Source organism: Parabacteroides hominis (genome assembly GCF_014287585.1).
GTDB classification, from domain to species: Bacteria; Bacteroidota; Bacteroidia; order Bacteroidales; family Tannerellaceae; genus Parabacteroides; species Parabacteroides hominis.
In genome coordinates this window covers 1-57,671 of sequence record NZ_JACOOJ010000029.1, presented here as the reverse complement: position 1 = coordinate 57,671, position 57,671 = coordinate 1, and the positions used below count along the sequence as shown (strand labels likewise).

Genomic DNA, 57,671 nt, shown 5'->3' with positions numbered 1-57,671 from the left:
CTTAAATGTATATTTAGGTTGAATGTGAATTTTATATGCAAAATAATTCAAAAAAGCCATTGGCTCGTCTGTATGTAATGGATAATCCTTTTTATAATAGGAGCATTACGTGTTATCTGCTTATACAGGAAACAAGAAAGGAGTTTTGTATTTCTCTGGATGAGCATACGTTTGGAAGTGATGTAGTTATTAATTTTTAATATGATAAAAATGCAAAGATTAATATTGTCGCTGCTTCTGCCTCTCTTTTTAGGCAGTTGCGCCCCCAAAGTGTTGACATACATAGAAAAGAAGTATCCTTCCCGTATTGCTGCGGATGAAGTCCATTTGTATGGAGTCGGGCAAACCGTGCCGGAGACGGCAGAGCGGATCGGAAGTGTAAGAGTGGTGGATGGCGGGGCATCCACCAAGTGTAACTACGAACAGGTTGTGGCATTGGCCAAACAGGAGACGGCGAAGAGTGGCGGAAATGCTTTGGCATTGACGGATCACCGGAAGCCGTCGCTACTGGGTAGCAGTTGCCATCAGATCGCCGGCGATATGCTTTGGATCGGCGACACGGCAAATTGGGAAACGGGGACGGTTGCTGATTTGTCTGCTCCGGTTGGTGATAAAAATACCACCGGTGTGGTTAAAAGTGCTTTCCGGCACAGCACGTTCTATGCTAATGTCGGTTATGCTTTTATAACCAGTAAGTATTATTTACCGTCGGGTGCATCGGGCAATCCCAAGAACGGTATGGATTGGCAATTAGGGTATGATTGGGTGTCAAGGAGCGGTTTTGGAGCCGGGTTGATGTATTCGGGCTATAAGTCGTCCTATGCGTATTCGAATGTGGATGTGAAAGTGGGGCTTGTATACGTGGCGCCTCAGTTTGTGATGAAACAAAAAGTAGGCCGTTGGGGGATTGAGGAAAAATTCGGTATCGGCTATTTCAAGTATCGGGAGTCGGCGAAAGGCACGAGTGCTTCTCTTTCGGGTGTGGGATATGATTTCCTGTTTGGAGCGGAATATTACCTGTCTGACCATGTCGGGATCGGAGCAAACCTTGGATACATCGGCGGCTCTTTGCCGAAGCAGGACGCTGCGGGTTATGGAGATGAGGAACATACCGGAATCTTTCGTTTGCACTTTGACGCCGGAGTACGGTTTCATTTCTGATGGGCGGATTTGACAACCGGGAGAGGCTGGATCGGGTTCGGTTTCTCCCGGTTGGGTTGTCCGTCAGAAACCAAGTTGATATCCGATACATGGATATGTTTGGATGCTAATACATTTATCCTGCATGAATTTTTTGCGGAGTTGCGAGATAATATTGTTCAGGCTTTCTTCACTCGAATCGTTTCCCCATATTTCTTCGAGCAGTTGTTTGCGTGTGACTACCTGTCCTTTATTGGAGTATAGTTTTTGCAAAACCTGAAATTCTTTCGGAAATAATTTTTCAATTCTTTTATCCGGATAAATCAGAAGATGTTTGGCTGTGTCTACCTGATAAGTGCCGATTCTCCACATCGCTGCCAGTTGTTTTTCGGACTGTTGCAATAGGTTTTGAATCTGAAATACCAATTCCGTAATGTCATACGGCTTTTTGATGTAATGGTTGGCTCCGGCGTCATAACTGCGGATGATCTCGGTTCCGTCCGTATGTGAGGAGGCTATGATGACTGGTAGTTGCGGGTATTGTGAGCGGATAGCCGGAAGAATGTCGAGGCAGCTTTGATTGTTTACCTCAATATCTAATATCAGTAAATCCGGCAGCATGGAAGCCAAACTCTCTTGAAGCCCGTTTAATGTTGTCCTGAAATCGACTTCAAATCCATTGTCAACCAAGGCTTGTGTAATCAAATTCCCTAAGATCTGATCGTCTTCGATGTATATGAGTTTGCTATTCGTCATTTTCCTTTTTTGTTTCAGAGAGCAAGATAATAAAAACATCCTATATGACATAGGATGAGGGAACCTCATTTCATTTTAAACAAAAACAACATACCCCTCTTTTGTCAATCCCCTAATTATAACTACTTTTGTGGCTGAAGAAAAAGTAAAAACTAAAGTATGAAAAAGATTAGAGCTGCCATTGTCGGATATGGCAATATTGGAAAGTATGTATTGGAGGCCCTGGAAGCTGCTCCCGATTTTGAAGTAGCAGGTGTTGTACGTCGTAATCCGAATGATATTCCGGATGAGTTGAAAGGATATACCGTCACTGATAATATCATAAAGTTGGAAAAAGTAGATGTAGCTGTTCTGGCAACCCCGACCCGTAGCGTAGAGACTTACGCCAAAGAAATACTTTCTTTAGGCATCAATACGGTGGATAGTTTCGATATCCACGGAGGTATTGTCGATCTGCGCCGTTCGCTCGATGCAGTTGCTAAAGCTCATAATACGGTGGCCGTAATCTCTGCCGGATGGGATCCGGGAAGCGACTCTATCGTGCGTGCTTTGTTGCAGGCAATCGTTCCGAAAGGAATTACATATACAAACTTCGGACCGGGCATGAGCATGGGACATACCGTTGCCGTTAAAGCCATCGAAGGTGTAAAGGCGGCTTTGTCTATGACAATCCCGATGGGAACAGGCGTTCATCGCCGTATGGTTTATATCGAAGTGAAAGAAGGATATGATTTCGATAAAGTAGCCGCAGCTATCAAGGCGGACGACTATTTTGTTCACGACGAAACGCATGTGATACAGGTTGACTGTGTGGACGACCTGAAAGATATGGGACATGGCGTGAACCTTGTTCGTAAAGGCGTTTCCGGTAAAACGCAGAACCAGTTGATCGAATTCGACATGAAGATCAACAATCCGGCTCTGACGGCGCAGATTCTGGTTTGTGTTGCCCGTGCAAGTTTCAAGCAGCAGCCTGGCGCTTACACGATGATCGAATTGCCGGTGATCGATATGCTTTATGGCGAAAGAGAAGACTTAATAAAAAAATTGGTTTAATAAATTGGCAATGGATAATTGACAATTGACAATTGATAGTACTTATGCTTGATTTTATTACCTGGACGGCTGATCCCGCCATCTTTTCCATTGGTTCGCGTGAGATACGCTGGTACGGACTGGCGTTTGCCATCGGTTTCCTGATCGGTTACAAGATCGTGGAGAAGATGTGGAAAAGAGAAAAACTCAATCCGGCATGGATCGATTCCCTGCTGATTTATACGATGCTGGGAACGGTGATCGGCGCCCGTTTGGGACATTGCCTGTTTTATGCGCCGGACTATTACCTGGCCCACCCGGTCGAAATATTGAAAGTCTGGGAAGGCGGATTGGCCAGCCATGGTGGAACGTTAGGCATAATTATCGCCGTCTATTTTTACTCTAAGCGGGTTAGCCACCGGAGTATGCTTTGGACATTCGACAAGCTGGTGGTTCCTACCGGCCTTGTGGCTGCTATGATCCGTTTAGGGAACCTGATGAATCATGAAATATACGGACATCCGACAGACTTACCCTGGGGATTCCGGTTTATAGAGAACCTGCACGCTTGGAAAAGAGGGGCAGCTCCCATCTTTACCGTTCCCAGCCATCCGACACAACTCTATGAAGCTCTCAGCTATTTAGTGACTTTCGCTATTTGTATGTGGCTTTATTTTAAGAAAGATGCCTGGAAAAAGGAGGGGCTTATCTTCGGTGTCTTTATGATTTGCGTATTCGGTTCGCGTTTCTTCATTGAATTTCTGAAAAATAACCAGGAAGAGTTCGAAGCTGATATGATGCTGAATATGGGGCAATGGCTCAGTATTCCGTTCGTTTTAGCCGGTATCTACTTCGTATGGCGTGCCATGCGGCTTGGAAAAGCGATGAAGAAGAATTGATTTTTAATTTCCAACTTTTAATTTTTAATTTTCAAAGTGTATAAGTTAAAAGAAATAGCAGATAAAGTTTACTATGTAGGTGTAAACGACCGGCAAAAAGCTCTTTTTGAGAATATGTGGCCTTTGCCTTACGGCGTATCTTATAATTCCTATCTGATCGTGGATGAAAAAACGGTCCTGGTCGATACGGTGGATGTGTGTTATTCCGATATCTTCCTGAAAAAAATAGCAGATGCTCTCGATGGGCGTCCTTTGGATTTTTTGGTTGTAAACCACATGGAACCGGACCATGCGGGTAGTATCCGTTTGTTGCGCCAGCAGTATCCGGATGTGCAGATCATCGGGAACAAGCAGACTTTCGGCATGTTGGACGGATATCACGGTATTTCAACGGGATTGTATGAAGTGAAGGAAGGAGACACCCTGAGCGTGGGGCGTCACGAACTGTCTTTCTATATGGCTCCGATGGTACACTGGCCGGAAGTAATGGTCACTTACGATTCGACTGATAAGATTCTGTTCTCTGCCGATGCTTTCGGTACTTACGGAACGTTGGATGGCGGTGTGATCGACTCTGAAATGAATGTGGAGCATTATTGGGAGGAAATGATCCGTTACTATTCCAATATTGTCGGTAAATATGGAAATCCGGTGCAGCGTGCTTTGCAGAAATTGTCGGCTCTGGATATCCGGACGATCTGTTCGACTCACGGCCCGGTTTGGCGCGAATATGCAGCGAAGGCGATCGATATTTATGACCGCATGAGCCGTTATGAAGGTGAAGAAGGTGTGACAATCGTGTACGGCAGCATGTATGGCAATACCGAGCAGATGGCAGAAGCGATTGCGGCATCTTTGGCTGCAAACGGAGTGAAGAATATCGTTATGCACAATGTCAGCAAAAGCCCCGCGTCTTATGTCTTGAAAGATATTTTCAAGTATAAGGGCCTGATTATCGGTAGTCCGACTTACAGCAACCGTCTGTTCCCGGAAATCGAATCGATTCTGGATAAGATCGAGACGCGTGAGGTGAAGCATCGTTTGTACGGTTACTTCGGCTCTTTCACCTGGGCGGGAGCTGCGGTGAAAAACTTAGCGGCATTCGGCGAGAAGATGAAATGGGAAGTTGTAGGCGCTCCGGTCGAGCAGAAACAAGCTCTGAAAGCAGATAAGTACGAAGAATGCTGGGCTTTGGGAGAAGAAATGGCCAAGAAATTGAAAACCGAAGATTGAGAATGGAAAATTCTTGGTCGGAAAGAATAAAGATATTACTTTTAGGAACGAAAGAACTAAATTAAAAAAAAGCGTATGAGACTAATTATTGAACCTAATTACGAGCAACTCTCAAAGTGGGCTGCTAATTATGTGGCTGCCAAGATTAAGAAAGCGAATCCGACAGCAGAGAAACCATTTGTATTGGGCTTGCCTACCGGCTCTTCTCCTCTGGGCATGTACAAGAATCTGATCGAACTGAACAAACAAGGTGTGATCTCTTTCCAGAATATCATAACTTTCAACATGGACGAATATGTAGGTTTGCCGAAAGACCATCCTGAAAGCTATCATTCTTTCATGTGGAACAACTTCTTCAGCCATATCGATATCAAGCCGGAGAATGTGAACATCCTGAATGGAAACGCAGAAGATCTGGAAGCCGAATGTGCTGCTTACGAAGCAAAGATGAAAGCTGTCGGTGGCGTGGACCTGTTCCTGGGCGGTATCGGTCCTGACGGGCATATCGCTTTCAACGAACCGGGTTCTTCTTTGTCTTCCCGTACCCGTGTCAAGTCTTTGACTACCGACACGATCATCGCAAACTCCCGTTTCTTCGACAACGATGTCAACAAGGTTCCGAAGACTTCCGTTACGGTTGGCGTTGCTACGGTGCTGGATGCGAAAGAGGTGCTGATCATGGTGAACGGTCACAACAAAGCCCGTGCTTTGCAGCAGGCTGTTGAAGGCGCGGTAAACCAGATGTGGACTATCACGGCTTTGCAGATGCATCCGAAAGGCATTATTGTTGCCGACGAGGCTGCTTGCGCAGATCTTAAAGTCGGTACATACAACTATTTCAAAGATATAGAGAAAGACAATCTTTGTCCTTGTTCTTTATTGAAGTGATTTTTTTATTATTCATAATAGTTTTGATTTAAAATCGAAAGGCTGTGTCTGTGATAGATGCAGCCTTTTTTATTGGTTGAACATATCCTTATTATAGAAGTTCATGATCGAGATCAGTTGGTCGTGGGCGATGTGTGCGGGGCTGTCGGGGTTCAGGTCCATCGCCGTAAGATAGTTGTTGAGGGCTTGCCGGATATCCCCTTGTTTACGGTAGGCATTGCCACGTAAGTAGTACGCTTCATCGGACGAAACGTTTTTTTCTATATAATCGTCCAGTAAGCGGATGGCTTCGTCTGTCCTGCCGTCGGTAATGAGTTGTTTAATAGTTTCCATTTTAAGAATTATGAGGTAATAATTATGGATGCTGTCCGGCAAAGATAAAAAATAAAACCGGGACTGGGCGATTTTACATTTGCTTATTCCTTTTTCGTTGGAATTCTTGCCAGTGTTAAAAAGAATGACGTAATTTGTACCGGATAGGGTCTAATCCTTGAAATTAAAATTGTTATGGGGAGTTTTCGGGTAATGAACAAGCTGTTCTGCTTGTTCTTGTTTTTTTTATTTTATGTTCAATTATCTTTCGCTGGAGAGAATGATGAAGATAGGGTTTTGGTGATAAACGGATATACGGAGAGTTATATCTGGTTCAATGCCGCATATAATGGTATTATTGACCATTTGGGTGAGGTTGGCCGGTCAGTAAAGGTGACGACTCAGCCCCTGAATATGCAATTATTTAATTCCCAGGAGGATGTTGATGCAAGAAAAAGACGTATCCTTGAGCCTTATGATGAAGAGGAACCTAATGCCATCGTGTTGTTGGGAAACTCGGCCTTTATCCTTTTCCGGGAGGAACTGGAGGGGCGTTGGCGCGACATACCTGTGGTATTGTGTGCCGATAATGACAATGTCAGTAGCATTGAGGCTTGTATTTCTAAACAAGACCTTGATCCCCAAAAGGAGGAACCTTTGGCAGAGGCGGTGAAAGGCATGAACCTGACGATCGTTAAGTGTCCTATCTATGTGGAGCAAACCGTGAAGACCATGAAAGAATTATTGCCGGAAATGGAACGGCTGGTTTTGATCTCGGATCGGCGTTATGTATGCGCCCAAGTGAGGCATGAGGTGGAAGAGGTGGTGACTCGTAAATTCCCCGATATAAAAGTGAGCCATTTGACTAACGGTTCTTTTACGATGGACCAGGTGCTCGATTCGATCCGTTCCTACGATCATACCACGGGAATCCTTTATTTTATTCATGGATCCAGGTGAATGAGCAATTGGGGAACAGCTATATATATGCCAATAATTATAAGATAATGACCGGGCTTGCCTCGAATCCTATTTTCTCGTTGATGGATGTGAATATCCATTCGGGAGAAATGGCGGGCGGTTGTTTCTATTTAGGCAAGGACTTGGGGCGTACCATGGGGCAGGTCGTCGAGGAGGTGCTGAAAGGCCGCAAACCGACAGATATCCCGTGGATTAATGTGGGGCCTGCGGAAACGTGGCTGTGCTACAACGTTCTCCAGATGTCGGGCATCCCCGATTCGCGTTATCCAGACGATGCTGTCTATCTGTTCGCTCCGCCGACGTTCCTGGAGCAATACTGGGGCATATTGCTTTTCTCTATTTCGGCCGTTCTCGTTTTCTTCTATTGGAACAGCACTAAGCATCGCAAAAAAGAGATGGCCTTGTTCGGCAAATATAAGATGTTATTCAATAATATGCCTATCGCTTATTTCAAGCACCGGTTGCTGAAAGACGAGAAAGGGAATGTGACTGGTTATGTGGTTGAAGACGCGAATGCGCTTTACTCAAATTCCTTATTGGGACAGCGAAATCCGGTAGGCAGCCAGGGCAATTCGTCGGATCCGGGCTTTGATGAGTATTTGAAGATGTATCAGGAGGTGTTGCGTTGCAATAAGCCTTATTCCTTCGAGTACCATTTGAAGGCGAATAACAGTTATTATGAATTTAAGGTGACGCCGGCTTCCGAGCCGGATGTAGTGGACGTATATGCGATTGAGACCACCAAGCTGCATAATACCCAAGCATTGGTAGAGTCTATCAACCATAAGCTGGCTATGGCTTTGGATGTCGCCAATATCGTTCCGTGGAAGTGGGATTTGGTCCGGCATACGATCCTTTGCGACGTGAAGCGTCCGCTTGAGATCCAATCCGAGGAGCCTCAAAATGTAGAGGAGGCGTTATCTGTTCCGGAAAGAGACTATTTCTCCAAGATACACAAAGACGACCGCCAGCGTGTGGAGCAGGCTTACGCGAATCTTATTCAAGGGAATGTCAAGAAGGTGCGTGAGGAATATCGAGTCTTGTACAGGGAGGATAACCATACGAACTTTGAATGGGTGGAGGCGCAAGCTACCATAGATGCCCGCGACGAGATCGGGCGTCCGTTGACATTGGTGGGTTCGTCGGTGGTTATCACGCGGCGCAAGAAAATGGAACTTGAATTGCTTTCTGCTAAAAATCGTGCGGAAGAAAGCAATCGCTTGAAATCCGCGTTCCTGGCGAATATGAGCCATGAGATACGTACTCCGTTGAATGCCATCGTCGGGTTCTCGAATATCCTTTCCTCGACTGACAAGTTAGAGGAAAAACAAGAGTATGTGGCGATTATTGAGAATAATAATACGTTGTTGTTGCAATTGATCAATGATATCCTTGATATTTCTAAGATAGAGGCGGGCACGTTGGAATTCATCTATACCGATTTTAACGTGAATGACATGATGTACGAGTTGGAACAAACGTTCCGCCTGCGTGTGAAAGATAAGCCTATCGAGATTATCTGCGAGATCTCGTTGCCTTTCTGCCATATCCATTCGGAGAAGAACCGCTTGATGCAGGTGTTGATCAATATGTTGACCAATGCGGTTAAGTTTACCGAGCAGGGAAGTATCAGCCTGGGATACCGGGAGCAACAGGATGGCATGTTGTATTTTTATGTCACGGACACGGGTTGCGGTATTCCCCAGGATAAGAAGGAGATGGTCTTCGGACGTTTTATCAAGCTGAACTCTTTCCAGCAAGGGACGGGCTTGGGGCTTTCCATTTGCGAGACGATCGTAAATAAGCTGGGAGGACGTATCGGGGTAGACTCGGTCGAAGGTTCCGGCTCCAGGTTCTGGTTTACGATACCTTATAATCCGGTATCGATCGACCCTTCCCAGCAAGCGGCCGAAAAGAATTTGCTTCTCTCGGAACGAAGGGTTGTGGAGCAAAGCAAACTCAAGATCCTGATCGCGGAGGATACGGATAGCAATTACCGCCTTTTCGAGACCATCCTCATGAAAGACTACCAGCTTCTTCATGCCCGTAACGGACAGGAAGCCGTGGAGATGTTCAGGGAGCACGAGCCGCATTTGATACTGATGGATATAAATATGCCGGTGATGAATGGATATGAGGCGGTGGAGCAGATACGTAAACTGTCTACGGTCGTACCGATCATTGCTGTCACCGCTTATGCTTTTGAACAGGATGAGCAGAAGATACTTCACAGCGGTTTCGATGCCTATACCTCTAAACCGATCAATGCGACGATGCTTAAAGGCAAGATAACGACTCTTTTGGCACGTAGCTTGATTCTTATTTAAAATTAAATAGAATTTTTTCCGACTATGAAAGAATTCGGCGCACGCATTGGACTTTGGCGTACATCCCGTTATAATACAGATTAAAAAAACTGTTTTTTTGTGGCTAATATACGGTTACGTTGATTATTTGTGTAAGTTTGCACCCGATTTCAAAAAGATAAGACGTTATTATGCAAAAGAATCTGGTAATAGTGGAGTCACCCGCTAAGGCAAAAACCATTGAAAAGTTCCTCGGAAAAGAGTATAAGGTTATGTCGAGCTATGGTCATATCCGCGATCTGAAGACGAAAGAGTTTGGTGTCGATGTTGAACACGACTACGCTCCCCAGTACGTGGTACCCGCCGATAAGAAGAAGCTGGTCAGCGAACTGAAGTCCGCAGCCAAGTCTGCCGAACAGGTATGGCTCGCTTCCGATGAGGACCGTGAGGGAGAAGCAATATCCTGGCATCTGTATGAAGTGCTGGGCCTGAAACCCGAAAATACCAAACGTATCGTCTTTCATGAAATTACCAAGAATGCCATTCTGCATGCTATTGAAACGCCACGCGATATCAATATCAACCTGGTGAACGCCCAGCAGGCGCGCCGTGTGCTGGACCGTATCGTGGGGTTCGAACTTTCGCCGATCTTGTGGCGTAAGGTAAAACCTGCTTTATCGGCAGGGCGTGTGCAGTCGGTCGCTGTCCGTCTGATTGTGGAACGGGAGCGGGAGATCAATGAGTTTGTAAGTGAAGCGGCTTTCCGTGTGATCGCCAATTTTATCCTGCCTGACGGTACGACGGTGTTGAAAGCCGAGCTGAATCGCCGCCTGAAGGATAAGAAAGAGGTGGAAACCTTCCTGGAATCCTGCAAGAATGCTTCGTTTACGATTAACGATATCACGACGAAACCGGTGAAGAAATCGCCTGCCCCTCCTTTTACGACTTCCACTTTGCAGCAGGAAGCTGCCCGTAAGTTAGGGTACTCCGTTTCGCAGACGATGATGATCGCACAGCGTTTATATGAATCCGGGTTGGTCACTTATATGCGTACCGACTCCGTGAACTTGAGCGACCTGGCATTAGGCACGGCAAAAGAGGCTATTTTCGAGACATACGGTGAGAAATATTATAAGTTCCGCCAATATCATACCAAGAGCAAGGGGGCACAGGAAGCGCACGAAGCGATTCGCCCGACTTATATCAGTAATGTGGAGGCGGGAAGCTCTCCGCAGGAAAAGAAGTTGTATGAACTGATCCGTAAACGTACGATCGCTTGCCAGATGGCGGATGCCGAATTGGAACGCACGACTATCTCGGTCGGTGTCAGCGGGCAGACAGAACGTTTTGTTGCTGTCGGCGAAGTGATCAGTTTCGAAGGTTTCCTTCAGGTTTACATGGAAAGCAATGACGACGATGTGGAGAAAGAACAGGAAAACGGCCTGCTTCCTCCGGTAAAACTTCATGAGGTTTTGTCTTTGAAAGATATCGTGGCGACAGAACGTTTCACGCAGCGTCCTCCGCGCTATACGGAAGCCAGCCTGGTTCGCCGCCTGGAAGAATTAGGTATCGGACGTCCGTCTACCTATGCACCGACTATCCAGACGATCCAGAATCGCGAATATGTGGTGAAAGGGGATAAGGAAGGCACGGAACGTACTTACACGGTCGTTTCGCTGTCCAAAGGAAAAATCAAGGAGACGGAGAAGACTGAGATCGTCGGGGCCGACCGCAATAAACTGATGCCGACCGATATCGGTACGGTGGTAAACGATTTCCTGATGGAGTATTTTCCCGATGTGTTGGATTATAACTTTACGGCCAGCGTTGAAAAGGAATTCGACTCGGTGGCGGATGGTGAATTGGTCTGGACGAAGGCTATCGATAAATTTTATAAGATTTTCCATCCGATCGTAGAGGCTACGGCTGCCGTTAAGACCGAACACAAAGTAGGAGAGCGTCAACTCGGTGTCGACCCGAAGAGTGGCAATCCGGTGTTTGTGAAGATCGGCCGTTACGGCCCTGTCGTTCAGATCGGGGTTTCACATGCCGACGACAAAGAGGCGCCGAAACCTCAGTTCGCCTCTCTGATGAAAGGCCAGTCTATCGATACGATCACATTGGAAGAGGCTTTGAAACTTTTCGACCTTCCCCGTACGGTCGGTGAATATGAGGGTAAGGTGATGGTGGCCGCTGTCGGTCGTTTCGGGCCGTTTATCCGTCATGACGGTAAATTCGTCTCTATCCCGAAAGACTTGAATCCGCTGACGATCACGGCTGAGGAAGCAATCGCTTTGATCGAAGGGAAAAGGGAGAAAGACGAACAACGTTTTATCAAGAAGTTCGAAGAGGATCCGGAGATGGAAATACTGAAAGGCCGCTTCGGCCCCTATATTTCTTATCAGAAAGCAAACTATCGTATTCCGAAGACGGTAACCGATCCGGCAACCTTGACGCTGGAAGATTGCAAAAAGATCATAGCCGAAGCAGGTGAAAAACCGGCAAGCGCAAAGAAGACGACGCGTAAAAAGAAAGCCTGACAAAAGACTTACATAAAGACAGTATCTTTTTTACGCGTTCTATATAGCTTATTTTCATAAGAATAACTACATATTTTTATTGAGACCCGGATGTCGGCCACCTGCAGACCCGGGTGTCGATATCCGTCAGATGGAGGTGTAAAAGGCTCTGATACGGGTATTTCAGGGAGAAGATCTAACGTCTTTTTGTTAAAAAAGTAACGTGTTCCGGCAAAAAAGCCTTATGCTTTCCGGAAAACAGTCTGTTTTTAACACTTTCTGAGTGCTTCTATTTCGGGTAAAACGGCTAAAATGATGGTTAAACAGCTGATTTATGATATTCAATCTTCACACAAGAAACATGATAGTATGATAGTTGTTTTTCAAATCTATCATAGTAGTCGCCTTTTGGCAGATTTGAAACATAAATAATGATTTACCGGTGTATAATATGGAGGCGTGCCGTAGGCTCTCTTTTGCCGTCTGCTTCAGCAGACGGACAGATGATTGTTCCGGCTTTGCCGGTTCCTATGTGGGTTTTAACCCCTTTAAATATAATCCATAAAGGGGCTAAAGCCCACAAGGGAAGAGGCTTAGCCTCCAGGCCTTTTAAACCGTCTGCTAAAGCAGACGGCAAAAGAGAGTCTGCGGCATAAGGCGCAGCTTTGTCTGTTAGCTCACTGATAAATCATTATTTGTGGTTCAAATATTCTTAGATTATCCTCTAAATACCCTCTGGTTATTTTATTTAATTAGGGTTCACACTGTTCGGGAGACTCTGTAGATCAGCACGTTGCTGTGAACCCTGTGAATGCAAGATAAAAAAAGACGGGATCGATCGATAGGATTGTCTGATCGTAAACAGGTTTCACAGGTTTCACAGCCTTCACAACAAATTGCTGTCCATTAGTCTTTTACCGCCGTGAACCCTGTTTTTTAGTTTTGTCATATAAGGGATCTGATTGGTTCCTGTCCCATAAAATACAGGTTATAGGCTAAAAAATACAGCCTTTAGCCTATCCGGGAAAAGCCTATAGGGTAGCAGTAAAAAGGTAGGCATCTATCCGGCAACCGATGCCTGTCTTTTCAGGAAGCGACAGGCATCTATAGGAACAACTTCACATACGAGGTTTGAGTCTGATAGACGCAGATTAAAATAAATAAACAGGATTTTTTGACGCGGATTTCGCGGATAACGCGGATTAAACACCTGATACATATTTCTTATCCGCGTTATTCGCGAAATCCGCGTCAAAATTATATTTGCGTCTATCAGACTCATATCTTGGCAGATTTGAACCAGAAATGATGATTTACCGGTGTATAATATGGATGGCGTGCCGTAGGCTCTCTTTTGCCGTCTGCTTCAGCAGACGGATAGATGATTGTTCCGGCTTTGCTGGTTCCTATGTGGTTTTTAACCCCTTTAAATATAATCCATAAAGGGGCTAAAGCCCACAAGGGAAGAGGCTTAGCCTCCAGGCTCTCTTTTGCCGTCTGCTGAAGCAGACGGCAAAAGAGAGCCTGCGGCATAAGGCGCAGCTTTGTCTGTTAGCTCACTGATAAATCATTATTTGTGGTTCAAATCTTCTTATTATTGGCATATTGGTCATTATCCTATGCTTCTGGCTACACTGGATCATGGTCTATACATCTATCCCTGTAAACTCTTTCAGCGCATAACCGATCAGGAAACTTAGAGCGGCAACGCTGAAACTCAAAACGGCCATTTCCGTGAATCGTTTGCGGAAACTTTCGCTTCTGGCTACTGAATAGTAGTAATTGAATAAGGCAATGATCAATAAGGCGGAAAGCAACATGAGACCTAATGCTGCCAATACATTGCTGATAAAGATAAAGGGTGCTACCAATGCAACGACAGTAAAAATATAAGCTATACCCGTGTAGACAGATGCTTTTACCGGATGTTTCCCTTCTCCGCCTTCCGATTTTGTGGAGAGATATTCAGACGAAGCCATCGAGAGCGCGGCGGCAATACCTGTGATGCTCCCCGTTAAAGCTATTAATTTCGAGTCGCTCAATGCAAGTGTGAAGCCGGCTAAGGCTCCCGTGAACTCAACCAAAGCGTCATTCAAACCTAACACGACGGAACCCATATATTCGAGCCTTTCCTCGTTGATCAGGGCAATGAGTTTATCTTCATGCTCGTCTTCGTCTTTGGCAATCTGAAGCAAGTCCGGATAGTCTTTATAAGCAGCATAGCCGTTTTTTGCACCTTCTTCACTGCCTTCCATTAGCTTGATGGCGAAAGTAATGCCTAATATACGGGCCAGAAGATAATATTTAAGTACTCTCCATTTGTAAGGTGCTACATCCCGTCCGGTATATTTCTTCAGGATACCGTAATGTCCTTTTTCATCGGCAGAAATACGGAGCAGCACATTCTTGTTATCCGGATCTTTCTCGATTGCCGCCAGCTTTGTATAAACAATGCTCTCCGTGATTTCATTACGCTGAAATCGCAGGAGAGCATCGTATGTCTGTTGATCTATATTCATGATCCGTTTCTTACATCCTTTCCGGAACCTCGATCCCCAACAATGACATGGCCGATTTGACGATCTTGGCTACGTTGGCGGAGAGGACAAGGCGGAACTTCTTCACTTCGTCATTCTCTTCGCGAAGGATAGAGAAATCGTGATAGAACTGGTTGTATTCTTTTACCAGGTCGTACGTGTAGTTGGCGATGAGGGCGGGACTGTATTCCTTTCCTGCTTCGCGGACGATAGAAGCATAGTCGGCTATCATCTGGATCAGGTTTTCTTCCTTTTCGGAGATCGTAGTCGTTGCCGGCAGTTGTTCCGGTAAAACGATGCCCTGCTCGGCTGCTTTACGCAGAACGGAACGGATACGGGCGTATGTGTACTGGATGAACGGACCGGTATTGCCGTTGAAGTCGATCGATTCCTTCGGATTGAAAGTCATGTTCTTGCGTGGGTCCACTTTCAGGATGAAGTATTTCAGGGAACCGAGGCCGACCATGCGGGCGATATTTTCGGCTTCTTCCGGCGTCATTTCGTCCACTTTGCCTAATTCCTGCGAGATTTCGCGGGCTGTGCCCACCATCTCTTCCATCAGGTCGTCGGCATCGACAACCGTTCCTTCGCGGCTCTTCATCTTTCCTTCCGGCAGTTCGACCATACCGTAAGAGAAATGTACAAGGCCTTTGCCGAACTCGAAGCCCAATTTATCCAACAGGATGGACAATACCTGGAAATGATAGTTCTGTTCGTTTCCTACCACATAGATCATTTTGTTGATCGGATAGTCGTCGAAACGCAACTTGGCAGTTCCGATATCCTGTGTCATGTAGACGGAAGTGCCGTCGGCGCGGAGCAACAGTTTTTCATCCAGGCCGTCTTTAGTCAGGTCCGCCCATACGGAACCGTCTTCACGGCGGTAGAAGATGCCTTTGTCGAGTCCTTCCAGCACTTTGCCTTTGCCTTCCAGGTAGGTCTGCGATTCGTAATAGATCTTGTCGAAGTCTACGCCCATCTTTTTGTATGTCTCGTCGAATCCGGCATATACCCAGTTGTTCATCATTTCCCAGAGAGCGCGTACCTCCTTGTCACCGGCTTCCCATTTGCGGAGCATCTCGCGTGCTTCGGCCATCAGGGGAGAAGCGGCTTCGGCTTCTTCTTTCGTCAAGCCACCGGCTTCGAGGGCGGCAGTCTCTTCTTTCAGTTTGTTGCTGAAAAGAACATAGAAGTCACCGATCAGGTGGTCGCCTTTCTTGCCGGCCGTTTCGGGAGTCACGCCGTTGCCCCATTTCTGCCAGGCGAGCATGGACTTGCAGATATGGATACCGCGGTCGTTTACGATGTTCGTCTTTACCACTTTATTGCCGTTCGCCTTCATGATCTCGGACAAGCTGTAGCCTAACAGGTTGTTGCGCACGTGTCCGAGATGGAGCGGCTTGTTGGTGTTGGGGGAAGAATATTCGATCATGACCAGCGGAGACTGTTCCGTTACGGGAACGATCCCGTATGCCGGCTGGGCGTTAATGCCATTTAATAAATCGATCCAGCAGGCACAGGCGATGGTCAGGTTGAGGAAGCCTTTGATTACATTGAACTCGGCTACAGCCGGTTCATGCCGGAGCAGGTATTCGCCAATTTCCTGAGCTGTCTGTTCCGGTGATTTCTTCGACATACGGAGGAAGGGAAAAACTACCAGAGTCAGATGTCCTTTGAACTCTTTTTTTGTCTTTTGCAGTTGTACCTGGCTGGCCGCCACATCGGCGCCATACAGTTCTTTTATGCCGGCAATGATCGCACCGGTAATCTGTTGTTCGATAACCATATTCGTTTAGTATATGTTCGGATTTATTTTGCCTGCAAAGGTACAGGTTTATTTTGTAAAAACCATAGGATAGGTATGAGTTAGGAAAGACATAACTATGATTTGGTAAAGTGGCCGGTATGCAATAAAAAAAAGCACCCCCAAGTCGGGGATGCCTTTTTACTATGAGAATGTAAGACTATTTACTTAATAATTTCTGTCAATTCGGCACCAGCTTTGAATTTAACTGATTTACGTGCCGGAATATCGATCGGTTGTTTAGTCTTCGGGTTAACACCTTTGCGAGCAGCTTTTTCAGCGACTGAGAAAGAACCAAAACCTAAAAGGGCAACTTTGCCGCCTTCTTTTAATTCGCCGGATACTGTTTCAACAAAAGCTTCAACAGCTTTCTTTGCATCAACTTTGCTTAAACCGGATTTTTCCGATACAGCATTGATAAATTCTGTTTTGTTCATGATGGTTTGATAATTAATATATTAAACAATTTTTGTGATAGCCTAAAAAGTCGGTGTCAAATGTAATTCTATTTTAATATATCGCAAAGAAAAAAAGAGTTTTTTTTATTGATTTACTATGTTTTAGTGCTGTTTTGTCAGAAAACTACCAAAATATATATACCTTTGTCCTTAAATTGATAAATATATGATGAATCAAAATAGTTCGGGATTTCTGAGTAGCATCCCGATGGTTACGAAAAACCTTATCATTATCAACCTGTTGTTTTGGGTAGCGAGCCTTGTTTTACCTAAAGTCGGGATTGATTTAGTCCAGTTATTCGGACTGCACTTTCCGGGTGTGAAGGATTTCTATCCTTTCCAGTTTGTCACCTATATGTTCATGCATGATACCCATTCGTTCGCACACGTATTTTTCAATATGTTCGGTGTGTATATGTTTGGGCGTGTACTGGAGAATGTCTGGGGGCCGAAACGCTTCCTGATCTTTTACATGGTGACGGGTATCGGTGCGGGTATCACGCAGGAATTGGTTTGGCTTTATTCCGTCCATTCCTTTGCAAGTGCGAACGGGATTACTTTGGCACAACTGGTCGCAGGAGATCCTTCGTTGAACTATCTGATAACGATTGGCGCTTCCGGTTCCGTATTCGGTATTTTGCTGGCGTTTGCCATGTTGTTCCCGAATGTTCCGCTGTATCTGATGTTCATCCCGATTCCTATCAAAGCAAAATACTTCGTGATCTTTTACGGATTGGCCGAATTGTTTATGGGTGTCGCTAATAATGGCGGCGATTCCGTGGCGCATTTTGCACACCTCGGCGGTATGTTTTTCGGTTATTTCCTGGTTCGATATTGGAAAAAGAAAGATATAGGCAATGGGCGATATTTTTATTAATCTCAAACGGACTTTCAATTCCGGCAACATCCTGGCGAAACTGATTTATATCAATGTCGGGCTGTTCGTTATTATACGGTTGACAAGTGTGATCCTGATGCTGTTCAACCTGAGCGGTTTCCCGTTCTTGCAGTATCTGCAGATGCCTTCGTCTCCCGAATTGCTCCTGTACCGGCCGTGGACGATCATCACTTATATGTTCACGCATTTCGACTTCCTGCATATTCTGTTTAATATGCTGTGGTTGTACTGGTTCGGTGGTTTGTTCCTCACTTTCTTCAGTGAGCGGCAGTTAGGCGGTTTGTATCTCTTAGGAGGTGTTGCCGGGGCGGTCTTGTTCCTGGTGGCATATAACATATTCCCTTATTTCCGCACAGTTGCCGCTTATAGTTACTTGATGGGGGCGTCGGCTTCGGTTATGGCGATCGTGTTTGCCGTTTCCTTTTACCGGAAAGACTTGGAGATCGGCCTGTTCCTGATCGGAAGGATCAAGCTGATTTATCTGGCCCTGTTTACATTTGTGATCGACTTGCTGGCAATTACCTCTACGAATGCCGGCGGCCATATCGCCCATATCGGCGGAGCGTTGTTCGGTATCTGGTTTGCCGCCCGGATTAAGGATGGTAAAGATTTGACGGCTCCGATGAACCGCCTGCTCGACCGGGTGGTGAATTTAGGGAAACGGAAACCCAAGATGCGTGTGACCTATAAACGTCAGGAGACCGATTATGAATATAACGCCCGTAAACATCGGGAAACAGTTGATCTGGATGCAATATTGGACAAATTAAAACGTTCCGGTTACGAAAGCCTTTCGGCAGAAGAAAAGAAAAAACTATTTGATGCCAGCAAAAAATGAGCGAGCAGTTTAAAGCGATCAAAATCCTGTTTAAATCCGTAGTAGGTACAGCCAATGTAATAGTAATCCTGCTATTCATTGCTTCTGCCTTCTCAGACCGTATCTCTCCGGATAGGAGTGTATTCTTCTCTTATCTTGGGTTGGGATTTCCTGTGTTATGCGTTTTGAACCTCTGTTTTATTATTTATTGGCTGTTTCTTTGGGAATGGCGGTTCGTCTTGATCGGGTTGTGTTCATTCCTCATCTGCCGGGGGCCTGTTACCCGTTATTTCCCTTTCCACAACAGAGTGAGTGAGATTCCGAAAGAGAACGTGCTGAAAGTCTTGACTTATAATGTAATGGGGTTCGGCTATAAAGGTCATACGGAAGACTCTCCGAATCCGATCATACGGTATATAGCGAACTCCGGTGCGGATATCGTATGCCTGCAGGAATATGCGGTAGGTACTTCCAAGAACTTTTTGACGAATCAGAAGATTGCCAATGCATTAAAGATGTACAAATATCGCTCTATTATCCCGGTCGGAACTTCCGGTACGCTCAAATTCAATATAGCCGTGTTCTCCAAATACCCGATCTCTAAATCCCGCAAGATCAAATATGAGAGTTCTTTTAACGGTTCGTCCATCCATGAACTGGACATAAACGGAAAGAAACTGACCTTGATCAATAACCACCTGGAGTCTTTCAAGCTGACAATGGAGGACCGTAGCCATTATTCCGCATTCATCAAGAATCTGAATACCGAGACGCTCGACGGCTTGAGAAGTTCCATCGGACAGAAGTTGGGTCCGGCATTCCAGATACGTGCACGCCAGGCGAGAGCTGTTGCCGAGGAAATTAAAAAGATCGATACCGATTATATATTGGTCTGCGGTGACTTCAACGATACGCCGATTTCCTATGCTCATCGCACGATCCAGGGACCGCTGAAAGATGCTTATGCCGCTTCAGGCCGTGGTGTCGGGGTCACCTATAACGAGAACTTCTTCTGGTTCCGCATCGACAACATCCTGCATTCCGCCAACATGAAGCCGATGAACTGCACGGTCGACAAGATCCGTTATTCCGACCACTATCCGTTGTGGTGCTATTTGCAATTGAAAATGGATAATTGACAATCTGCCAGATTTGCATCCGAAGGTTCGCTTATATCCATAAAAAAATGTATCTTTGTCTGTCTGGTGTTTCAATTAAAATCCGTTATCATGAGCAAGAAGATTTACCCTATCGGCATCCAGAACTTCGAGAAGATTCGGAGAGACGGTTATTTTTATGTAGACAAGACTGCTCTCGTCTACCGACTGGCAAAAAGTGGAAGTTACTATTTCCTGAGCCGTCCGCGCCGTTTCGGGAAGAGCTTGTTGTTGTCTACTTTGGAAGCCTATTTCGAGGGGAAGAAAGAACTCTTTGCCGGATTGGCCATCGAGCAGTTGGAGAAAGATTGGGGGCGATACCCGATATTGCATCTCGATTTGAATGCCCGTCAATATGAAAATATAGGATCACTCTTGGAGGAATTGAATAAATACCTTGAAATATGGGAACAGGCATATGATAGTCCGTTCGGAGACCGTAAGCCGGAGGAACGCTTCTTTCAGGTGATTCGCCGGGCTTATGAGAAAACCGGACAGCGCGTTGTGATTTTGATAGACGAATATGATAAACCCTTGTTGCAGGCAATCGGGAAACCTGAATTGCAGGAAGCCTACCGCAGTTTGCTGAAAGCTTTCTATGGCGTGATGAAAAGCGCAGACGGTTTTATCCGCTTTGCGATGCTGACGGGTGTGACCAAGTTCAGCAAAGTGAGTGTGTTCAGTGACCTGAATAATTTGAAGGACATTTCGATGCACAGGGAGTTTGTTGAGGTATGCGGCATTACGGAGAATGAGCTGCATGAAAATCTGGAACCGGAATTGCATGAATTGAGCGACTTTATGAATATGGATTACAGTAACGTTTGCCAAGAGATGAAGCAGCGTTACGATGGTTATCACTTCGCCGCCGATACGGAGGGGCTTTATAACCCGTTCAGTCTGCTGAATACTTTTGATGCCAAGCAATTTGGCAACTATTGGTTTGCGACGGGCACGCCATCCTATTTAGTGGAACTCCTGAAACGCAACCATTACGACCTCGACCGTTTGGCTCATGAAGAAACCGATGCCGAAACGCTTGACGGTGTGGATTCGGTCGACTCCGATCCGATCCCGGTCATCTATCAAAGTGGCTATCTGACGATCAAGGGGTATGACGCGGAATTTGGTATGTATCGGCTGGGCTTTCCTAATTTAGAAGTCGAAGAGGGTTTTGTAAAATACCTATTGCCTTATTATGCAAATGTCAGCGCTTCAAAGACGCCATTTGAAATCAGCCGTTTTATTCGTGAAATCCGTTCCGGTGATTATGACGCATTCTTTCGTCGTTTGCAAAGTTTCTTTGCCGACACGCCCTACGAAACGATTACCGGTTTGAAGCCTGAGCGTGACACGGAACTTCATTACCAGAACGTCCTGTTTATCGTCTTCCGATTGATAGGATTATATACAAAGGTAGAATATCATACGAACCGGGGACGTATCGACTTGGTTTTACAAACGGATCGATATATCTACGTGATGGAGTTTAAGTTGAATGGAACGGCTGAGGAGGCATTGCAGCAAATCAACGAAAAACAATATGCCCTGCCTTTTGTCGCAGATGGCCGGAAGATTGTCAAAATCGGTGTGAATTTTTCTTCCGGGACCCGCAACATCGAGAGATGGGTGGTGGAAAGTTGAGTTTGCGTCTTTAAGTGCTCCTAAAGACTTCGGTAAAGATGTATTTGATTTGACAACTATTCATATTCAAAACAATTAATCCATGATAATTGTCAGTTTTTAATTTTTTCCTTATCTTCCCGCCTAATTTAATTTCCGGCGAACATGACAAGCACAATCTTCCTTACAGTGGCCGTTGTTGCTACGGCAATCTTTCTGATCCAGTTTGTTGTATCCATCTTTTTTGGCGACATCGATACGGATGTCGATATGGATACCGATATCGGCAGTGTTATTTCTTTTAAGGGGCTGACGCACTTCTGTATCGGCATGGGTTGGTATATGTATATCTCACAGGGAACGGATATTTCGTCTTATGCAGTCGGTATTCTCGTAGGACTTGTTTTTGTGTTTGTTCTCTGGTTCCTGTATAAGAAAGCCTGGCAATTGCAGAAAGAGAATAAGCCGGAGAAACCGGAAGCTTTGTTAGGACGCGAGTGCACGATCTATGCTCATGACGGCGATCGCTATGTCGTGCAGATTGCCGTCAACGGAGCTTTGCGGGAAATGGATGTCCGCTCGCTTGAGAACCGGAAATACCAGACCGGCGACAGGACTACGATCGTCAAGGTTGAATCGGGAATTATGTATATTCAGTAAATAACAAATCTATTAAAATTATGACACAGGAGATGTTAATCATGATCGCTATACTGGTTGTAGTGGTCATCGTTTCGTTTATCGGTATCCTCTCGCGCTACAGGAAATGTAAGAGTGATGAGGTGTTGGTTGTTTATGGTAAGACTTCAGGGGAAAAGTCGGCCAAACTTTATCATGGTGGTGCTGCTTTCGTGTGGCCGATCATTCAGGGATACGAATTTCTCTCCATGAAACCGTTGCAGATCGATTGTAAGCTGACCGGCGCCCTGTCTGCGCAGAATATCCGTGTGGACGTGCCGACAACTATTACGGTTGCTATCAGTACCGATCCCGAAGTGATGCAGAACGCAGCCGAACGTTTGCTTGGGTTGCTGTCCGAAGACAAACAAAACCTGATTACGGATGTCGTTTACGGGCAGATGCGTCTGGTGATTGCCGATATGACGATCGAGGAGTTGAACTCCGATCGTGATAAATTCCTGTCCAAAGTACGCGAGAATATCGATACGGAACTCCGCAAGTTCGGCCTTTATCTGATGAATATCAATATCAGTGATATTCGCGATGCCGCCAACTATATCGTCAACCTCGGTAAAGAAGCTGAAAGCAAGGCCCTGAACGAGGCACAGGCTAACATCGAAGAACAGGAAAAGTTAGGAGCCATCAAAATAGCCAACCAGATCAAGGAACGTGAAACAAAGGTTGCCGAAACCCGCAAGGACCAGGATATCGCTATTGCCGAAACAAAGAAGCAGCAGGAGATCTCGGTAGCCAATGCCGATAAGGACCGTATCTCCCAGGTTGCCATTGCCAATGCCGAAAAGGAATCGCAGGTTGCAAAAGCGGAAGCCGAGAAGAATATCAATATAGAGAAAGCCAATACGGAAAAGGAAAGCCGTATTGCCGAACTGAACTCCGATATGGAAATCAAAAAGGCCGATGCAGAGAAGAAAGCTGCTATCGGACGAAATGAAGCCGGTAAGGATATCGCACTTTCTAATTCCGAGCTTGCCGTGACCCAGGCGGATGCCGATAAGAAGGCCGGTGAAGCCGCCGCCCGTTCGGAAGCTGCTGTCCAGGCTGCCCGTGAGGTTGCCCAGAAAGAAGTGGAAGAGGCAAAGGCTAAAAAGATCGAATCGGCTTTGAAAGCCCAAAAGATCGTTCCAGCCGAAGTCGCCAAACAGGAAGCGATCCTGCAAGCCGATGCCGTTGCCGAAAAGACGATCCGTGAGGCGGAAGCACGTGCGAAAGCCTTGTTGGCACAGGCTGAAGCCGAAGCCTCTGCCATCCGCATGAAGTTGGAAGCCGAAGCCGACGGTAAGAAGAAATCATTGCTGGCCGAAGCCGATGGTTTCCGGGCGATGGTCGAAGCAGCCGAATCGAATCCGGCGATTGCGATCCAGTACAAAATGGTCGACCAGTGGAAAGAAATCGCAGGCGAACAGGTTAAGGCGTTCGAGCATATCAACCTCGGCAATATTACAGTATTCGATGGCGGAAACGGCGCTACCGGCAACTTCCTGAACCAACTGGTGAAGACGGTCGCTCCGAGTCTCGGCGTATTGGATAAACTGCCGATCGGCGAAACCGTTAAGAACATCATCAAGCCGGACGAGAAAGGCAAGGATGATCCGGCTCCTACATTATAATATATGAAAAGTTCCCCTATAAGGAAACCGTAGTTTCTCTATAGGGGAACTTTTGTTCCATGCGGGTGGAACTTTTGTCCCATGCTTATGGAATTAGCTTTTCATGCTACAGCTCCGCGTCGTTCACTGCATCCAGGATATCGGCAAACAGGTTCTCGACGAAGAAGAACGTGGCATTGCAGAACAGCTTCGGGTCCTTGATCAAAGCGATCGTATTGCTTTTGCCATTATTGGCAATTACGTTTTCTGCCGTATATGTTTTGAACTTCTTGTTGTTCTGAGGATCGTATTGATAAACGATATTGCTTACTTCTGCCGAGTAACTATTGTCATGGCAGCTAATCTTCATCTTGTATTTGATGATCGTTTTGTCCGTATCGTTCAACAGCATCTCGACTTTGGAAGAAACATTGATAATCCCTTTGGACTTCTTGGAGCTGACATTCGACAGGAATACATCTTTCGCATAGCTTTTCTTTGCCCACTGGTTGATGACTTCGAATATCTGATCCTGGCTCATGTCATTCACATGGACGGTGTCGCGATAGCATACTTTCCCGTTTTTCATCGGAGCACACTCATCGACATCGCCTTTATGCCCCTGTGCCATTGCCAGCACAGGGAACATGATAAATAGAAGGAAAAACAGTTTTCTCATCATCCTGATTATTTCATCCATACATTTACGATTTCACCGATAACGGTTATCTGCTGTCCTTCCGCCGTTTCGCCCTGTTTGCGGCAGTCGATGATCAACCAGGCGTCTCCGCTTTCACCTTTCTTGAAGAAAGACAAGCTGTATGTGTCGTTGTTTCCTATTTCTTTATAAACAGGGCTGTCTTTGCTGATAGCGATCGAGGCGATCGATTTGCCGAACATATTGCCCGTGCCTTTCCATTCGGCAGAAGTTTCTTTTGTGTCAGGTTTGCCGGCGGATGCAACCTGCATATCGCTTTCCGGCAGCATCTGTAATAAGGTAGACGGAACTTTGTCGGCGGCAAAAGCCACATACCCTTCTTTTACAGGAACCGGAGTTGCCGGTTTTACGGTCTGGGCCGGTGTCACAGTCCGGGTCGGAGTGACCGGAGTTGCCGGAACTACATTGGCTGCTGCCTGTGCGCCTAAAGCGGCGGAGGCTGAGGCGAACATTTCGTCAATAAAATCGACTGTCTTTCTACGGAACTTGCCGTTGCCGCGGTTCAGTTTGGTTTTATCCTTGTTCAAACAATATTTATCTGTAATCCATTCTTCGGCTGTATATTTTTCCGGTTCGCGCTGGTAAGATACATTATATTCATACCGGATGCCGGCCACTTTCAGAATACATTTCCCGTTCTCGCATTCCATCGTGACGCGATAGTTCATTTCCGTCTTATCCAATGAAAGGGCCGTGCTCTGGAATACCAAGTCGGTTTGCCCTACGGCGGCAATGTCGCCTTTCGCCTTGTCCGAATAGACAACGCGGTTGCCGTCTTCACTGAAGAACCCGTCCGCCCAGTCCAGCATTCTGTCATATACTTCATCTTTTGAAAAAGAAGGAGCGTTTATTTCTTTTGCAAATACTACTTTACCATTCTCGACAGGAACAGCGCCGGCTAAATACTTGGAATCGTCCTGAGCCCAGAGCAGGGTCGGGATAAATAGTGTTAATAATAAAAGTTGCTTCATGGTTATTCTATACTTATGTTTTTTTACGGGCAAAGATATATAATTGTGGCTGAAATAAACTAAGAGTGTGACAAATAAATTAATCTAATTACTGTTGGACAAAGAAAAAAAGCCTATATTTGCACCCTGTGAAAAAACGAATAATAACATAAACATAAGATTCAAATGCAAAACAAAGGATTTGTAAAGGTCTTTGCGGTGTTACTTACGCTTGTCTGTATGTTTTATCTGTCATTCTCGTTCGTGACAAGACATTACAACAGCAAAGCCGCTGAGTATGCAGGTGGAGATCCGGTAAAAGAGAGTTCTTATTTGGACTCGTTATCTACTCAGAAGGTATGGTTGGGCTATACGCTCAAGCAGTGCCGTGAAATGGAAATCAGTTTAGGACTTGACTTGAAGGGCGGTATGAACGTCGTTCTGGAGTTGAATGTGGCCGATGTAATCCGTTCGCTTTCAAACAACAACCAGGATGAGAACTTCAACAAAGCATTGGAGCAGGCTTATGCGAACCAGGCTACAAGTCAGAAGGACTTTATTGATCTATTTGCAGAAGAGTATAAGAAGTTAGATAATGGCGCTCGTTTATCCGCTATTTTCAGTACTTTCGAATTGAAAGACAAAATCACTCCGCAGAGCACGGATGCACAGGTAATCGCCGTGCTGAAGGAAGAGCTGAAGAGTGCTATCGATAATTCATTTAACGTGTTGCGTACCCGTATCGACCGTTTCGGTGTGGTATCCCCGAACATCCAGCGTCTGGAAACTGCAGGCCGTATCCTGGTCGAGCTTCCGGGTGTGAAAGAGCCGGAACGTGTACGTAAGTTGTTACAGGGCAGTGCAAACCTCGAATTCTGGGAAACATACAACTTGCCGGAAATCTACCAGCAGTTGGTAGCTGCCGATAATATGCTGGCTACAGTCTTGAATTCTGATGATGCAACTGCTGAAACGGCAGAGGAAACAGAAGCCGTTGCTGAAGCAACAGAAAATGCTGCTGCCGAAGCAACAAACGACGCAGATTCTTTGCTGGCCAAGATCGGTGAAGACAAACCGGAGGCACAGGCTGCGAAGAGCATGGAAGAGTTTGCAAAACAACATCCGCTGTTCGCCCTTTTGCAGATCAACCAGTATAACGGCCAGTTGGCATCCGGTCCTGTTGTCGGTATTGCCGATAAGAAAGACATCGCCAAGATCAACGAATACCTGAACATGAAGCAGGTAAAAGACATCCTGCCGCGCAACCTTTCTTTGAAATGGGGCGTGAAGGCTATCGATGAAAAAGAGCAATATTTCTATTTGTATGCTATCAAGATGACGAACCGCGACGGAACACCTGCTTTGGGTGGTGACGTTGTAACGGATGCTAACGCAGACTTCGTTCAGCAGGCAGGCCGTTCAGAACAGCAGGTTAGCATGACTATGAACGCAGAAGGCGCTAAAGCATGGGCTCGCCTGACAAAAGAAAATATCGGCAAGGCGGTTGCTATCGTTCTGGACGATATGGTTTATTCTGCTCCTAACGTACAGGTGGAAATCACAGGTGGACGCTCTCAGATCACCGGCCACTTCACTCCGGAAGAAGCGAAGGACTTGGCTAACGTGTTGAAATCCGGCAAGATGGCTGCTTCGGTAAGTATCGTGCAGGAAGATGTTGTCGGTCCGTCTCTGGGTCAGGAAGCTATCAATTCCGGTGTGATCTCGTTTGCGCTGGCATTGGTTCTGTTGATGTTCTACATGTGTGCTTTCTACGGAATTATTCCGGGTCTGATCGCCGACGGCGCTCTGGTGCTGAACATCTTCTTCACAATGGGTATCCTCGCATCCTTCCAGGCTGTTCTTACATTGCCGGGTATTGCCGGTATGGTGTTGACATTAGGTATGGCTGTCGATGCTAATGTGTTGATTTACGAACGTACGAAAGAAGAACTGCGTGCAGGCAAGTCGTTGGGCAAAGCAATCGCTGACGGTTACAGCAACGCATTCTCTGCTATCTTCGACTCGAACTTGACTTCTATCATCACAGGTGTCGTATTGTTCTACTTCGGTACAGGTCCTATCCGTGGTTTTGCCACGACGATGATTATCGGTTTGTTCGCATCCTTCCTGACTGCCGTCTTCCTGACTCGTATCGTTTACGAAGCGCTGTTGGCTAAAGATAAACTGAAGAACGTAACCTTTACGACTTCTATCACGAAAGACCTGTTGACGAATCCGAAGGTCAACTTCTTGGCTGCCCGTAAGGTGGGTTATCTGATCCCGGCTGCCATCATCGTCTTAGGTGCGATCTCCATGTCGACGATCGGTTTGAACAACGGTATCGACTTTACCGGTGGACGTAACTATGTGATCCGTTTCGACCAGGATGTGAAGACTGACGAAGTACGTGACATGCTGGATGTACAGTTGGATGGTTCCGTAAGCGTTATCCAGATCGGTACTCCCGACCAGGTTCGCGTATCTACCAACTATAAGATCGAGGACAACGATCCGACTATTGACCAGGAAATCGAAAATAAATTGTTTGAAGGTGTGAAGTCATTGCTTCCGGCAGGCACGACACTGGAACAATTCACCGGACAATATATCCAGAGTTCGCAGAAGGTGGGACCGAGTATGGCAGACGATATCAAGAACGCTGCATTCCTTGCAGTTGTATTCGCCATGTTCTGTATGGCGGCTTACATCCTGCTTCGTTTCCGCGACATCTCGTTCTCTGTAGGGGCATTTGCCTCCGTAGCTGTTACGACTTTGTGTATCATTTCATTCTACACATTGCTTTGGAAGGTGCTGCCGTTCTCTATGGAAGTCGACCAGACCTTCATTGCGGCTATCCTGACCATCATCGGTTATTCTATCAATGATACCGTGGTTGTGTTCGACCGTATCCGTGAGACAATCGGTCTGTATCCGAAGCGCGACCGTTACCAGGTGATCAACGATGCATTGAATTCGACTTTGTCCCGTACATTCAATACATCATTAACGACTTTGGTTGTTGTGTTGTGTATCTTCATCCTGGGTGGTGCGACGATCCGTAGTTTTACGTTCGCTATCTTGTTAGGTATCGTTGTCGGTACATATTCTACTCTGTTCGTGGCAACTCCTATCGCTTACGAATTGCAGAAGAAAAAGATCAATAAGAAAGCGGCTGCCGAAGCTGGTAAATAAGAATACATTTTAATCCGATAAAAAAGGGCTGTTCCTCGCGAGGAATAGCCCTTTTTGTGCTTCTAAACATAACTGTGCCGGTTGGCAAGATGAAAGAGAATGCTTATCTTGTTGGCCTCTTACTTCTGCTATTTACTTACAGATTGTAAGCAAACACCTTAAAATGTCATGTTATGGAAGTACGCCTGAGTAACCAATTGCCGGTTTATCCATCTTTTGTACCCGGTATTCGCCGCGCCCCTGATCGCGGCTATTCGCTTACGCCTGCGCAAACAGAAACGGCCTTGAAGAATGCGCTCCGCTACGTTCCCGAAGAGTTGCATGAAGTGCTGGCTCCTGAGTTTATGGAAGAGTTGATGACCCGTGGCCGTATCTACGGATATCGTTACAGGCCGGAAGGAGACTTGAAAGCCAGGCCTGTCGACCAATATAAAGGCCAATGTCTGGAGGGAAAAGCCTTTCAGGTAATGATCGACAACAACCTCTGTTTCGATATCGCCCTCTATCCATACGAACTGGTTACGTATGGCGAGACCGGACAGGTTTGCCAGAACTGGATGCAATACCGGCTGATCAAGCAATACCTCGAAATACTGACGGACGAGCAGACACTCGTGATCGAGTCCGGGCATCCATTGGGGCTGTTCCGTTCCAGGCCGGATGCGCCTCGTGTGATTATCACTAACTCTATGATGGTCGGCATGTTCGACAACCAGAAAGACTGGCATATAGCCGCCCAGATGGGAGTGGCCAATTACGGGCAGATGACTGCCGGTGGCTGGATGTATATCGGGCCGCAGGGAATCGTGCACGGAACATTCAACACCTTGTTAAATGCAGGACGAAAGAAATTGGGCATTCCGCAGGATCAGGACTTGCGCGGGCATCTCTTCGTTTCCTCCGGCCTCGGAGGAATGAGCGGGGCACAACCGAAAGCGGCCGTTATAGCCGGTGCTGCCAGCATCATTGCAGAGGTGGACAGTTCCCGTATCGAAACCCGCTACTCGCAGGGTTGGGTACAGCACGTGACCGGTGATAAAGCGGAAGCCTTCCGCATGGCGCAGGAGGCTATGCGGTCAAAAGAACCGATTTCGATCGCCTATCATGGCAATATAGTAGACTTGTTGGAGTATGCCGGGGTACAGGCGATCCGGATCGACCTGTTGAGCGACCAAACCTCTTGCCATGCCGTTTATGAAGGCGGCTATTGCCCGGTCGGGATTTCCTTTGCCGAACGTACGGAACTCCTTTCCCACGATATAGACCGTTTCCGCTCGCTGGTCGACCGTTCCCTGCACCGTCATTTCGAGGTAATCAAGAAATTGGTGGCTCGCGGCACTTACTTTTTCGATTACGGAAACTCGTTTATGAAAGCCATCTACGATGCCGGTGTGAAGGAAATTTCCCGGAACGGAGTCGATGAGAAAGACGGTTTCATCTGGCCTTCATACGTCGAAGATATCATGGGACCGGAACTTTTCGATTACGGTTACGGGCCTTTCCGTTGGGTATGCCTGAGCGGGAAACAGGAAGATCTGGTGAAGACCGACCAGGCCGCTATGGATTGCATCGATCCGAACCGGCGCGGGCAGGACAGGGATAACTACAACTGGATTCGCGATGCCGAGAAGAACCGGCTTGTGGTCGGAACCCAAGCACGTATCCTTTACCAGGATGCGGAAGGGCGGCTGAATATCGCGCTCCGCTTCAACCGTATGGTGCGGGACGGAGAAGTCGGGCCGATCATGCTCGGACGCGACCATCATGATGTAAGCGGGACGGACTCGCCTTTCCGGGAAACGTCCAACATCTATGACGGGAGCAACGTCATGGCCGATATGGCTGTCCAGTGCTTTGCCGGAAATGCGGCACGGGGTATGAGTCTCGTAGCCCTTCACAACGGCGGCGGAGTCGGCATCGGTAAAGCGATAAACGGTGGCTTCGGGATGGTGCTGGACGGGAGTGAGCGGGTAGACGAGATCCTTCGTTCAGCCATGCTCTGGGATGTGATGGGGGGAGTGGCCCGCCGTTCATGGGCTCGTAATCCTAACGCCATGTCTACCAGTGCCGCCTTTAACGAAAACTATGGCGACCGGTATCATATCACGCTGCCTTTTATTCCGAAAGAAGATTTGATTCAAAATATTATACGTACCTCTTTAAAACACAAAGTATGAGTACCTGGAGTAAAATAATGGAATGTGTCCCCAATTTCAGCGAGGGAAGGGATTTAGCGAAAATAGAAAAGATAGTGGATAAATTTCGTGCCAAAGCCGGTGTAAAGCTGTTGGATTACAGCAACGACGAAGATCATAACCGACTGGTCGTAACAGTAGTCGGCGAACCGGAAGCCTTGAAGGACGCTTTGCTCGAAGCCATCGGGCAGGCGGTCGAACTGATAGACCTCACGAAGCACTCCGGACAGCATCCCCGGATGGGAGCGGTAGATGTCGTTCCTTTTATACCGATCAAGGGATGTACGATGGATGAAGCGATTGCACTTTCCAGGGAAGTTGGCGAGAAGGTGGCGGCTCTCTATCAAGTGCCGGTCTTCCTCTATGAAAAATCGGCTTCGGCTCCGCATCGGGAGAACCTGGCAGCTATCCGCAAAGGAGAGTTCGAGGGGATGGCGGAAAAGATCAAGCAGCCGGAATGGAAACCGGACTTCGGGCCTGCCGAGCGGCATCCGTTGGCGGGAACCGTGGCAATCGGCGCACGTATGCCGTTGGTGGCTTATAACGTCAATCTGGGTACGGCAAACCTGGAAATAGCGAGCAGCATTGCCAAAAAGATCCGTTTCATAGGTGGCGGGCTCCGTTATTGCAAAGCGATGGGAGTGGAACTGAAAGAACGCGGCATCGTGCAGGTTTCGATCAATATGACCGATTACACCCGTACCGCCCTCTACCGTGCTTTCGAACTGGTACGTATCGAGGCACGTCGCTACGGTGTTCCGGTTGTCGGAAGCGAGATCATCGGGCTGGTTCCGATGGAGGCGTTGATCGACACGGCTTCTTATTATTTGGGACTGGAAGACTTTTCAATGGATCAGGTGTTGGAAGCCAGAATAATGGAATAGACCATGGCGGATGAAAAGATATTGATACGGAACGCATCCCAGGTGGTGACCTGTTCCGGGTTCGAGGCGAAGAAGGGAAAGGCTATGTCAGATGTCGGGGTGATCGAAGATGGGGCGGTTGCCGTATCGGGCGGCATTATTACGCATGTGGGGCCGACCGAAGAAATCCTCCGGCAAGTGGATGTAGAAGATTATCTGGAGGTAAACGCTTCCGGGCGTGCGCTTCTTCCCGGCTTTGTGGACAGTCATACGCATTTCGTCTTCGGCGGTTACCGCGAGGAGGAGTTCTCCTGGCGGATGAAAGGAGACAGTTATATGTCGATCATGGAAAGAGGAGGCGGGATCGTCAATACGATGAATGCGACGCGGAGCACCAGCTATGATGATCTGTTCGGGGATGCGTATGACCGTCTCGACTCTATGATGGATATGGGTGTGACTACCGTCGAAGGAAAGAGCGGGTATGGTCTCGACCTCGCCACGGAGCTGATCCAACTTCGTGTAATGAAAGAACTTAATGACGACCATCCGCTGGATGTGGTGTCTACCTTCCTGGGGGCACATGCCGTCCCTCCTGAATTTGCCGGGCGTACGGATGCGTATGTCGACTATATAATAGAAGAAGTGTTACCGCATGTCCGTGCAGAACGCTCCGTGACTTTCTGCGATGTCTTTTGCGAACAAGGCGTTTTCTCGGTCGAACAAAGCGAACGTCTGCTGAAAGCGGCCCGCAGCCAGCGTTTCAAACTGAAACTTCATGCCGACGAGATTGTGTCTTTTGGTGGCGCCGAATTAGCAGCCCGCCTGAAAGCCGTGAGTGCCGACCATCTGTTGCACGTGTCCGATACCGGCATCAAGCGGCTGGCACGTTCGGGGACGATAGCGACTTTGCTTCCGCTTACCGCTTTCTCGTTAGGCGAGCCGTATGCTCCGGGGCGCCGGATGATAGATGCCGGTTGTGCCGTGGCATTAGCATCCGACCTGAATCCCGGAAGTTGCTTCTCCAGTTCGATCCCGTTATTGTTTGCCCTGGCCTGCATCCAGATGAAACTTACTCCCGAAGAAGCCCTGACCGCCCTTACGATCAACGGAGCGGCAGCCCTGGGGCGGGAAAAGAAGATCGGCAGCATCGATGTCGGAAAGAAAGCGGACTTGATCTTGTTGAAGTTCCCTTCATATAAGTTCCTTCCTTATCATGTAGGAATGAATATCGTGGACACGGTTATCAAGGATGGCGTGCTCTATATTATTTGACAGGATAAAAACAAAATGTTTAATCTTAAAAAATAGACATTATGCTTGTAGATTTGACAATCAAAGGATTCCTTGCCGAAACGGCAGGTAGCGCCCCTGTTCCGGGGGGTGGAAGTATCTCGGCCTTGAACGGGGCTATTGCGACAGCACTTACCGAGATGGTGGCAAAACTGACGATCGGGAAAAAGAAATATGCCGACGTGGAAGGCCAGATGAGGACTATCGCAACGGAAGCGGCCATCATCCGTGAACGCCTGATCCGCGATATAGACCGCGACAGCGAAGCATACGATCGTGTGTTTGCAGCCTTCAAGCTCCCGAAGGACACGGAAGAAGAAAAGGCTGAACGCAGCCGGGTGATCCAGGATGCCACGAAAGAGGCGGCAATGGTCCCGATGCAAGTGGCCGAAGAGATTGCTTCGGTGATGGAGACGATTATCTATGTGGCGCACAAAGGAAACAGGAATGCCCTGACCGACGCTTGTGTGGCTATGATGGCAGCTCGTACCTGTGTGTTGGGAGCTTTGCTGAACGTCCGTATCAATCTTATGTCCATAAAGGATGAATCATTTGTCAAACGAATGTCGGACAAAGCCGATTTCCTCGAATCTGAAGCTATTCGGATAGAAAAGAAGTTACTGGACTGGGCGAGAGTACAACTGACAAAGGATAATTGACAATGGACAATTAAAAAAACGAAAGTTATGGGAAATGTACATTATGTGGGAGCGGAACCGCTGACGTTCGAACGTATCGAAGAGATACTGACCGGAAATATGAAGCTGGAACTGACCCCGGAAGTGAAGGAACGCATCCAGCGTTGCCGCGATTATCTGGACCGGAAGATCGAGACACAGAACGAGCCGCTTTACGGCATCACGACAGGCTTTGGTTCCTTGTGCAATAAGAATATCTCTCCGGACGAACTCAGCACCTTGCAGGAGAACTTAGTGAAGAGCCATGCCTGTAGCGTAGGCGATGAGGTGAGCCCGGTGATTGTCCGCTTGATGATGCTGTTGAAAGCGCATGCTTTGTCGTTAGGGCATAGCGGTGTACAGGTGATAACAGTGCAGCGTATCCTTGATTTCTTTAATAATGACGTGCTCCCGATCGTTTATGACCGGGGTTCGCTGGGTGCATCGGGCGATCTGGCTCCCCTGGCGAATCTTTTCCTTCCACTGATCGGGGTGGGGGATGTATATTATAAAGGAAAAAAGAGGGAGGCTATCAGTGTCCTGGACGAGTTTGCCTGGAAGCCGGTGCGCCTGATGAGCAAAGAGGGGTTGGCGTTGCTGAACGGTACGCAGTTTATGAGTGCAAACGGCGTGTTTGCCCTGATGCGCGCCTTTGCCGTGTCGAAGCGGGCGGACCTGATTGCCGCTTTGTCGCTCGAAGCCTTCGACGGGCGGATTGATCCTTTTATGGATTGTATCCAACAGATGCGCCCGCATCCCGGACAGATCGAGACGGGAGATGCTTTCCGCCGTATATTGGAGGGCAGCGAACTGATCAGCCGGAAGAAGGAACATGTGCAGGACCCGTATTCGTTCCGTTGCATCCCGCAGGTACACGGGGCGACCAAAGATGCGATCCGGTATGTCTCCGGCGTACTGCTTACCGAGATCAATTCGGTGACGGACAACCCGACGATCTTTCCCGACGAGGACAAGATCATCTCCGGTGGTAATTTCCACGGTCAGCCGTTGGCGATCTCATACGATTTCCTCGCGATTGCTTTGGCTGAGTTAGGTAATATTTCCGAACGGCGTGTGGCGCAGTTGATCATGGGGCTTCGGGGTTTGCCCGAATTCCTGGTGGCCAACCCCGGACTGAACTCCGGCTTTATGATCCCGCAGTATGCGGCCGCCAGCATGGTGAGTCAGAACAAGATGTATTGTTATGCCGCCAGCAGCGATTCGATCGTGTCCAGCAACGGGCAGGAAGATCATGTGAGTATGGGGGCCAATGCGGCGACGAAGCTCTTTAAGATTATGGACAACCTGGATCACATCCTGGCGATCGAGTTGATGAACGCGGCGCAAGGCATCGAGTTCCGTCGTCCGGCGCGTACTTCTCCTGTCTTGGAGAAATTCCTGAAAGCCTATCGCAAGGAGGTCCCCTTTATAGACGAAGACATCATCATGTATCCCGAAATCCATCGGACGGTCGCTTTCCTGAGGCGGTATGCTTTATAATAAGAAGATAGGATGTTTCCGATTTCTTGGTGATGTGCCAAAATTCATCTTTCTCTTTTGCCGGGGGATTAATTCCCCCCGGCAAGGGATTGATTTCTCTTTCTTTTTGACACATCCTCCTTCACTCTCTTATTACTTCTTGGTAACGACCACCCGTTTCGTCGGATCCAAATGTTCGTTACGGTAATCGATTTGGTTCACGACATTTTCGGCTAACTTCTGGAAAGCCTGGCCGGTGATGCTGTCCGGGTTGAGGGCGACCGGCTTCCCGCTGTCTCCGCCTTCGCAGATGCTTTGTACAATGGGGATCTGTCCTAACAGCGGGATATTCAGTTCTTCCGCCAGGCGTTTGCCTCCTTCTTTGCCGAACAGATAGTATTTGTTTTCCGGCAGCTCGGCAGGCGTGAACCAGGACATATTTTCGACCAGTCCCAATACCGGCACGTTGATCTTCTCGCCCATAAACATGCTGATCCCTTTGCGGGCATCTGCCAGCGCCACTTCCTGCGGCGTGCTGACAACGATGGCACCGGTGATAGCTAATGTCTGCACCATTGTCAGGTGGATATCGCTTGTTCCCGGTGGCAGGTCGATCAGGAAATAATCGAGGTCTCCCCAGTTGGCATCGCCGATCAACTGTTTCAGGGCATTGCTTGCCATAGCGCCACGCCAGAGAACGGCGTCTTCCTTATTGACAAAGAAACCGATGGACAGCAGTTTCACTCCGTAGTTGGCAGCCGGTTCGATCAGTTCGCGGTTACCCACCTCCACCATATAGGGACGGGCTTCTTCCACATTGAACATCTTAGGCTGCGAAGGACCGAAGATATCGGCATCCAGCAAACCGACCTTGTAACCTTGCAAAGCCAGTGCTACCGCCAAGTTGGCCGCTACCGTACTTTTGCCCACACCTCCCTTTCCGGAAGATACGGCGATGATATTTTTCACCTCCGGTAACAGCTTGTCCGGTTCGGGACGGGCTGACTGCTTGGCGTCTACCGTGATGTTGCCTTTGATTTCCACATCCTCGCCTACATAAGTAAGGATGGCTGTCTCGGCAGCTTTTACCACCGATTTGATAAACGGGTCGTTCGGCTTTTCGAAAAGGAGCGAGAAACTGACTTTGTTGCCGTCGATCCGGATGTTATCTTCTACCATGCCCATCGTCACAAGGTCTTTCCCTGTTCCCGGGTAACGCACCTTTGCCAGTGCATCCATGATTAGCTTTGGATAGAGTGTCATGATGTATGATTTATAATTTATGATTTATGAATTATTTGCCGGAAGCCAACGCGCTCCGTTTGCTGCGGTTGAAACTGCGATACGGGTCGTATTCGATTTCCACCTCCGGTTCGACCAGTTCTTCCCGTTCCTCACAAACAAACTTGATGTATTTGATGTTCAGCCCGCGGTCCAGCCACTGTTGTTCGTAATAGGTCTTGATAGAAAGAATGTCGTCCGTCAAACCTGAATGATACAGGTCGTCGTTGCTGAACAGTACGGGATAGCGGTTCGCTTTTACCATCTCGCAGGTGTAGGTGTACATAAAGTTGCTGTCTGTTTTCAGGTGTACGATGCCGTCTCCCGCCAGTATCTCGCGGTACATCTTCATGAAGCGGGTGGAGGTAAGGCGTTTGTTCACCTTCTTCATCTGCGGATCGGGGAAGGTGAGCCAGATCTCGGCCACCTCTCCGGCAGCGAAGAAACGGGCGATCAGTTCGATGCTGGTCCGGAGGAACGCAACGTTCGTCATGCCTGCCTCGAGCGATTCTTTCGCCCCTGTCCACATACGCGCTCCCTTGATATCGACCCCTATAAAGTTCTTGTCGGGAAACAGCTTTCCCAAACCTACCGTATATTCTCCTTTTCCGCAACCTAATTCAAGCACGATCGGATTGTCATTCTTAAAGAACTGTTCGTGCCAGTGCCCCTTCAGCTCGAATCCTTTCTCCTGAAGGGTTGCAAACGGATATTGGAATACATGGGGATAACCCGCCATGTCGTCAAACTTTGCTAATTTATTCTTTCCCATGGTGCAAAGGTAATATAATTACGCGTAAAAAAGGCTATACCCTGTCAGGCAAAAGGCTATAGCTTTTTGTCGGAAAGGCTATAGCTTGCAAACGGAAAAGCTATATCTTCTTTAGGCTTGAAACATGTTTTTGAAGTGTTGAAACATAGAAAAGGACACGAAAGGCCTGAAAAGGCGTATTATACACTTTTGACTGCAAAAAAGGATGTGCAGTTTGGCTATTTATTGATATATAGCTGTTTATGTTGAAATTCTCTTTGTTCTTTTGTTGTTTTATGCTGATTGGCATTGCAAGGCAATGTAAGGTGTATCGATGCGTTATCTCGTCTTAGGCAGGCTCTATGGATTATCCGTGTAGGATGCGATTCCGGATCAAGTCCGGGAAGAAAAATATAGACCGGCAGGTCTTTATTTATGATCCTTTTTCCCAAAAAACAATATAAGGCCTTTTCAGTCCTTTTGTGTCCTTTTGTTGATGCTATTTTGAATTTAATGCTTATATACAGTGATTTATCAAATGGCATCAGTCTGTCGGAGCTTGCAGTGCCGACCCTTTTGCGGACATAAAAAAAGAGACACTCTTGTGAAGTATCTCTCTCTTTTCGCTCTTCCTCTTGGACTTGAACCAAGGACCCTCTGATTAACAGTCAGATGCTCTAACCAACTGAGCTAAGGAAGAATATGTCTTTTTCAGTCTTTCCCGATGTCTCTTTCGCTCTTCCTCTTGGACTTGAACCAAGGACCCTCTGATTAACAGTCAGATGCTCTAACCAACTGAGCTAAGGAAGAATATGTCTTTTTCGGTCTTTCCCGATGTCTTTTTGGCTCTTCCTCTTGGACTTGAACCAAGGACCCTCTGATTAACAGTCAGATGCTCTAACCAACTGAGCTAAGGAAGAATTTATTTCTTTCAGTTTAGTACTTATTGTACCCCTTTCTGAAATTGCACTGCAAAAGTAGAGGTTCTTTTTGAAATATGCAATATCTTTGCGAAAAAAAATAGAAAAATGAATACAATTGGATTAGGAAACGCTTTGGTAGACGTTCTGCTGAGGCTTAAAAACGATGATGTACTGGCGGAAGTAGGCATACAGAAGGGTGCAATGGATATGATCAACCAAGAACAGATGGTTAAAATCCGCAAGTCGCAGGAAGGTCTTGAACGCAGCCAGGCGCCGGGTGGTTCGGTATGCAATACCATGCGTGCGATGGCTATTTTGGGGGCGAATGCCGGATTTATAGGCAAGATTGGTGCTGATTCCGTAGGCGAATATTATGAGGAAGCCTTGAAAAAAGCAAATGTCTCTCCCTATTTTGCCAAGACAGACGGCATTTCCGGTAGCTGTACGGTTCTGATTTCACCGGATGGCGAACGTACGATGGGTACGTTCCTCGGACCGGCCCCGACGATCACACCGGATGAAATTACGGAAGAGATGTTGTCTTCTTACCAATGTATTTATATAGAAGGTTATTTGTTGGTGAACGAAGAACTGGTCCGCACCACTATGCAGAAAGCGAAAAAGTTAGGGCTGAAGGTCGCCCTCGATCTTTCCAACTTCAATATAGTGAATGCTTTCCGCGGTTTGCTGGAAGATATTATTCCTGAATATGTAGACATCCTTTTCTCCAACGAAAGCGAAGCGGAAGCCTTTACCGGGCTGAAAGCGCATGAAGCGGTCAAAGTGCTTTCGGAGCAGGTGGAGATTTCTTTAGTCACTTTAGGCAAGGAAGGCGCCCTGGTTGGAAGCAAAGGACAAATCATCGCTGTTCCGGCTGAAGGCGGCAAACCGGTTGATACGACCGGGGCCGGAGACCATTTTGCCGCCGGATTCCTGTACGGTCAGTCGGTCGGTGCAACATTGGAGCAGTCGGCCCGTATAGGCTCGCTTTTGGCCGGCTACATAATTGATGTCATCGGGGCGCAGATACCGGATGATAAATGGGAACAAATAAAGTTAAAAGTAAATAGTATATTGGCCTGACAAGCGTTTATTATATACATTTACGTCGTTAATTAACTAAATATTCTATGTATAAACAACGAGAGAAAATAATAGCTCTTTTTAGTTTGCTGCTCCTGTTGGGAGGCGTGATCCCCGGACAGGCACAGAAAGACAACCGTTTCGAGGTCAGTAAAAACCTGGATATCTTTAACGCTCTGGTAAAAGAGGTGGAAATGTTTTACGTGGATTCGGTCGACGTCGAGAAAACGGTGCGCCGGGGGATCGATGCCATGTTAGGTGGCTTGGACCCTTATACCGAATACTACCCGGAGCAGGAAATGGATAAGCTGAAATTCATGACTACCGGCGAATATGGCGGTATCGGTTCTTATATACGCGAACGGAAAGAGGGCGGTGTCTATATTATCGAGCCGTTTGAAGGGATGCCGGCAGCTTTGGCCGGTTTGAAAGCGGGCGACCGCATTCTGGCGATCGACACGGTGGATGTGACCGACAAATCTTCGGATGAGGTGAGTGCCTTGCTGAAAGGCGTTCCCAATACGAAAATGGTATTGAAGATACAAAGCCCGTATGACAAAAAGCCGCGTGAAGTGGAACTGGTGCGCAAGCAGATTCTGGAAAACCAGGTTACCTACTATGGCGTGCGTGGTGATGGGGTAGGCTATATCTATTTGAAAGGGTTTACGGATAAGAGCGCACAGGAAGTTAAAAATGCGTTGGAGGATCTGAAAAAGAACCATCATATTAAATCGTTGATCCTGGATTTGCGTAACAATGGCGGCGGTTTGCTGGAAAGCGCCACGCAGATTGTCGGCATGTTCGTCCCGAAGGGAAAAGAGGTGGTTTCGACAAAAGGGAAGATCAGCCAGTGGGACCGCACCTACCGTACGCCCAACGAACCGCTCGATACGGTAATCCCGATGGCTGTCCTCATTAACGGAGGCTCTGCTTCTGCTGCCGAGATCGTTTCGGGGGCTTTACAGGATATGGACCGTGCCGTGTTGGTCGGACAGCGTTCTTTCGGAAAAGGGCTTGTGCAATCCCCCCGTGAACTTCCTTATAACGGAAGCGTGAAAGTGACGATGAGTAAATATTACATCCCCAGCGGACGTTGCATCCAGCAGATGGACTATTCGCACCGGAAAGCCGATGGAAGCGTCGGGGCTATTCCGGATAGCCTGACCTCTGTCTTCTATACAGACAAAGGGCGTCCCGTCCGGGATGGAGGCGGTATTACCCCTGATTTTAAAATAGAAGAGCCGGAAATGCCGACTATGATGTTCTATTTGGTGACTGATTTTGTCCTGACTGATTTTGTCGCACACTGGTCCCAGAAGCATAAGAAAATCGCTTCGCCTGAGGACTTCGAGGTGACGGACGAAGACTTTGAAGCTTTCAAGCAATATGCCAAAGAAAAGAACTTCACCTACGACCGGCAGAGTGAAAAACTATTGAAGAACCTGAAGGAGGTGGCTAAGTTTGAGGGGTACATGGATAATGACTCTACCATCTTCAACTCTTTGGAAGCCAAACTGACTCCGGACTTGGAACGGGATTTCGATCGTAACAAAGACCAGATCAAGAAACTGCTGACTTCCGAGATCATGAAACGCTATTATTTCCAGAAAGGCGAGTTGATAAACAGCCTGAAGGAAGATGAAGTTTTGGATAAGGCACTGGAAATTTTGAACGATTCCGAACTCTATAATAAAACACTCGGCACTCCTGAGAAAACAGAAACGCAGCAAACTGCCGAAAAGGCCTAAGTCTGATAATAGAGGAGGCGAACTTGCTTATCTGATAAAGAGCAAATCGGCCTCCTCTCTTCCATTCAGGCAAGCCTTGACGACACGGTGCGGAAATCCTTTGATAAGCGGGATTTTACCTTTGGTGGCAAGTTCGGTAATCTGTGCGGCATAGACCTCGATACCCTTGCGAAAAGCGGCTGTATCCATCCCGCCTCTTCAGGACTCACAGACAAATCCCCATTTACAGGTTCAGTTTTTCTTAGATTATCCTCTAAATACCCCCTGGTTGTTTTATTTAATCAGGGTTCACACTGTCCGGGAAACTCTGTAGATCAGCATGTTGCTGTGAACCCTGTGAATGCAAGATAAAAAAAGGCGGGATCGATCGATAGGATTGTCTGATCGTAAACCGGTTTCACAGCCTTCACAGCCTTCACAACAAATCGCTGGCCATTAGCCTTTTACCACCGTGAACCCTGTTTTTTAGTTTTGTCATATAAGGGATCTGATTGGTTCCTGTCCCATAAAATACAGGTTATAGGTTAAAAAATACAGCCTTTAGCCTGTCCGGGAAAAGCCTATAGGGTAGCAGGAAAAAGGCAGGCATCTATAGGGACAACTTCACATACGAGGTTTGAGTCTGATAGACGCAGATTAAAATAAATAAACAGGATTTTTTGACGCGGATTTCGCGGATAAGGCGAATTAAACACCTGATACATATTTCTTATCCGCGTTATTCGCGAAATCCGCGTCAAAATTATATTTGCGTCTATCAGACTCATCTTTTAGCAGATGTGAATCATAAATGGTGATTTATCTGTGAGCTAACAGACAAGGCTGCGCCTTATGTCGCAGGCTCTCTTTTGCCGTCTGCTGAAGCAGGCGGTTTAAAAGATTTAGAGGCAAAGCCTCTTCCTCTGTGGACTTTAGGCCCTTTTCATATTATTATATTTAAAGGGATTAAAACCCACAGAGGAACCGGCAAAGCCGGAACAATCATCTATCCGCCTGCTGAAGCAGACGGCAAAAGAGAGCCTTTCTTATTATGTGGCAGGGGAAACTTTTTGTCGTATTATATTTGTTTTTAATAATAATATGCTATTTTTGTCGCTCGATTTATTGACTAATGATAAAATAGCAACTATGACAACAGCAAAACTGTTATTGCATTGTCCCGATACTCCGGGGATTTTAGCTGATGTGACGAACTTCATAACCGTAAATAAAGGGAATATTATATATCTCGATCAATATGTAGATCATGTCGAGAATATTTTCTTTATGCGGATCGAGTGGGAATTGAAAGACTTCTTCATTCCGAAAGAGAAGATTTATGAATATATCGATACGCTGTATGCACAAAAATACAGCATGAGTTTCCGGTTGTATTTCTCGGATGACAAGCCTCGTATGGCTATTTTTGTGTCTAAGATGTCGCATTGCCTGTTTGACATGCTGGCGCGTTATACGGCAGGAGAGTGGAATGTTGAAATACCTTTGATTATTAGCAATCATCCGGATCTGAAACATGTGGCGGATCGTTTCAGTATTCCTTTCTGTCTTTTCCCGGTTACGAAAGAGACGAAAGCGGAGCAGGAGGCAAAAGAGTTGGAATTACTTGCCGAACATAAGGTGAACTTTATTGTCCTGGCACGTTATATGCAGGTTATTTCCGAAAAGATGATCGAAGCCTATCCGAATCGTATTATCAATATCCATCATTCTTTCCTGCCGGCATTTGTTGGTGCGAAACCTTATCATGCCGCTTTTGAACGGGGTGTTAAGATCATTGGCGCCACCAGCCATTATGTAACGACCGAACTGGATGCCGGACCGATTATCGAACAGGATGTTGTCCGCATCACCCATAAAGATACGATTACCGATCTTGTCAATAAAGGGAAAGATCTGGAAAAGATAGTCCTCTCCCGTGCCGTTCAGAAACATATTGAACGGAAGATTCTGGCCTATAAGAATAAAACCGTGATATTTAGTTGACAAACTTGATATGTAGCACGACCATTTCCGAGACAGTACCGACCCGGTAAGGTGGCCCGGCTATCCCGATACCGGAAGATATATAGAACTGTGTCGGCCCTTTCTTATGGTAGCCGTACGGACATTCATAGATCAGTTTCATTAAAAGAGGGTAGGGCCATAGCTGTCCGTTATGGGTATGCCCGTGGAGTCCGAGGTCCACACCGTTCATTGTCATTTCGGCGAACGACCAGGGCTGATGATCCAATACGATGATCGGCTTGGTCGTGTCTATGCCTGCCATAAGTGCATGTAACGGCTTTCTTTTCTTGTTGATATGGTCGTCCCGTCCGATCAGGTAGAATGAAGAGTCCGGGCTTGCAACGGAATCGATCAGAAGGGTTGCCCCTGTTTTCTTCAGCCAGCGGTATTTGGCTATGCGGTTGGCACGATACTCGTGGTTGCCGTAAACCACATATACGCCTAACGGGGCTTTCAGTTGCTTCAAATCCTCTTCGATATGGGCTTTTTCGGCAAAGCGGGATTCATAATCCATGATATCGCCTACCAGGACAACCATGTCGGGATGTTGTTCGTTGCTCATCTTCACGTATCGCTGTACCAGTTCCTTGCCGATCACTTCCCCGATATGGAGATCGCTCATCATGACAATCGTCATGCTGTCACGGTCGCTGCTCCCTTTGGGTAGGGTGACATATACATCTTTGACAACCGGACGGGTGACAACATGATAAGCATGGAACATCAAGCCGGTGACGATTGCTATGATCAAAAAGAATAAAGTAAGTTTCGTTTGCCTCCAATGCCTTGTTATCCAACCGGGAAACCAATGGAAACAACGGTTGCTGAGCCGGAGCGCTTCCAGAGCCAACAGGGAGAGCGTGATATAAATAGAAGCGATATACCAGGTATTGCAAATATACTGGATGGCAATCATAACGGGGTCCGGCAGCACATTGCGGAATGTAAAGCCGAAGAAGAAGAGTGATAATTCAAGGATAAAAAACAAGACATAGGGAATCCTCCAGCTCTTTTTTGGGGGAATTGCCTGATACCCTCGCCAGAAGATATAAGGATTCAGTAATATCTGTGCAACTATCGATTGAATAAAAACTCTCATGTCTGCAAACTATTTACAGGTAATGTTGAATACGACAAGTTCGCTGTCTGTCCCGATCCTGAAAGGCGGTCCCCAGAGCGACAGTCCGGAGGATACATACACATGGCTGTTTCCCCACTTGCGGTAACCGTAACTTTGTTCGAACATACGGTCGGTAATAAGGCTGATCGGCCATACCTGTCCGCGATGCGTATGACCGCTGAACTGAAGGTCGATGCCTGCATTTTCCGTTTCCGGCAAATTGTACGGTTGATGATCCAGAAGAATAACAGGTTTTGACGGATCAATGTTTTTCACCAGTTCTTGCAGGGATAACCGGTCTTTGTTGCTGCGGTCGTCCCGTCCGACTATTTGTATGCCGCCCGGCAATGTAACGACTTCATCCCGCAGCAGGTGGATCGGAGTTTCGTTTATGAATTGCATGCTCTTCCGTATGCCGCTGATATATTCATGATTTCCCGGAACCATGTAGATTCCTAAAGGAGCTTTCAACTCTGCTAACTCCTCCATCATCTTTTCTTCATAGAGGGGAACTACGCTGTTGTCGATCAGGTCGCCGCCGATCAGGATCAGATCCGGTTTCTGTGCGTTGATCATCTCGACATATTGTTTAAGTTCTTCTTTGTCTGTCCCGTACCCTAAATGAATATCGCTGACGGAAACGACTTTCAATGGTTGTTCATTATGAACCGCCGGCTTGTTGATAACTATGTTGATAACTTCTGTTTTCGGATGTTGGTAATTGTAATACCCGTAGCTTAACAGGCTAAGTGTCAGGAATAAGGATATATAGAACCCATATTTGCACTGGAAGTTGAAAAGTCGGAACAAGTCGAATACGACCAGGCACATTACCATATAAAGTGTGAAAACCAGCCAACCCGTCCCTATTTCGTGGGCCGTATGTGCCAGGACAACCGGCAATTTTGTATTCCGGGCCAGGAAACTACCGATAAACGACAAGGCTCCGCACCAAAACAGTACGGCTAATAAAACTTTAACGCCAAAGGGCTGAGCTACCAAAGCCTGTGCCCCTCTCCTGAATATATAAATGTTCCCAGCAAGGTAAATACTAATGAGGACAACGAAAAATGTCGGCATAGTTGTAAATTTTCGGCAAAAGTACGGAAACAATTTCAGTTATTCTTGTATTTGATTCGGAATTTGTCAAGCAAGAATTTGAAATTGTCCTGTGCTGTCAGGCAGGTATCCGTTAGATAACCTTTAATGTGTGGCCAGTTGCGTAAGCCATTGTAGTAGAAAATCTTCAAATCATCGGTTATGATAAACGGTACATAGTTATTCCGAAGGCATTCACGAAACATAATCAACCGCCCTACGCGTCCGTTGCCGTCTTGAAACGGATGGATGGTCTCGAAGCGTTGATGGAAATCCAGGATATCTTCAAATGTCGGATTCTTTTTATTGTTATATTCTTTCAGCAATGCTTTCATTTCTTTATGGACGTTTTCCGGCGTTGTAGTGTCGTTGCCACCTACTTCATTGGGTAACTTCTTATAGTTTCCGACCCGGAACCAATCTTTCCGTTCATCGGATGTCCCGGACTTTAATATAAGATGAAGCTGCTTGATATAAGTTTCGGTGAGTTTGCCGTCAGTCTCTTTGATAATGTAATCTATGGCACGAAAATGATTAGCGGTTTCGATAATATCATCCACATTAACCGCTTTGTCAGTCACCCCGATCGTATTTGTTTCAAAAATATATCGTGTTTGATCGTGTGTCAGACGACTTCCTTCGATGTGGTTGGAGTTATAGGTAAGGTCGATCTGCACGCGATGGTATATGCCCCCTTTTACTTGACTATCTTTCTGCTCGCGCAACACTTTAAGCAGAGGTGACACTGATTCTGTTTTCTTACGTTTGGGCAATGTAGCATCAATCGGGATATTCCACGTCTTGCCGACAAGAAAAGCTTCGCTGATTTTACCTTGTGCGCAATAGTTTCGGGCTGTCCGCTCCGAAACACCATGTCTGTTGGCCCAGTCTTTTACTGATATATATTCCATACTATCGGCAAGTTTTAAGTGTTATATATGAAACAAAGATAGCGTTTTTTGCCGATACCGGCAAAAAAACGCTATCTGTATAGTTGTTTATCGTTATGATGTTATAATTTGAAATTGTTCGATTTGATATTCCAACCTTTCACAACGAATGTAGGTTCGGATGGCATATCGCTTGCGGCCGTTTCTATGATAACAGTTTTACTTTCTCCCGGTAAGAGCGAGAAGAAGTTGTCTGTGTAGAAACTGGGGCGCACGGGCTTTTTATCCTGATCGAGCAATTGAAGCTGGGTGAAAAATGCTATAGTTGAAGACGGATTCTTTATTTCAGCTTTAATGAAATGCCGGTCACCTTCCTGATAAGCTTTGTAGCGAGTCTTCAGTTGCACCTGTTTCAATTTGGACAGATCTTCGAAGCCGGATGAGGTCGGGCCTGTCAAGGTCTTGCGACCTTCATATTTATCGTTGGAACGCCAGTAGAATGTATTGGCGACCTCTTTCCCTTTCGTATCGAACAGGCGTAGTTTTATAAAATGAACCTGCGTGATGTTCCGGGGAAAATCGATTGTGAAGATATCGTTTACGACGCCATCTTCCGGGATATCGATCTTCTGGCTTTTGCTCCATACCTTTTTGCTGTTCAAATCGTACACTTCGGCAGCTACTTTATAGTCCTTGAATGCCTGATAGTAGTCATTATAAACGGAAACCGTATTTTTCAGGTAATCAAACTGTGCGTGAAGCGGCTCCAATGCGTTCTGAGTATGGTATAAAGAGGCTGTCGGTTCCAGGGAATAATCCCACATGCGGGCGCAAACCTGACTTACGGGGCAGTTGTGATACCAGAACAATAGTCCCGAAGCATAGCGGTCTCCATAACCGAATTTGTTATAATTCCATACTTCCCAGATTGATTTGGAGTTCATCGCACCGACTGCCTGACCTTTCGTGGCAAACTCTTCGATGGATGAGGAAGGGCCATAATGGTTGGTAAGGTCCGTGTACATGGTTGACATCAGATGGAATCCTCCGCCATCATGATAATCCCATACTTCTTTATTGATCGGCCAGAGGTCTTTCTCATCCATTACTTCGCGGAGAGTTTCGACTGTCGGGATAGTGGGCGAACCGTATTCCGGGTTGAAGCCATCGACACGGCTACCGCGTTCGGATGCCGTATTTTCGTAATGTTGCATCGGGTTTACCTGTTTGTAAGGGCTGCCGTCGTGTACGCCGTCACATTCCGACTGCATCTGGTAACCGCGTGTCCCGTCCAGTTTCATGATCAGGTCTTTTGCTCCCGGCATTTCTGTGCTCTCGTTGGAAGAAACATAGTAGGCCAGTGAAGGATGGTTACGCAGGCGTTTTACCGTAGCCTCTACATTACTCAGGTATAAATCACCATCTTGCGGATGTTTGGTGTCGCCGGTCATCCAGAATTCCTGCCATACGAGAAGTCCCATTTCATCGCAAAGCTGGAAGAAATAGTCTGATTCGGCAATGCCGCCGCCCCACATGCGGACAAGGTTGATACCGGATTGCTTGGTGTATCGCAATTCCGCATACGTGCGTTCGTCGGAGGTACGGAGCATCCCTTCCGGAATCCAGTTGGTTCCCCGGATGAACAGTTTCTTGCCGTTTACGTAGAACTGGCGGGATTTGTCCGGTGTATTCTGGTCGGAAGTAATTTCGCGGATACCGAAACGGGTTTTTGTTTCGTCGGAAACCTTGCCGTCGACGGTTACGGTCAACTTGAGTTCGTACAGTTCAGGTTTCCCTTTGAAAAGCGGCCACCACAGGCGCGGGTTCTTAATCGTGAGCTGCGGGAACTCTTCCGGTGTAAAACAAATTTCCTTTGTTTCCCCTCTGAACAAATCCAGGTCTTTGCTGAATGTTATATCCTCGCCGACGATTTCCCCTTTGACCGTACATTTGACGCTCCGTTGTGTCGGGTTCGTCACTTCTACGCTGACAGTCTCTTTTGCCAAGTCGTAGTTTGGTTTGGAAAGTTCGGATTTGATGAACGGATGGCGGATAACCGCTTTGTCCGTAGCATAGAGGCTGATGTTTTTCCAGATACCGGTATTCCGGTCGCGGATACCGTCATTGAAAGTAAAATCCCAACCGACACTCATCAACATGGTTGTGTTCAGTCCGATGTTACCGTCTCCACCATTGTGAAACTCGCCGGCGGCTCCCCATTGCTTCGGCTTGATGGTTCCTGCCATATCAACAGGATATACTTTGATCGCCAGGGCATTTTTCTGGCCGATACGGGCGAAATCCGTGATATTGATATACTCCGGTTTGAACATGCCGGACATATTGCCAAGCAGATAACCGTTCACCCATATCTCGGCACGGTAGTTGATACCGTCTACCTGGAGCCAGACGATTTTGTCTTTATAGTTTTCCGGCACGTCGAATTCCGTCCGGAACCAGTAGGTATAAAAATCGCGTCCTACTTTAGCAAGGTCCGGGATAATATTCTTGTCCAGTTTGTTGTTCATCCCGTAATAGGGTTCGGGATAAACCTCGTTGTGTACCAGTGAGTTCAGAACCGTACCCGGAACGATTGCCGGCATCCATTGTCCGGTTTGGTAGCCCGGCTGTGAGATTTTCTCCGCAGGGTCTTTTGCGTCTCCCGCTTTGTACATCTGCCAAGTGAAGTTCCCGTTGTGTCCGTCTTTCGAATCCAGATATATTTTATCCGGATTCCGGTAGTTGTTAGGTGTCTGCGCTTGCATAAAGCTGGCAGACAAGAATAAAAATATTCCAGTGATAATGTTTTTCATACTTTATTTTTTAATTAGGAATCGGATCTCCGGGTGTTTTCTTTGCAGGATCATAAACTGCTACGCCCAACTGGGAATCTGCGCATCCGTAATAGAGATACCATTTGTTTTTGAAAAAGACCAAACCTTCGATAAAGACGGTTCCGTCGACATACTGTCCGCTCTTTTCGAATGAAGCCATCGGGCGGAAGAAAGGAACGTCCAGGCGTTGCAGAACCTTCATCGGCTCCTTCGGGTCGGTCAGAAGTTGTCCGGCGCAGTAAGCTCCGGCAGTGAAACGCTTGTCACGTTTGCTGTCGTTTGTCTGGTTTTTGCCATTATAAAGCAAGACGATACCTTTGTCTGTCAGGATAGCGGGAGGACCGCACTCTGTCAAGGCACTGTCGAAGTATTGGGGACGAGGTTTGATGACAGTTGCCAGTTCGTTTTTCTCGTCCAATATAGGTGTCCAGTTGACCAAGTCGTCGGAGGTTGCTGCATAGACCGCATGTTCTCCCCAATACATGAAGTATTTTCCACCGATTTTCGTCAGCACTTGTTTTCCGTCTTTGATCATTGTCACCATAGAGCCGGATTTGCAGAAGATGTCTTTGAAGCGTCCGTTGTAGGCTTTCGCGAAAGCAGGGCCGTGTTTCTCCCATTTGACGAGGTCTCGTGAGGTGGCGATGCAGAGGCGTGCCACTTTCCGGTTCCAGGAAGTGTAGGCCATGACATACAGACCGTCTTCCGTCATTGTCACGCGCGGGTCTTCGCAACCTCCCGGCCATTCGTATTCCTTCATGTTGTCTTTATCCGGGTACATGACGGGAGTATTCCGGCGCTTCATGTGGATGCCGTCTTCGGATTCTGCTAATCCGATACGCGAAGTACGTTTACCGATTCCTGTTGCAGAATTGTCCTCAGCCCGGTAAAGGACATAGATTTTACCGTCTTTTACGGTTGCTGCCGGGTTGAACACATCGCTTTCTTCCCATCCGATTGTTTTACCCTGCATGGGACAGTCGAATTGGCTGGATGGGTTGGGGGTAATGATCGGATTGACTTTTTCCGGCCTGACAAAGCCGCCTAAAGCCCAGTCCGGTAATACATTTTGGCTATACCCGAATAGAGGTAGAGTTGCCAGGCTGATGAGTAAGATACTTTTTTTCATGCTCTAAAGAATAAAAAAGGCACAGATACCCAAACAAAAAGGATATCTGTGCCAAAGGTTATTTATTGTACAATCGTTTCAATAATGGTACTGTAGTTGACCGCGCCTTCTGTTTTGGCTCCGACACGTACATATATTTTATTGCCATTTCCTTGTATTTTGTACAGATTGTCCTGATAGGTTTTATCGTTTTCCAGATCGAAAACGATCGTTCCTTCCTGCTCCTTAACGGTTTGCTTGCCTGCTTGGTTGGCATTTCCATTATCAACACCCGGAGCAAAATTCCAGTAGCCGTACACTTCCGATACCTTGAAATTGTTGCTTGTCGGAGTTACCTTATATGTAATGGTAATTTTCTTTCCTGTAACCTGGGCCGAAGCGTTGATTCTTGCATAAGGAGTTGCTTTCAGATCCAATGTAGTCTGTCCGTTTACGGTTACAAATTCTTCGCAAGGAGAAACAAACGGACCGTTTACAACGATCTTGTAATCGCAATTGAACAACTTCGCATTTTCGTATGAACCATCCATCTTTGCATAAAAATCGACCGATTGCGTTGCATCCGTGTTCTGTTCGAACATATTGATAATAACACCGGTAGATCCCTGAACTGGCAGAGGAATCGGTTCATTCGTTTCTGCATCTAAGATTTGTCCTTTGATACCTCCGTCGGGAGATTCATAATTATCCAGATCGCTCAAACAACTTGTGAAGCATAATGAGCAAACGGCCATTAATAATAAACTTATCTTTTTCATATCAAATTTCTAAATTAGGTGATTAATTGGTATAACCTGGGTTCTGAATGAGATTCGGATTTGAATTCATATCTGTCTGGTTGATCTTTGTATAATAGTTCTTTTCCAGGAAAATACGTTTCTGTTTCGGAGGATTGGAACCTCTTTCGAATACATATTTACCATCACGAATATCATACCACGGATACAATGCCGTCCCTCTGAATCCATTCAAACCGCCTTGTGCAACATCTAAGTGAGCAATTCTCCAACGTTTCATATCCCAGAAACGATGGCCTTCGAATGCTAATTCCACTCTGCGTTCGTGACGGACCTTTTCCATATTGATGCTTGGCAATAAGGCGATTCCGGCACGCTCGCGAATCTTGTTGACAGCATCCAATGCTTCGGAAGATTTGTTCAACTCCATCGCAGCTTCCGCCAAATTTAGATAAATTTCTCCTAAACGGAAAACAGGCCACGGAGTTTCTGACTTACCCATATTCATATCGGTCAATGTCTCGTCCCAGAATTTCTTCTGATAGAAGCCTGTCTTGGAAGCATCGCCGGCATCGGCTCCGCCATCTTTTCCGGAAGTGCTGTAGGTGACTCCATTGATTTCTACCGTATTACCCCCATCCGGCTGACTTGTTGCCATATATTTTTCGTTATCTGAAACGATAATACCTCTTTTCCATTCGATCTTTGTGCTCTGGCAAGGAGACCCCGGCAGATAAACGGAAGCGAACAGGCGCGGGTCTTTATTGGCAAATACTTCATAAGGATCGTCGAAACGAAGCGGTTTACCGTTTTCTTCCAGTTTCAAAGTGCCTTCTGAACCGTCTATATATTCGTATGCTTCCACTATTTCCAAAGTAGGGGCGATACCGCATCCCCAACCTCCGGCACGATAAGAGAACGGGGCGTTACGTTTGTCCCAGTCATGTCCTTTACCTCCGGCAACGTTGTATTGCTTCTGGAAAATATATTCTCCGTTATCACCGTTGCCTTTTAGGAACATTTCGCAATAGTTTTGTTCTTTGTCGTCGGCTTTCTTGTTATACAAACTGAAAAGGCCGGAAGATATAATCGCTTTGGATGCGTCATAAGAGGTCTGGAAAAAACGATCGGCTTCTGTAGCCGGTATTCCGACAAGGCCGTCTAACTGGACATTTCCGTAACGGGCAATAGAGCCGGCATACAAGGCTGCCCGCGAGCATAACGCCAATGCAACATATTTGCTTGCCCGGTATTTGGCATCCGCATTTCTCGTATCCGGAAGATCCTGTGCTGCCTCCTGGCATTCTTTTACGATAAAATCATAAATTTCGACTTCTTTGTTACGGGGAACCATCAAGGCTTCCAGGTTGTTGGGATCATATTGTTGCGGTTCGTCGATAAGAGGCACGCCGCCATAACGTTTCACTAAAGTGAAGTAGTGCATGGCGCGCAGGAAACGGGATTCCGCCAATAGCAATTTCTTTTCAGAATCGGATAAGGCTGTAGCTTCCTGCAACTGGCTGATGAAATCGTTGCAGTTCCGTATATTCTTGTAACGGTCCGAGAACTTCTGTTCGAACAAGGCGTCTTCATACGTGTATGTGGCATTTCCGTTATCGAAAAGAGGGTCTTTCTGGAAGGAACCTTGTGCTTCGTCAGACATGGAAGAGGCATTTTGCAAACGCCATGCGTCGCGATACCAGTAATTGAAATCTTCCAGGTTCAGGCCGTCATATAAATTAACCATTACGCCGTTGATCAATTTAGCGTCCTGCCAAACTTGTTCGGGAGTTATGATGTCGAAAGATTCTTTCTCAAGATAGTCAGCGCAGGCTGTCGTACCTAACAAAAGCAATCCACATCCGATATTTTTTATAATTGTTGTCTTCATCGTTTCTTATTTTAGAATGTTAGATTAACACCGAAGTTAAATGTTTTCATTTGTGGATAGTAACGGAACATGCCGTCTTTGTTCTCCGGGTCCATATATTTCATGATACCTTCGCGGCTGGTAATCGTAGCTGTGTTGAAGCTGTTTACATATACGCGCAGGTTCTCGATACCGGCTCTTTGCATCCATTTTTTAGGGAATGTGTATCCTAATTCGATGGTTTTCAGACGTAAATAGTTGGCCTTTTGTCTTGTCCAGGTATTTGTGCCTGAATTGGCAGAGAAACCAGTCGGACGGAGTGCCGGCATATATCCGGGTATCCATTCGCTACTCATGTCAGAGGGATCTTCACGATGCCAACGATCCAGGTTTAGGGTAATACCATTACCTAATCCTTGTTGGATAAATGGTGCCATGAAGTCTCCGGTTGTAAATACTTCATGTCCGGCAGCCCCTTGGAAGAAGACGGTCAGGTCAAATCCTTTATATTCTCCGTAAAGGTTCAAGCCATAATACAGACGTGGCGTATTTCCATGTCCGATCGGCTGGTCGTCCTTTCCGTCGATAATACCGTCATTGTTCCAGTCCTGAAATTTCAAGTCGCCCGGCATCAATGATTTGTTACCGTTGTTATCCTGGATCGGTGAGTTGAGAATTTCTTCGTAGCTCTGGAACTGTCCGATACAGACTTTACCCCACTGGATATCTTTATAACGATCATTGCTGTTGTTTCTCCAGTCGTCGTACATATTGGCTGAAGCTGCACGTTCAATATGTTCATTGTAGATACGGGTAGTAGAGAAGTTTCCTTTTACATCATAAGTGAAGTCTCCTATTTTATGACGATGTCCGACAACGATTTCGAATCCCTGGTTTCTGTCGGAGTTCAGGTTCTCTACCGGAAGTTCCTGGCCGAATGTCGTCGGTAATGTCAGCTGGCGCTTTGTCAGCAGGCCACTTCTTTTACGGACGAAGTAATCGAATTCGACATTGATTAAACCTGATAATATGGATGCTTCGAATCCGACATTGGTTGTTTTGGATTCATACCAAGTCAGAGCCAAGTTTGGCATACCTCTGTCTTTAGCTCCGTTCGTAAGGCCGCCTGTTCCTAAAACATAACTTCCCGAAGGATACCGGTAACCTTGTAAATATTGATAGGCTCTGTATTTGCCATCCTTTTCGTCATCATCGCTATAACCGGTTACACCTTCATCTCCCACTTTCCCGAAAGAACCTCTGATCTTGAAGTTGTCGACCATAGGTAACGCTTCTTTGAAGAATGCTTCTTCGGAAACACGCCAACCCAAAGATACGGCAGGGAAGAATCCCCAACGATTGTCCGGTGCAAATTTGTAGGAACCGTCGTAACGGAAGCTGAGTTCTGCCAAGTATTTGTTGTCGTATGCGTAATTGACACGTCCGACCAAACCAGCATGAGCGGAAACACGTGCTGTTCCACCGTTGTCCATGTTTGTCTTGTCTCCTGCATCTATCTGATCGAGTGCTCCGACTGTAAACTGGCGGTATGCTTTCAGGATATCGGTACGGTCATTATAGAATTCCCACAAAACCAATGCTCCGATATCATGTTTGCCGAATGTATTCTTATAGTTCAGGGAGATTTGTCCGTTCGGCCTGAAATAGTTGTCATTCTGAGTTGTTAACTCTGAAATGGTATGGCTTCCGGAAGCATTATAAACGTCATTAACAGCATCATAGGTATATTCATAATATTCTTTATACCATTTTCTGCTGTATTTGTTATTATAGTCGTAAGAGAACAATGCCTTTGCGGATAAACCTTTCACCCAGGGCATTTCCCAGTTCAAACCGATCGACCCGTTAAACTCGCGACGGTCTCTTCTGTCGTATCCGACATTATCGATATCCGAAAGATGGACGGGGTTTCCTTTATCACCCGGATTTGACCAGTAGTCCGGATTGTCATTAGCATAAACCGGAAATACGGGTTTTGCCATCTGAATACTACGACTTAACGGTTCTGCTTCGTATGGTTTCATTCGAGTATCCAGACGACCGCTTAACTGTAAGTCTACGGTAAAGCCTTTGACGATTTCTGCACTGATATTGGAACGTACATTATATTTTTTATAATTGAACGCTTTGGATTTGTAGATACCTTCCTGGTCTGTCAAACCGAGCGAGAAGAAGTATTTTACTTTTTCCGCACCGCCCGATACGCTTAAATTGTGATAAGTGGCAGGAGCTGTTTTGCGAATGACTTCATCATACCAGTCTGTCGTCCCGATTCCTTGTTTGAAACGTTCCAGATCTTCAGCTGAATAGGGGGCTGTTATTCCGATATTTTGTTGGGCTTCGTTGTACAAAGTCGCATACTCGTATCCGTTGTAATATTCCGGATAACGGGTGATGTTTTGTATGCCGACATATCCGTTATAATTGATTTTCGGTTTGCCGACTTGTCCCTTTTTGGTTGTAACAAGGATAACACCATTTGCTCCTTTGAAACCGTAAACGGCAGCGGAAGCATCTTTCAAGATACTGATCGATTCTATATCGTTGGCGTCGATTTGTTTGAAATCACGTTCCACGCCATCGACAATGACTAAAGCATCACCATAACCACGAATATCGATGCTTGCATCATCATCACCCGGAGCACCGCTTCTCTGTACGGCACGCAACCCTGGCAATTTGCCGGCCAGCGCATTACTGACATTCGGTGTTTTGACAGTGGCAATGTCCTTGGCTTGAAGTGAAGCGACCGATCCTGTTACGGATGCACGTTTCTGGACACCGTAACCGACAACGACCACTTCATCTAATGCTTGTGAGTCTTCGGCCAATTTGACCTGGATGTTTGTCTTGTTGTTTACCGGCATCTCCTGGTCTTTGTAGCCGATATACGAAATAACAAGTACGGCGTTAGGTGCTACATTTAATGTGAAATTACCGTCCATATCGGTAATCGTACCGTTTGTCGTTCCTTTTTCTACAACATTAGCGCCGGCAATAGGGCCTAATGCATCTTCTACCACACCTTTCACTGTGTGTGTGGCTTGTTGTGGGCCGCCTGTTGCTCCTGTCGGTGAAAGAACGATGTAAGAACCTTCGATTTTGAAGGACACATTGTTGTCGAACAGGTTTTGCAATACTTCCTGCAAAGAAGTATTTTCGGCATTCACTGAGACTTTTTGGTTAACATTTACGTTCTTGTTGTAAATGAACAGTAAATTCGTTTGGTTTTCAATGTCGTTCAGGATATTTTCCAGCCGGACATTGTTTTTGTTAAGTGTGATGCGTATGCTCTGTGAACTTACCGTTTCTGCTTGTGCACACATGGCACAGGAAAGGAAGAACAGAGATGTCATCTTTAAAATACGAGATACACAAATTTTTCTTTTCTTCATGTTTGTGATAGATTTAAAGAATGATATTAGATTGAAACTTCATTTTTTTTACATTGGACATAATTTGCCCGTCATTTTAATTATCTCCTCCTCATAGGCTATCTGTTTAATTGATTATCGAATGCGAATTTCAGTTCCGCTCTCCCGCTCGAAGGTGAAGTGAGCATCTTGTTGTAAAGCTCTCAGCACCTGTTCAATCCCGTCGGATATACGGAACTTCCCACTACAGGCATAATTGTCGAGCGTATGATTGTCGATAATTATCCGGATACCGAAATTCTTTTCGAGTTTCTTCATCAGATCCTTGAAAGTGATATCCTTGAAAGTGATGAGCCCCTCTTTCCAACTGTATGGATTGAAATCGGTGATGGGAGTGACCGTCAGCTTTCCGTTGTTGAGGCTGACGGTATTATTGGGTTCTAACACAACTGATTCGTCAGGCTGTGACCTGTCGGTGACTTTTACGCTCCCCTGTATGAGGGCTGTGGAAAATTCATTTTCGTTATAGGCCTCCACATTAAACTGTGTTCCTAAAACTTCCACTTCGCAACGGCCTGTATTGACAATAAACTTTTTGTTTTTATTCTTGGCGACATCGAAAAATGCTTCTCCTTTTAAACGGACTTCCCTTGTGTCCCCGTTAAACGAAACCGGGTAAGAAAATTCCGACCGGGCGTTCAGCCAGATATGGGTCCCGTCTGCCAGCGTTACTTCAACCCGCTGTCCGGCAGGAACTTTAATGGTATTGAAAGCTATTTCAGGCTGGATGTTTTTATCGGTGAATGCCGGAACGTTATACAATAAGAATAGGGCGATAACAGCAGCAGCGGCAGCACCTCCGATCCATTTCCAGAGTGGTACGGACTGTTTGCGGACATGCTTCTCTTTTTGAAAACTATTTAATTGGAGCGCGTCAAACAGGGCACGTTCATGATAGAATGTTTCCCTGTTCGCTTTATCGGCATTTACCCATTGACGGATCTGAGTCAGCTCGTTGTCTGTAGCCTCTCCGTTAAACATTTTATGTAGTAGCCTCTGTTCCATTTTTTCCTGTTTCTATATTAAGGGCGAACGGGAGCGAAAATACCCTAAAAGAAAAATGAACTTTTTTCGGATTTGAATCAGTCAAGGTGCATTTAGGTTCAAATCTTAAAACAACGAAGCCCCGAAGATGTCGATCACCTCCGGGGCTTGTTTTCTGTATGCTTTCGTCCTTCACAGGGCTACAGGCTACATTGAACTTTTAATTTCAATATACTTTAGTATTATTAATATTAAATCTGACCGCCTGTTCGCCTGTCGCAGGGTAATTGCCGTTTTCGCGGCACACGGCCAAACACTTTAGAATTATTTGATTATAAAATATCTTTCTTTTGCCGGGGGATCAATCCCCCGGCAAGGGAAATTTGTGTGTTTCTTTTATTTTACAATTGCTTTGACAGCTTCTTCGCCTTCGACAGCTACAACGACTACACCCTGGGGAGCAGCGATTACAGCGTTGTCGGAAGTAAGAACCGTGTTGGCAACTACCTGGCCTAAGATGTTGCTGATAACAACCTTCTTGCCGGCAGCGTTAGCGATGGTTACCTGGCCTTCGCCTGCGATAACGGCTACTTCAGCTGTTGCGATTGTTTCGTTGTCTGTAGCAACTACATCGTCTGCAGAAACTTCAAGAACGTTTACGACAACTGCATCTTCTTTCGGACCCATTGCCAATACACCGTTGATGTTGTGAACGTAGTTCTTTCCATTTGCATTCTGGCATACGA

The 57,671-nt window shown here is 46.5% G+C and carries 44 protein-coding genes and 3 tRNA genes; 23 read left to right on the top strand and 24 right to left on the bottom strand.

Annotation, left to right across the window (positions count from 1 at the left end; all coding sequences use genetic code 11):
* Nucleotides 1-210 precede the first annotated feature (210 nt).
* On the top strand, nt 211-1,161 hold the full coding sequence (locus H8S65_RS14825; protein ID WP_255489240.1) for an outer membrane beta-barrel protein: 951 nt from the start codon (nt 211-213) through the stop codon (nt 1,159-1,161).
* Nucleotides 1,162-1,224: 63 nt separating this feature from the next.
* Here the strand turns inward: H8S65_RS14825 and H8S65_RS14820 are convergent, their stop codons facing one another.
* Nucleotides 1,225-1,896, bottom strand: a complete 672-nt coding sequence (locus tag H8S65_RS14820; protein ID WP_255489238.1) for a response regulator transcription factor — start codon at nt 1,894-1,896, stop codon at nt 1,225-1,227.
* Between the two features lie 159 nt (nt 1,897-2,055).
* On the opposite strand from H8S65_RS14820, the gene H8S65_RS14815 reads away from it, so the two are divergent.
* The 4 genes from H8S65_RS14815 to nagB all read left to right on the top strand — a co-directional run bounded on the left by H8S65_RS14815 (nt 2,056) and on the right by nagB (nt 5,951).
* Nucleotides 2,056-2,952: a diaminopimelate dehydrogenase gene (locus H8S65_RS14815; protein WP_186930678.1), complete on the top strand. Its 897-nt coding sequence runs from the start codon at nt 2,056-2,058 to the stop codon at nt 2,950-2,952.
* Between the two features lie 44 nt (nt 2,953-2,996).
* Nucleotides 2,997-3,830, top strand: a complete 834-nt coding sequence (gene lgt, locus H8S65_RS14810; RefSeq protein WP_186930677.1) for a prolipoprotein diacylglyceryl transferase — start codon at nt 2,997-2,999, stop codon at nt 3,828-3,830.
* A gap of 36 nt (nt 3,831-3,866) precedes the next feature.
* Entirely contained in the window at nt 3,867-5,063 is a 1,197-nt protein-coding gene (locus tag H8S65_RS14805) for an FprA family A-type flavoprotein (RefSeq protein ID WP_186930676.1), read from the top strand.
* Nucleotides 5,064-5,138: 75 nt separating this feature from the next.
* Nucleotides 5,139-5,951: a glucosamine-6-phosphate deaminase gene (gene nagB / locus H8S65_RS14800; protein WP_186930675.1), complete on the top strand. Its 813-nt coding sequence runs from the start codon at nt 5,139-5,141 to the stop codon at nt 5,949-5,951.
* A gap of 69 nt (nt 5,952-6,020) precedes the next feature.
* Here nagB and H8S65_RS14795 read toward each other — a convergent pair whose 3' ends face one another.
* Nucleotides 6,021-6,293, bottom strand: a complete 273-nt coding sequence (locus H8S65_RS14795; protein WP_494546183.1) for a tetratricopeptide repeat protein — start codon at nt 6,291-6,293, stop codon at nt 6,021-6,023.
* 270 nt (nt 6,294-6,563) lie between these two features.
* On the opposite strand from H8S65_RS14795, the gene H8S65_RS14790 reads away from it, so the two are divergent.
* From H8S65_RS14790 to topA, 3 genes are all read left to right on the top strand, one after another.
* Complete coding sequence (locus H8S65_RS14790) at nt 6,564-7,223, top strand: hypothetical protein (RefSeq protein WP_186930673.1); 660 nt, start codon at nt 6,564-6,566, stop codon at nt 7,221-7,223.
* Nucleotides 7,220-9,571: an ATP-binding protein gene (locus tag H8S65_RS21320; RefSeq protein ID WP_186930672.1), complete on the top strand. Its 2,352-nt coding sequence runs from the start codon at nt 7,220-7,222 to the stop codon at nt 9,569-9,571. Before H8S65_RS14790 ends, H8S65_RS21320 begins: the two co-directional genes overlap by 4 nt.
* 170 nt (nt 9,572-9,741) lie before the next feature.
* Nucleotides 9,742-12,090, top strand: coding sequence for a type I DNA topoisomerase (topA, locus tag H8S65_RS14780; protein ID WP_186930671.1), 2,349 nt, complete (start codon nt 9,742-9,744; stop codon nt 12,088-12,090).
* A 1,257-nt stretch (nt 12,091-13,347) separates the two neighbouring features.
* Here the strand turns inward: topA and H8S65_RS14775 are convergent.
* The 4 genes from H8S65_RS14775 to H8S65_RS14760 all read right to left on the bottom strand — a co-directional run bounded on the left by H8S65_RS14775 (nt 13,348) and on the right by H8S65_RS14760 (nt 16,847).
* A complete protein-coding gene (locus H8S65_RS14775) occupies nt 13,348-13,602 on the bottom strand; it encodes a hypothetical protein (RefSeq protein WP_186930670.1) in 255 nt (84 codons plus the stop codon).
* Nucleotides 13,603-13,715: 113 nt separating this feature from the next.
* Nucleotides 13,716-14,588 (bottom strand): VIT1/CCC1 transporter family protein, encoded by an 873-nt coding sequence (locus H8S65_RS14770; protein ID WP_186930669.1) that lies wholly within the window; start codon nt 14,586-14,588, stop codon nt 13,716-13,718.
* Between the two features lie 10 nt (nt 14,589-14,598).
* Nucleotides 14,599-16,392 (bottom strand): arginine--tRNA ligase, encoded by a 1,794-nt coding sequence (gene argS / locus H8S65_RS14765; RefSeq protein ID WP_186930668.1) that lies wholly within the window; start codon nt 16,390-16,392, stop codon nt 14,599-14,601.
* A 182-nt stretch (nt 16,393-16,574) separates the two neighbouring features.
* Nucleotides 16,575-16,847: an HU family DNA-binding protein gene (locus H8S65_RS14760; RefSeq protein WP_186930667.1), complete on the bottom strand. Its 273-nt coding sequence runs from the start codon at nt 16,845-16,847 to the stop codon at nt 16,575-16,577.
* A 187-nt stretch (nt 16,848-17,034) separates the two neighbouring features.
* Between H8S65_RS14760 and H8S65_RS14755 the strand changes: the two genes are divergently transcribed.
* The 6 genes from H8S65_RS14755 to H8S65_RS14730 all read left to right on the top strand — a co-directional run bounded on the left by H8S65_RS14755 (nt 17,035) and on the right by H8S65_RS14730 (nt 23,672).
* Nucleotides 17,035-17,745 (top strand): rhomboid family intramembrane serine protease, encoded by a 711-nt coding sequence (locus tag H8S65_RS14755; RefSeq protein WP_186930666.1) that lies wholly within the window; start codon nt 17,035-17,037, stop codon nt 17,743-17,745.
* Nucleotides 17,726-18,604, top strand: coding sequence for a rhomboid family intramembrane serine protease (locus tag H8S65_RS14750; RefSeq protein ID WP_186930665.1), 879 nt, complete (start codon nt 17,726-17,728; stop codon nt 18,602-18,604). Before H8S65_RS14755 ends, H8S65_RS14750 begins: the two co-directional genes overlap by 20 nt.
* Nucleotides 18,601-19,722: an endonuclease/exonuclease/phosphatase family protein gene (locus H8S65_RS14745; RefSeq protein ID WP_186930664.1), complete on the top strand. Its 1,122-nt coding sequence runs from the start codon at nt 18,601-18,603 to the stop codon at nt 19,720-19,722. The genes H8S65_RS14750 and H8S65_RS14745 overlap by 4 nt, the downstream gene beginning before the upstream one ends.
* Nucleotides 19,723-19,812: 90 nt before the next feature.
* Nucleotides 19,813-21,384, top strand: coding sequence for an ATP-binding protein (locus H8S65_RS14740; protein ID WP_186930663.1), 1,572 nt, complete (start codon nt 19,813-19,815; stop codon nt 21,382-21,384).
* Nucleotides 21,385-21,528: 144 nt separating this feature from the next.
* Complete coding sequence (locus H8S65_RS14735; protein WP_186930662.1) at nt 21,529-22,023, top strand: hypothetical protein; 495 nt, start codon at nt 21,529-21,531, stop codon at nt 22,021-22,023.
* 20 nt (nt 22,024-22,043) lie between these two features.
* On the top strand, nt 22,044-23,672 hold the full coding sequence (locus H8S65_RS14730) for a flotillin family protein (protein ID WP_186930661.1): 1,629 nt from the start codon (nt 22,044-22,046) through the stop codon (nt 23,670-23,672).
* A 106-nt stretch (nt 23,673-23,778) separates the two neighbouring features.
* Here the strand turns inward: H8S65_RS14730 and H8S65_RS14725 are convergent, their stop codons facing one another.
* Nucleotides 23,779-24,330, bottom strand: coding sequence for a DUF4468 domain-containing protein (locus tag H8S65_RS14725; protein ID WP_186930689.1), 552 nt, complete (start codon nt 24,328-24,330; stop codon nt 23,779-23,781).
* A gap of 8 nt (nt 24,331-24,338) precedes the next feature.
* Nucleotides 24,339-25,340 carry a DUF4468 domain-containing protein gene (locus tag H8S65_RS14720; protein WP_186930660.1) on the bottom strand — a complete coding sequence of 334 codons (1,002 nt, stop codon included), beginning with the start codon at nt 25,338-25,340 and terminating at the stop codon, nt 24,339-24,341.
* Between the two features lie 165 nt (nt 25,341-25,505).
* On the opposite strand from H8S65_RS14720, the gene secDF reads away from it, so the two are divergent.
* From secDF to hutH, 6 genes are all read left to right on the top strand, one after another.
* The gene (gene secDF / locus H8S65_RS14715; RefSeq protein ID WP_186930659.1) at nt 25,506-28,511 is read left to right on the top strand and encodes a protein translocase subunit SecDF; all 3,006 of its coding nucleotides are present in this window, start codon (nt 25,506-25,508) and stop codon (nt 28,509-28,511) included.
* Between the two features lie 173 nt (nt 28,512-28,684).
* Nucleotides 28,685-30,688, top strand: a complete 2,004-nt coding sequence (gene hutU, locus H8S65_RS14710; protein ID WP_186930658.1) for a urocanate hydratase — start codon at nt 28,685-28,687, stop codon at nt 30,686-30,688.
* Entirely contained in the window at nt 30,685-31,590 is a 906-nt protein-coding gene (gene ftcD / locus H8S65_RS14705; RefSeq protein ID WP_186930657.1) for a glutamate formimidoyltransferase, read from the top strand. Before hutU ends, ftcD begins: the two co-directional genes overlap by 4 nt.
* A gap of 3 nt (nt 31,591-31,593) precedes the next feature.
* The gene (hutI, locus tag H8S65_RS14700) at nt 31,594-32,844 is read left to right on the top strand and encodes an imidazolonepropionase (RefSeq protein ID WP_186930656.1); all 1,251 of its coding nucleotides are present in this window, start codon (nt 31,594-31,596) and stop codon (nt 32,842-32,844) included.
* A 41-nt stretch (nt 32,845-32,885) separates the two neighbouring features.
* Nucleotides 32,886-33,521, top strand: a complete 636-nt coding sequence (locus H8S65_RS14695; RefSeq protein ID WP_186930655.1) for a cyclodeaminase/cyclohydrolase family protein — start codon at nt 32,886-32,888, stop codon at nt 33,519-33,521.
* 27 nt (nt 33,522-33,548) lie between these two features.
* Nucleotides 33,549-35,039 (top strand): histidine ammonia-lyase, encoded by a 1,491-nt coding sequence (gene hutH, locus H8S65_RS14690; protein WP_186930654.1) that lies wholly within the window; start codon nt 33,549-33,551, stop codon nt 35,037-35,039.
* A gap of 132 nt (nt 35,040-35,171) precedes the next feature.
* Here the strand turns inward: hutH and H8S65_RS14685 are convergent, their stop codons facing one another.
* The 5 genes from H8S65_RS14685 to H8S65_RS14665 form a co-directional block, all read right to left on the bottom strand.
* Entirely contained in the window at nt 35,172-36,281 is a 1,110-nt protein-coding gene (locus tag H8S65_RS14685) for an Mrp/NBP35 family ATP-binding protein (RefSeq protein WP_186930653.1), read from the bottom strand.
* Nucleotides 36,282-36,312: 31 nt separating this feature from the next.
* A complete protein-coding gene (trmB, locus tag H8S65_RS14680; RefSeq protein ID WP_186930652.1) occupies nt 36,313-37,071 on the bottom strand; it encodes a tRNA (guanosine(46)-N7)-methyltransferase TrmB in 759 nt (252 codons plus the stop codon).
* Between the two features lie 605 nt (nt 37,072-37,676).
* Nucleotides 37,677-37,750: transfer RNA gene (locus H8S65_RS14675), tRNA-Asn, on the bottom strand.
* 36 nt (nt 37,751-37,786) lie between these two features.
* Nucleotides 37,787-37,860: transfer RNA gene (locus H8S65_RS14670), tRNA-Asn, on the bottom strand.
* Nucleotides 37,861-37,893: 33 nt separating this feature from the next.
* Nucleotides 37,894-37,970 (bottom strand) — tRNA-Asn (locus tag H8S65_RS14665).
* A 108-nt stretch (nt 37,971-38,078) separates the two neighbouring features.
* Between H8S65_RS14665 and H8S65_RS14660 the strand changes: the two genes are divergently transcribed.
* Entirely contained in the window at nt 38,079-39,056 is a 978-nt protein-coding gene (locus H8S65_RS14660; RefSeq protein ID WP_186930651.1) for an adenosine kinase, read from the top strand.
* Between the two features lie 47 nt (nt 39,057-39,103).
* Entirely contained in the window at nt 39,104-40,804 is a 1,701-nt protein-coding gene (locus H8S65_RS14655; RefSeq protein ID WP_186930650.1) for a S41 family peptidase, read from the top strand.
* A 27-nt stretch (nt 40,805-40,831) separates the two neighbouring features.
* Here H8S65_RS14655 and H8S65_RS14650 read toward each other — a convergent pair whose 3' ends face one another.
* Complete coding sequence (locus tag H8S65_RS14650) at nt 40,832-40,993, bottom strand: hypothetical protein (RefSeq protein WP_186930649.1); 162 nt, start codon at nt 40,991-40,993, stop codon at nt 40,832-40,834.
* A gap of 939 nt (nt 40,994-41,932) precedes the next feature.
* On the opposite strand from H8S65_RS14650, the gene purU reads away from it, so the two are divergent.
* Nucleotides 41,933-42,787 (top strand): formyltetrahydrofolate deformylase, encoded by an 855-nt coding sequence (gene purU / locus H8S65_RS14645; protein ID WP_186930648.1) that lies wholly within the window; start codon nt 41,933-41,935, stop codon nt 42,785-42,787.
* On the opposite strand, the gene H8S65_RS14640 is transcribed toward purU, so the two are convergent.
* The 10 genes from H8S65_RS14640 to H8S65_RS20945 form a co-directional block, all read right to left on the bottom strand.
* Nucleotides 42,780-43,907, bottom strand: a complete 1,128-nt coding sequence (locus H8S65_RS14640) for a metallophosphoesterase (RefSeq protein ID WP_186930647.1) — start codon at nt 43,905-43,907, stop codon at nt 42,780-42,782. The two genes, purU and H8S65_RS14640, sit on opposite strands and share 8 nt — an antisense overlap.
* A gap of 9 nt (nt 43,908-43,916) precedes the next feature.
* Nucleotides 43,917-45,008 (bottom strand): metallophosphoesterase, encoded by a 1,092-nt coding sequence (locus tag H8S65_RS14635; RefSeq protein ID WP_186930646.1) that lies wholly within the window; start codon nt 45,006-45,008, stop codon nt 43,917-43,919.
* Between the two features lie 35 nt (nt 45,009-45,043).
* Nucleotides 45,044-45,937: a Fic family protein gene (locus H8S65_RS14630; protein ID WP_186930645.1), complete on the bottom strand. Its 894-nt coding sequence runs from the start codon at nt 45,935-45,937 to the stop codon at nt 45,044-45,046.
* 101 nt (nt 45,938-46,038) lie between these two features.
* On the bottom strand, nt 46,039-48,729 hold the full coding sequence (locus H8S65_RS14625) for a glycoside hydrolase family 2 protein (RefSeq protein ID WP_186930644.1): 2,691 nt from the start codon (nt 48,727-48,729) through the stop codon (nt 46,039-46,041).
* 10 nt (nt 48,730-48,739) lie between these two features.
* Nucleotides 48,740-49,879 (bottom strand): beta-1,2-mannosidase, encoded by a 1,140-nt coding sequence (locus H8S65_RS14620; protein ID WP_186930643.1) that lies wholly within the window; start codon nt 49,877-49,879, stop codon nt 48,740-48,742.
* Between the two features lie 62 nt (nt 49,880-49,941).
* Nucleotides 49,942-50,637 (bottom strand): DUF3823 domain-containing protein, encoded by a 696-nt coding sequence (locus H8S65_RS14615; protein ID WP_255489236.1) that lies wholly within the window; start codon nt 50,635-50,637, stop codon nt 49,942-49,944.
* 22 nt (nt 50,638-50,659) lie between these two features.
* Nucleotides 50,660-52,507, bottom strand: coding sequence for a RagB/SusD family nutrient uptake outer membrane protein (locus H8S65_RS14610; RefSeq protein ID WP_186930642.1), 1,848 nt, complete (start codon nt 52,505-52,507; stop codon nt 50,660-50,662).
* Nucleotides 52,508-52,518: 11 nt separating this feature from the next.
* Nucleotides 52,519-55,902, bottom strand: coding sequence for a TonB-dependent receptor (locus tag H8S65_RS14605; RefSeq protein ID WP_186930641.1), 3,384 nt, complete (start codon nt 55,900-55,902; stop codon nt 52,519-52,521).
* A 114-nt stretch (nt 55,903-56,016) separates the two neighbouring features.
* Nucleotides 56,017-56,946, bottom strand: a complete 930-nt coding sequence (locus H8S65_RS14600) for a FecR family protein (protein WP_186930640.1) — start codon at nt 56,944-56,946, stop codon at nt 56,017-56,019.
* Nucleotides 56,947-57,321: 375 nt separating this feature from the next.
* Nucleotides 57,322-57,671 (bottom strand): DUF6383 domain-containing protein (locus H8S65_RS20945; protein ID WP_222616299.1); only part of this gene is annotated, 350 nt, incomplete at its 5' end.

What these genes read in the sequence shown, in the direction of transcription:
- H8S65_RS14825 (WP_255489240.1), top strand. Translation starts at nt 211, where the DNA reads ATGCAAAGATTAATATTGTCGCTGCTTCTGCCTCTCTTTTTAGGCAGT.
- H8S65_RS14820 (WP_255489238.1), bottom strand. Translation starts at nt 1,896, where the DNA reads ATGACGAATAGCAAACTCATATACATCGAAGACGATCAGATCTTAGGG.
- H8S65_RS14815 (WP_186930678.1), top strand. Translation starts at nt 2,056, where the DNA reads ATGAAAAAGATTAGAGCTGCCATTGTCGGATATGGCAATATTGGAAAG.
- lgt (WP_186930677.1), top strand. Translation starts at nt 2,997, where the DNA reads ATGCTTGATTTTATTACCTGGACGGCTGATCCCGCCATCTTTTCCATT.
- nagB (WP_186930675.1), top strand. Translation starts at nt 5,139, where the DNA reads ATGAGACTAATTATTGAACCTAATTACGAGCAACTCTCAAAGTGGGCT.
- topA (WP_186930671.1), top strand. Translation starts at nt 9,742, where the DNA reads ATGCAAAAGAATCTGGTAATAGTGGAGTCACCCGCTAAGGCAAAAACC.
- H8S65_RS14775 (WP_186930670.1), bottom strand. Translation starts at nt 13,602, where the DNA reads ATGCCGCAGGCTCTCTTTTGCCGTCTGCTTCAGCAGACGGCAAAAGAG.
- H8S65_RS14770 (WP_186930669.1), bottom strand. Translation starts at nt 14,588, where the DNA reads ATGAATATAGATCAACAGACATACGATGCTCTCCTGCGATTTCAGCGT.
- argS (WP_186930668.1), bottom strand. Translation starts at nt 16,392, where the DNA reads ATGGTTATCGAACAACAGATTACCGGTGCGATCATTGCCGGCATAAAA.
- H8S65_RS14760 (WP_186930667.1), bottom strand. Translation starts at nt 16,847, where the DNA reads ATGAACAAAACAGAATTTATCAATGCTGTATCGGAAAAATCCGGTTTA.
- H8S65_RS14755 (WP_186930666.1), top strand. Translation starts at nt 17,035, where the DNA reads ATGATGAATCAAAATAGTTCGGGATTTCTGAGTAGCATCCCGATGGTT.
- H8S65_RS14750 (WP_186930665.1), top strand. Translation starts at nt 17,726, where the DNA reads ATGGGCGATATTTTTATTAATCTCAAACGGACTTTCAATTCCGGCAAC.
- H8S65_RS14745 (WP_186930664.1), top strand. Translation starts at nt 18,601, where the DNA reads ATGAGCGAGCAGTTTAAAGCGATCAAAATCCTGTTTAAATCCGTAGTA.
- H8S65_RS14740 (WP_186930663.1), top strand. Translation starts at nt 19,813, where the DNA reads ATGAGCAAGAAGATTTACCCTATCGGCATCCAGAACTTCGAGAAGATT.
- H8S65_RS14735 (WP_186930662.1), top strand. Translation starts at nt 21,529, where the DNA reads ATGACAAGCACAATCTTCCTTACAGTGGCCGTTGTTGCTACGGCAATC.
- H8S65_RS14730 (WP_186930661.1), top strand. Translation starts at nt 22,044, where the DNA reads ATGACACAGGAGATGTTAATCATGATCGCTATACTGGTTGTAGTGGTC.
- H8S65_RS14725 (WP_186930689.1), bottom strand. Translation starts at nt 24,330, where the DNA reads ATGAGAAAACTGTTTTTCCTTCTATTTATCATGTTCCCTGTGCTGGCA.
- H8S65_RS14720 (WP_186930660.1), bottom strand. Translation starts at nt 25,340, where the DNA reads ATGAAGCAACTTTTATTATTAACACTATTTATCCCGACCCTGCTCTGG.
- secDF (WP_186930659.1), top strand. Translation starts at nt 25,506, where the DNA reads ATGCAAAACAAAGGATTTGTAAAGGTCTTTGCGGTGTTACTTACGCTT.
- hutU (WP_186930658.1), top strand. Translation starts at nt 28,685, where the DNA reads ATGGAAGTACGCCTGAGTAACCAATTGCCGGTTTATCCATCTTTTGTA.
- ftcD (WP_186930657.1), top strand. Translation starts at nt 30,685, where the DNA reads ATGAGTACCTGGAGTAAAATAATGGAATGTGTCCCCAATTTCAGCGAG.
- hutI (WP_186930656.1), top strand. Translation starts at nt 31,594, where the DNA reads ATGGCGGATGAAAAGATATTGATACGGAACGCATCCCAGGTGGTGACC.
- H8S65_RS14695 (WP_186930655.1), top strand. Translation starts at nt 32,886, where the DNA reads ATGCTTGTAGATTTGACAATCAAAGGATTCCTTGCCGAAACGGCAGGT.
- hutH (WP_186930654.1), top strand. Translation starts at nt 33,549, where the DNA reads ATGGGAAATGTACATTATGTGGGAGCGGAACCGCTGACGTTCGAACGT.
- H8S65_RS14685 (WP_186930653.1), bottom strand. Translation starts at nt 36,281, where the DNA reads ATGACACTCTATCCAAAGCTAATCATGGATGCACTGGCAAAGGTGCGT.
- trmB (WP_186930652.1), bottom strand. Translation starts at nt 37,071, where the DNA reads ATGGGAAAGAATAAATTAGCAAAGTTTGACGACATGGCGGGTTATCCC.
- H8S65_RS14660 (WP_186930651.1), top strand. Translation starts at nt 38,079, where the DNA reads ATGAATACAATTGGATTAGGAAACGCTTTGGTAGACGTTCTGCTGAGG.
- H8S65_RS14655 (WP_186930650.1), top strand. Translation starts at nt 39,104, where the DNA reads ATGTATAAACAACGAGAGAAAATAATAGCTCTTTTTAGTTTGCTGCTC.
- H8S65_RS14650 (WP_186930649.1), bottom strand. Translation starts at nt 40,993, where the DNA reads ATGGATACAGCCGCTTTTCGCAAGGGTATCGAGGTCTATGCCGCACAG.
- purU (WP_186930648.1), top strand. Translation starts at nt 41,933, where the DNA reads ATGACAACAGCAAAACTGTTATTGCATTGTCCCGATACTCCGGGGATT.
- H8S65_RS14640 (WP_186930647.1), bottom strand. Translation starts at nt 43,907, where the DNA reads ATGAGAGTTTTTATTCAATCGATAGTTGCACAGATATTACTGAATCCT.
- H8S65_RS14635 (WP_186930646.1), bottom strand. Translation starts at nt 45,008, where the DNA reads ATGCCGACATTTTTCGTTGTCCTCATTAGTATTTACCTTGCTGGGAAC.
- H8S65_RS14630 (WP_186930645.1), bottom strand. Translation starts at nt 45,937, where the DNA reads ATGGAATATATATCAGTAAAAGACTGGGCCAACAGACATGGTGTTTCG.
- H8S65_RS14625 (WP_186930644.1), bottom strand. Translation starts at nt 48,729, where the DNA reads ATGAAAAACATTATCACTGGAATATTTTTATTCTTGTCTGCCAGCTTT.
- H8S65_RS14620 (WP_186930643.1), bottom strand. Translation starts at nt 49,879, where the DNA reads ATGAAAAAAAGTATCTTACTCATCAGCCTGGCAACTCTACCTCTATTC.
- H8S65_RS14615 (WP_255489236.1), bottom strand. Translation starts at nt 50,637, where the DNA reads ATGAAAAAGATAAGTTTATTATTAATGGCCGTTTGCTCATTATGCTTC.
- H8S65_RS14610 (WP_186930642.1), bottom strand. Translation starts at nt 52,507, where the DNA reads ATGAAGACAACAATTATAAAAAATATCGGATGTGGATTGCTTTTGTTA.
- H8S65_RS14605 (WP_186930641.1), bottom strand. Translation starts at nt 55,902, where the DNA reads ATGAAGAAAAGAAAAATTTGTGTATCTCGTATTTTAAAGATGACATCT.
- H8S65_RS14600 (WP_186930640.1), bottom strand. Translation starts at nt 56,946, where the DNA reads ATGGAACAGAGGCTACTACATAAAATGTTTAACGGAGAGGCTACAGAC.